A 54,385-nucleotide genomic window follows, 5' to 3' on the forward strand; every position below is an offset into this window, starting at 1 on the left:
GGCGAAGAGGAAGTCCTCACTAAGTTCTACTGTTCCATTGGCGGTGGCTTCGTTATGCCGGCTTCGGAGATCGGAAAGCGATGCGATACGCACCAGCCAGTGCCATATCCGTACCCAACTGCCGATGCTTTGCTCCGACTCTGTAATCAAAAGGGGCTCAGTATCCCAGAGCTGGCCATGGCGAATGAAATTGCAGCTCATGGTGAGCAAAAGGTCCGGGAGCATATGGCACGGGTATGGGAAGTCATGCAGGAAGGCATTGATCGGGGGCTCCATACAGACGGAGTGCTGCCGGGGCCAATGCGAATCCCTCGTCGTGCCGCAGCACTGAAGCATCGCATTGAGTCCAAAGATGCTCCCCACCGGTTGGGCGCCCTGGAAAGCGTCAACTGGGTGAACATGATTGCCTTCGCAGTGAGCGAAACCAATGCAGCCGGTGGTCGAGTGGTGACCGCACCTACCAATGGTGCGTGTGGCATTGTTCCAGCAGTCTTGGCCTACTATGACAAATTCGTCGAGAAGGTCACCCCAGACAGCTACGCTGACTATTTCTTGACCTGCACCCAAATCGGAGCTCTGTACAAGATGAATGCCTCTATTTCTGGTGCCGAAGTTGGTTGTCAGGGTGAGGTGGGGGTTGCTTGTTCAATGGCAGCTGCAGGCTTGGCGCAACTGTTGGGCGGAACTCCAGCCCAGGTATGCAGTGCTGCGGAGATCGCAATGGAGCACAACCTTGGGCTCACCTGTGACCCCATCTGTGGGCAAGTCCAAGTTCCTTGTGTAGAACGAAACGCCATTGGTGCTGTGAAGGCAATCAACTCCGCCACGATGGCGATAAACCGAGACTCCGAGCCAGCAGTGTCGCTCGATTCGGTCATTGCAACAATGTATGCAACCGGAAAAGACATGGACAATAAGTACCGTGAAACTTCTGCCGGCGGTCTGGCCAAAGTGGTATTTCCAGTACTTTTGCCTTGCTCGTAGTATTAAAATCAGGCAAGAAAGTTCTCACCACCTCGACACATCAACTACCGGTGTGTCGAGGTGATGTGCAGTGGTTATGTAGAGAAGATGATGGCGATGAAACAAGATCCGAAAGCAATGCAACATCTCATGATGTCAGCTCCGGTCCGGGATCGGCAGGATCTATATGATCGATACGTGCCGTTGGTGGAATTTCTTGGCCAGGCCATCGGTCCCAATTGTGAAATCGTGCTTCACGACCTAACTGTTCCCGACGAGTCAATCATTGCGATCGTAAACGGCCACATTAGTGGTCGAAAGCTCGGCGGCCCAGTTACGAATTTTGCATTGTGGTTCATGCGTCAGGGGGCAAAGTCTTCTGTGCCATATGTGGCAGGCTATCGCGCAGTAAACGGCGCTGGAAGGATCTGTCGATCTTCAAGCTACTTCATCAGAAACGAACAAAATGAACTCATCGGAATGATCTGCGTCAACGTAGACATTACTGATTTTGTTCAGTTTCACCGATTCGTTGGGCCGCAAATCGGCCAATCGACACCAGTGGTAGCCAACGGTTACGAAGATGAAGTGGAAATGCTGCCAATGCCTGACCCCATTGAGGATCAGCCGGTGGATTTGGGTGGCTTCCAGGACTTAAGTCCGGTCGACGAGGTGAAGAAACAAGCAGTGATGGACTTCACCACGCCGTCAGCACCTAAAACCGTTGCAGAAGACACGATGGAAAATCTGCAATCCAACCTGGACAACCTACTGGAGTCAATGCTTGGTGGTGCGATTGCGAAATATGGTTATGTGATCGAGAAGATGGGGGTAGACGAACGGCTCAACGTGGTTTCCGATCTGGATGAAGCAGGGTTCTATCTGCTCAAAGGCGGAATTGCGGCTACCGCAGCCAAGCTCGGCGTGTCTGAGGCGACCATCTACCGCTATTTGGTGCGCGTGCGGCAATAAGCGCTAAAAACCCAATACGCCCGGCAACCTGCAAAATTGAGGTTGCTGGGCTTTGGCGTTTGGTCACTAGCCTGCAATTGCTTGGAGTGTGGCGAGGTGGGTGTGCCAGGCCTTAAGCCCGTCGCTGGTGAGAGACAGTTTTGTTTGCGGCTTCTTGCCGACGAACCCCTTTTTAATCTTCACGTACCCCAGTTCTTCCAAGGCAGACGCGTGCTTGAAGAGGGGGGAGTCGGTGGTAGCGATATAGTCTCGTAGGTCTTTGAAAACCATCGAATCCACTCCTGACAATGCTGCTACCAGGGAGAATCGCAAGGGGTTGCTGAATGCAGGGTTGAGGTCGAGGCGGGGGTGAGCGCTCATCGGACTACTCGATTCACGATTGCTTCCCAGGTTGTGCCAGCGACAGCTAGCAGGAGGAAGATAGTGGACAGGAACATTGCTGTGTCGAGGCTCGCGTGGAGGACCGTGGCGAGGACCTACGTGATCGCCCACAGGGACATCATTACGCCCCATCGTTTGCCGAAACCTCGGCGTGTGGCTGGTTGGACGATAGCAAACACACCGAGCATAGAGCAGAACACTACGGTCCAGGTGACGCTGAGGATGGTGGGGATCAGTGAATCCGGTGCCCAATGCCTGCCCATGACGTAGATCGTTCCGGCAGTGCACAAGGCCACGTACGTGATCCACACTGGATTGAAGCTACTGGCGCGGGAGGAAAGAGAGTTAGCGAGTTGAAGTTGTTCGCGGGCTTGTTCTGGGGTGGTCATTGTTGGGCTCCTTGGTGGGTGTTGTGCTGACAAGCTTGAGTAAAGAAACAACTTTCCATGTTGGCAAGAGCTTTCCAGAAACTCGTGCCGGATTTGGTAATGCAAACTGACGAAAATCCAGGTAAAAGTACAGTTTGCATTACCAAATCCGACAGGAGATACCTTCTGCATTGCCCCATCCGATGACGCAGTGCACATGTTCTCGACCAGCACCGGTGCTCGCATTTAGTAGGCTTAACCGCATCATCTGATTAGATACGGGAGCTTACTTGTTCGTTGGCATTGACCTTGTCCACATCCCCGGTTTTGCTACGCAATTAGAACAGCCAGGGTCGCGCTTCTTGGAGGTATTTCACCCGCTAGAGTTGCGACGTGCAACCAGGAAAACCAACCGCACCCAGCATCTCGCCGGGTGCTGGGCGGCAAAAGAAGCCTTCGTCAAAGCCTGGTCGCAATCCATGTATGACCAGCCACCAGTTGCAGAGGAAATGATCTGGTCACAGCTTTGCATCGAGCAAGATCAGTGGGGGCGCGTGCGCCTACGCCAAGACTTGGTTGCTGCCCATGTCGAAGTCTCGATTAGCCACGACGGCGACTACGCCACGGCGGTGTGCTTGTTGGAACCAGCACCCGCGGACCGCTAACCGCGAGACCTGGAATTCGAGAGCGGGAGCTGCAAATCTGCTATTTTTGCTTTTAGGGTATTTTATTCACCTAGACTCGAATTCCAGGTCCCGCACATTAGCGATGCAGGCTGCTACACCTGGGCGACGGCAAACAGATATGCCACAAGCATCCGTTTTATTTCTGCGACGGTAGCGTCGAAGGAGTGTTCATCCTCGCGGATCCCGTAATTGAGTAGGGAAGTGACGGTGTGGATCAGGATTCCAGCCAGTCCGAGCCTCATATCTAGTGGTGCGCGGGGTGCGAGAGGTTCCATGACTGCCGCGATAATGGACAGCATTTCCTTCTCGGTTGCGGCTGCGGTGGCGCGGGTCGCTGGGGTGGATTGAACGGCGTGCCACACGGCGCGCCGGGAGGGGTCCTCTTTCCAGAGCTTGGCAAGGTGGTCGATGAATTCGTCAAGGAATTCCGGCCACTGTAGTGCGGGGACGCGCTTGGAGAATGCGTTGAGTTCGGCGACGATCGCTGCGGTATCTTCGCGGTCGAGTTCGCAGATCAGTACATATTTGTTGGCGAAGAATTGGTACAACGTGCCGATGGGAACCTCGGCTCTGCGGGCCACTTCGTCGAACGTGAATGACTCGAATCCGGCGTCGACAAGCACGGCGCGCGCCGACGACAAAATACGGCTGTACTTTTCGCGGCTGCGCTGCTGCGCGGGACGACGACGGGGGACGAGGATCTCGGACATGACTTTAGCTGGATACCCCGAGCTCGCGAAGGACGCGCGCAACGTGACCGGTAGCACGAACGTTGTAGAGCGCCAGGCCGATGCGTCCGTCGGCTTCGATGAGGAACGTCGAGCGGATAACCCCTTCGACGATCTTGCCGTAGTTCTTCTTCTCCCCGAATGCTCCGTATGCCTTCATAACCTCACGGGAAGGGTCGGAAAGTAATGGGAAGTTCAGGTCGTGGTCGGCGCGGAACTTCGTGAGTTTTTCAGGAGCGTCGGGGGAAATGCCGACGACTTTAATCCCGACCTCGTTGAGTGGGGCGAGGCTGTCGCGGAAATCGCAGGCTTCTTTGGTACAGCCTGGGGTGTTTGCGCGCGGGTAGAAGAACAGGACAACCCGTTCGCCACGGAAGTCGGAAAGGGAGACGGTTGCTCCGGTGTCATCGCTTAGGCTGAATTCTGGGGCAGGGGTGCCAACGTCAAGTCTCATGCGTTTTAGCTTACCGTGAGCATGCTTTGCTGCAGCGCGGGCACCTAAACAGGTAGAGTTAAGCGAAGTAAGCACTAACTCTTTTAATTTCGGGAGACACCTCGTGGCACGCAACATCGATGACATCCAGCGCGACATTGAACGCACTCGCCGTCAGCTCGCTAGCACCCTTGACCAGCTGGCAGAACGCAGCCGCCCACAGGCGCTGGTAAGCGACGCGCAGCAGTCTTTGGCGGTTAAGCTGCAGGATCCGAAGATTCAGGCTGCCATCGGTGGCGCTGTACTCGTTGTTGCAGGCTTGATCGGGCTATCTGTTGCTAGCTCCCGGAAGAAGAACCGCGACCTGAAAGCGATCCAGCGGATGCTCGCTGAGCGTTCCTAATAGATAAAAAGCAGCGGCCGCGACGGGGCAATAGAAGCCTTTGTCGCGGCCGTTTTTTCTCTACACCAGGGTAGCCCCGGCGTCTTCCATTTCCTGGAGCGCTAGTTCTGCATATTCTTTATTCATCGGTGCAACTAGGTCGGTCAAAACCCGAACCTTGAAGCCCTTTCGCACTGCATCCAGCACTGTTTCCCGGACGACGAAGTCCGTAGCGATACCGGCGATGTCAAGGTGTGTGATGCCGTGTTCCTTAAGGTAATCCTCCAGCAGAACGCCCTGGCAAGCTCCCTCAAAACCGGAATATACTGGCGTGTACTGGCCCTTGGGGAACAGCGCCGTGGGAGGAAACTCTGCGAAAGCGAGATCGAGGGCCGGATGGAACTCAGCCCCCAGCGAATCCGCTACGCAGTGCACAGGCCAAGTATCCAAATAATCTGGATTCTTTGAAAAGTGAGTCCCTGGCTTGATGTGCCAGTCCCTGGTGGCGAGTACGTAGTCATAGTGGTGTTCGCTACGAACGAGTTCCGCAATCTTTTCCCCAACGATATTCCCATTAGCAGCAGGTATTGCGCCACCAGGGCAAAAATCATTTTGAACATCAACGATGAGCAGTGCGGAAGACATGCATACAATGTTACCGAAGGCATATATAAAACAGACAAATGTGTCCTAAGAGCTGGTGAATGGATGACTAATCCGTGCCGATCCAGTGAAGGGGCTCTAGTGATGAAAACCGGGAAGCATTTCCCGGGTTTCGGGGTAAAAAGTTCAAAAAAGCAGCAGTGAAGCTCGATTCTCTGACGAGATCCGGGAAACGCTTCCCGGGAATTAAAGTGACAAGGCCCAACGGGCCGCCAACCCCTAACAAAACAAACACCGCCTGACTAGGTCAGACGGTGTTTTACTTGTGCGCCATCAGGGACTTGAACCCCGAACCCACTGGTTAAACGCGTTACCGGCGTGACCTGCAGAATTTCATCACCAAAATGAACACAACCACACATCACGCCTGTAACATACGTCACATGTATAACAACGAAACGATCCTGCAGGGGTGGCAAACTGAACTACGCGCCGTCGGAAAAACGCATGGCACGATCACGGTCAGGACGTCACACATACGGCGGTGCCTCGAGCACGTCGGCAAGCCAGTCCACGACGTCACACGTGCCGATCTAATCGACTGGCTAGCCGCGTCCAATTGGGGACCGGCAGCCCGTAAATCCGCCCGGTCCAGCCTTAGGACGTTCTGGCAGTGGTGCGCCGCCACCGGTGTATGTGATGACGTCGCTAGTACTATCCCGGCTGTGCGCCAACCGCGCACCGTGCCCCGGCCATGTCCAGATGTGATGATCCGTGACGCGATAGCCCGCGCCCCCGATCACGTTGCACTAGCAATAGAGATCATGGCCACCACCGGCGCTAGACGTGAGGAATGCGCCAAAATCAGGGCTAGCGACGTCGTGCCAGCGGGGCGGGGCTGGTCCTTGAGGATCACCGGCAAGGGCGGTCACACGCGGCTAGTACCTCTACCACCTCACCTAGCTAAGCGGATCAAGGCCCGGCCCGGGTGGACATTCCCGGGCGGGGTTGACGGCCACATTTCCGCCGGGTGGCTCGGAAAACTCATTACCCGCTACCTACCGGACGGCTACACCCCACACAAGTTACGTCACAGGTACGGAACAACCGCCTATGAGCATTCCCACGACCTACGCGCCGTGCAAGAGCTGTTAGGGCACCGGAAGATAGACACCACACAGGTTTACGTAGCGGTGTCTACCACGTCGCTAGTGGACTCAGCGCGCGCCACGTGGCGCGTGGCTAGCTAGTGAACCACAACGCGCCGCCGGTGTATGTCTCACTATTCCGTGGCACCTGCGTCGCAAAGATGTACCCGTCTTGAATGTGGATAATTGGCCCCGGTGCACTCGAGCCGTATAGCTGGAAACGGACAGGGCCGGGGGGCTGCATATCATACGGCGCTTGACCGATCAGAACCTGCGATCCGGTTTGCTTAAAGCTGATATTTTCAAAGGACACGCCGCCAATAGGGCCCGCTTTCTTGAATGTCGCTTTGCCTGTGAAAGCGTCACTGTCCAGTGTTTCGGGTGCCTCGAGCGTCAGGCCCGCGCCGTCCTTGCCAGCCGGGCCAGCGGGGCCGGTAGCACCGTCCTTACCCGCCGGGCCAGCGGGGCCGGTAGCACCGTCCTTACCCGCCGGGCCTCGGACGGTCCCCACATCGGTGAAGCGATCCCCATTCCAGATGTGAAGGTGGCCGTCGTTCTCGGTGATCCACGCCCGGCCAATGTCATCACGTGACAGGCCGCTAGGCAGCGAGCGACTATCAGGCACCGCGCCCGCGATCGTTACGCTAGTACCGTCCTTGCCAGCGGGGCCAGCGGGGCCGGTAGCACCTCGAGCACCTGCAGGGCCCTTGAGGGATTCCAGCCACGCGGCGACCTCGCCATGAAATCCCTCGTTTCGAGCGACCTCGAATGCGCTTAGCCCTTGAGGGCCACGCGGTCCAGCGGGACCCGCCGGGCCGGTAGGACCGTCCTTACCCGCTGGTCCAGCGGGGCCGGTATCACCCTTCGGAATCTGCAGAATCTGTTCTTCGACTTTCCGCGCTAGCGCCTCAATATCATGAGCCCCTTTATAAACCGGGTCAGTAGCTAGCGGAAATGGAAACTGAAACGTTGGTGTTCTACTCGGCATATATTCCCCCTTGCGTAATGTGTTCTAAATCAGCCCATGTGACAGATTCATCTATGAATGGTGCACGGTGCCAGTTAATACTGTTGTCTAGCAGTTTCCACGGCAGCGGGTTATCCGCTGTGTCTCCTTTGCCAACCCATACACATTTAAGCGTTGAAAGCCACTTTTTGCCATTCCAAACAAGTGTGCCACCAATAGGTGAAATGGTCGGCTGAATTGCGAAACCAATCGACCGCAATACGTCTTGTAACTTAGAGTTTTTGACAATTCCGACAATATTAGATTCCCAGGTGTGAATCCAGAATTTAATCTGTTCTTCCGTAAATTCATCGGATATAAAAGTTAATTCCGGTATTTCTGGCAGGAAACATGTTTGCACTAGCTGTTCCGCTGTTTTTTCAAGCAGTGGGCGTGTGGTGTCCTTGATCACAAGGTTGCTGTTCCATGACATAGTAGAATTGCCTGGCAACGTAGTACTTTTGGGCCGTATCGTGCGCTGTGTTTCTGTATCGTCCAGGTTAAAGCCATGTACAATTAAGGCGCTTACCTCGGTTCTTGGACCGAAAGTAAACTCAATCTTTGAGCGCACGTCATTGCCATCAATGCTCACAGTGTCAACTGGGCGTTGCTGACGTTTGCCAGATGTGTTAACTACCACTAATTCATCTGTTTTTACTTTAATTTCAGGGAGTAATGCCCCGGTTTTACTTTGCCTGAAAATGCCGAACACTTCGGCGGATTTGCGCCCGGTGGGGTAGACGTTTGTGTCTCCTGGCCGCCTAGTCCATGTGCCAGCGTCGAATGCGTGGTAAAAACTCTTCGCTGCAGTGAGTTTAGTCATGATATCTTGCTCACTAAACAGGCGAACAGACTCGTTTTTCCATTTGTCGGGCACCCAAAATGTAATGTTGCGTGTGGTGCGCCCGGTAAATTGCAGATCAAACGCCTGTTTATACGCGTATGTTCTAAACCATTGTTCTTTGTTTATGTACTCGGAGCCAAAGAACCCCATCGGATCGACGGCGGTAATTTCAGTGTCCCAAATGTCACCGTCTTTATCAGTACTCACGTAGCGCGTCGTGATGTTGCGCACAATGCCATCAAACAGGGTCACCAATTGCTTGTTGACGGTGATTAGAACATCTACTCGAGAACGCCCGGGGATAGGGTAACCGCGATGTAATTTACCTGTGCGGTGTCGTATGGTAAACGTCGCTGTTGACGGGTCGGCGTGTGAAAAGATGTTTATCCGCCCCCACTTGATGGACAGGTCAGCTAGGACCGCGTGCCCCTCGGTGTCCCATGACTCGACTGTATCACCCGGGGGAACTCCATCTATTCGCACAAACGGTTGAATAATCATGCCGTGCGCAGCCCTTCCAACCCGGTAAGTTCGTCGGTGTCTCGGAGTGCCGCGCGAATGGTCTCAGCTAGGAAACGCTCATTGCCTACAGCCCCGTGAACGGTGACGTTCACGACGATGGGGGCTGTCTCGGAGCGGGGAGCGGGGCGCTGCAAGAGCGCCGCGAGATGGCCACCATACACGCCGCCATCGGTAGCGCCGTGGAACTCGTACACACCGCCACCACCGAACGGGTCGGCCCCGAAAACGTCCCCAAAATCAGGCACGGGGAGATTAGCGACCCATTGGCCAAAATCTTTCAGCCACTCAATAGCGATACTCAGCTTATCGACCAGCGCATCCAGCCAGCCTAGAGCCGTGGAAATAGCGCTGACGAAAATGTCACCGACAGCCAGACCGACTCCACCTAGTACCTGTGCGAGCCACTCCAGGATCGGGGCTAGCGCCTCCACGATCCCCACGAATGCAGGCAGCAAACTTTTCACTATCTCGACCAGTGGCGGGATAATCGGCATAATCGCGTCGATCAGGCCGATAAAGATATCCGCCAATGTCACTAGCACAGGGGCTAGCGCATTCACGACGTCTACCAGGGCGGGAATCAGTGCTTTAGCGACCTCACCTAGTGGTGGGATAATCGGCAGTAGAGCCTGGATAAGGTCGCTAATTACGCCGGCTAGCTGTGGGAACAGCGGGGCGACATCCTCCATAGCGTCCTGCAGGATCGGGAACACTTCGGCGGCGACCTCGGAGACAGCACGGATCACCGGCTGGAAGGCGTCGGCCATGATCCCGATAGCGTCGATGATCGGCGGGATCACAGGTGCTAGCGCGTCCAGCGCACCTACTAGCAGGTCACCTAGCAGCTGTGCAATTGACTGCACTAACGGGGCGACGGCTATCACCGCGTCAGCTAGCGCGGTACCCACGACCGCCACCACCTCAGCCAGTGGCGGGAGCAACGGGGCGACGGCCTCGGTTAGTGCTGCGATACCTTCCATGACAGGACCGAATGCGGGGGCAAGGATATTCAGCGCATCGACCAGGGCGACACCGGCCACATCAGCTATCTGTGCTAGCGGATCGACCATAGCCCCGATAGTGACGCCTAGCGCCTCGAATATGCCACCTAGCGACGGGCCTAGCGCAACACCCAACTCTGCTAGCAGGTCCATAAGCGACCCTAGCAGGACGCCTAGGCCATCAACGGCGGTAGCAAAGCTGTCCACAAGGGCGGTCATGGTGCCGTTCGCGGCGTACTCGGTGAATTTGTCACCAATGACAGCGAGGAAGCCGCCAAATGATTCACCTAGACGCGCGGCGACCGGCTCCAACGCGGGGCCGATTTGCAGGAACCCGGATATAAGGTCATTAAGTCCAGGCCCCATGCTTGATATGAACTCTTCACCCGCTGCAGTGAGTGCCTGCAGCTCGGGGACACTATCGCTAATGGTGTCCAGGACGCCCCCGAACACTTCGGCGGTGGTGGCAGACAGGCTAGCGATATGCGGCGTAAGCTCTTCGATCACGCTTCCAAGGCGCGCGAACGGGTCCGCTAGGCCCTCTGCAAACTCAGCTGACGCGGCCTCTTTCAGGCCCTCGAACGCCGGGCCCGCTTCGGCGGCTGCCTCTTTCAGACCCTCGAATCCAAGCGCGACCGCGCCAATGGCAGGGGCTACGGCAGCGCTTAGCGCTGCAGCACCCGCGGCGACTTGACCCAACGCGCCGCCGGTAATGGCGATACCGGACGCAATAGATGTAGATATCGCTGTGAGCTTAGTGAAGCTGCGAATGAGTCCGTCGGTAGCTTCAGCCGCTTTTTTAAATCCGCGCGTGTTGGAATCGGAGACAATGCGGATCGACACCATAGCGGTTTTTTTAGCCATGGCTAGCCTCCTCCAGTATCTCTATCATCGTGTCGATCATGCGGGGGTCCTCCTCTAGCAGGACGCTAGGGGGTATCCCGGTTTTCAGCGCCAGGGCGGCGATCACACGCCCGGCGCCGTGGTAGGGTCCAGCGCTGAAGTTTCATCCACAGCTTCGACCAGCTCCGCATCATTTAGAAATTCGTCAAATTGGCCGGCGAATACTCCATTCCGGTTAAGGGAATGCCACGCGAGGAACGCGACGGCGGTTAGGCGCGATGTTTCAGAATCAATGCCGCCCCAATCACGAATACGGGCGGTGCGCTCGTACGCGACCATGTCAGACATGATCACGCTAGCGATCTCACTACGGCCATTAACAAAGTTGACTTTTACCTGCATTTATTTACCTTTCACTTGGCGAATTGCTTTCTCGACCGCGTCCATGTAAGCCTCGATCCAAATATGCTCGTTATTTGTCGCTGCCTCGGTCATGAACGGGTTAGCTTTAATGCCGCGTGCCTGCCAACCCCAATGGATCGGCCCGGCATAGGGGACGGCCTTTTTACCGGCTCGGACAATTCCCGCCCGCTGGGTAGCACCAACACGCAAGGACGCTTTCAGCGCCCCGGTTTTCACAGGTGCCAACCCGGCAGCGATAGGGAGGATAGAGCGGGCGGCCTCTCGGTTAGCCTCTCGGAGCTGCGATAGATCACCGCCCGCCTGTTTCAGCGTGCGCCTAAGCTCACGCGCACCCTTGACGTGGGTGCTCGCTGAAACGAATCCGTTGGCCATGGTTACTCGGACTCAGGGGTGAACGATGGTACCCCAATAATCGGGAATTCCACATCACTAGTGGGCTTCGATCCGACATCACCGCCAATGGTGACGGCGCGCACTTCGACGGTGCCCTTCACCACGGCAGCACTCTTAGAGTCCTTCGGCTTGAACTCAAACGGCACCGTCTTGCCGTCGTTCTGCCAGGACCAGTCAATGATCCCGCCCTTTTTGAGGGTCTGGAAGCAGGTGACCTTGAGGGCTGCAGATTCCCGCCGTTCACCTGGGAGGGTGCGCCCGGACAGCACCATGACGCTATCTCCCGTTGACGGGTTCCGCTCAACGGTCACGGATTTGACGTAGTCGGACCACTCGTTTTTTGCTCCCTCGGAGCCGAAAATCAGGGTGCCGGGGCCTAGGGTCAGGTATTTAGGATCACTGCTAGTAGGTAGTGGTGATGTCATTGGGGATTCTCCTATAGCTCGATAGTGAGGGTGAGGGCGGGGACAGCGACGCCGGTCGCTGGGAGGGTCAGCGCCTGCAGCTGTGACTCAATGGGGATCATTCCGTCAGCGAGCACACTTTTTAACATGCGGGTGAGCTGGTCTAGTGCGTACGCCATGCCGGTATCGGCTGCGGTGAGGTGCACGGCAGCTGTCGCGGTGATGAACCGGCCGCCAAATTCGGCGGCGTCGATATCGTCCACGGTGACCAGTGCGCCCGGTAGCTGGATCAGGTCAGGGTCAATCGTGGCGGGCACACCGGCAGCGGTGAGACGATCGGCGAGCGCTTTCAGCGCCCCGGTGAGGTGTGTCGGGTCCATGTGATCACCCCACCTGTGGGCGCGACCAACCGCCAAGGCCTAGCAGCATGGAAGCCTGTGGATCATGGCGCTGGACCCATGACGCGCCCTCTTCACTAAAGGCCTGCATGCCGCCCGGTGTGCCCCGGCGACGCCACAGGTGAGCCGCGAGCATGACAGCGCCCTGCTTAATTCGTGGCGTCCACTCTTCGGCGGTGCCGTGCCAGCCCTCGACCGTGGACACCACGGCAGCTACCACCGCGTCCAGTGCTGACAGATCAGGTTCACCTACCTGGATTTTCAGCCATGCCTGCACATCGTCACGGGTGATCATTAGACGATTTCCGGCTTAGGTGCTGGGGACTTAGCAAAGTGGACCTTCATCAGGCCATCGGCGCGGTTGATCATCTGTGCCGTGTATCCGAACAGTGCCGCGTCGCGTCCACCCTTCGCGATGTGTTCCGCTTCGACTCGGAGCGGGGAGCCGGGGAGCTCGTAGAACGTGGCAGCGAGCTTAGAGCCCACGATGGCGGTGCCCTTTTCGACGAATTCAGACGTGACCCACTTATCAGGGGTGGACACCGGGGTTAGGCCGGTGAAGTGTGGCACGTCCAGCTGGGAAAAGTCCAGGACGGTCTCAAGGTCGGACGGGTTGACCAGCGCGAATGTTGCCGGGGAGTGGGTCTTTTCGTCCAGTCGGATAGCGCCACGGCTAATTGCACGGATCAGGTCAGGGGCGGATTCCTGCACGTCGGTTGCGTTCTTGACCAGGAATGCCGCAAGCTCTTTATCGGTCTCGTACGCGTAGCTTTCGGCCATCGCTGCCCAATACATGCGCAACGCGTCGGCCTCCTTGAAGTCGAAAATCTGGCGGTCAAGGTCGTTACCGCCTGCCCATGGCTGGGCTCTCATCTCGACTTCCTCCCACTCAGCCTTAGAAGAGTGGATATCGGTTTTATCGCCCTTCCACTTTGCAATAGTGGGCTTGGTTTTCCAGCGCATGCCGTGAGCGCGGCGACCTCGGAGGGCTGCATTCTGGACCAGTGGCACGATACGGCGCTTGTAGGCTACGCCGCTCCACAGCTCACCTAGCCAGGTGGCCGGGGTAGTGGTCAGCGTGTTAGTGCCGGTGATGTCGGTCAGCGCGGCGTGAACTTCGTCCATGCTCATGGCGCCTTGGTTCGCTGCCAGCAAGATTTCGGTCGCCTCATGCAGCGACGCGTGTACCTCGGTAGGTGGTTCAGGGGCGACGCCCTTCGGAACGGTCGCAACGCGCGCCGTGGTGGCCGGTGGGGTGATGGTTGGCTGTGGCATTTCTTCGGACTCCTTGGTCTCTTCGTCGGTGGTGTCGGTAGTTGGTGGTTCGTCCACCGGTTCGTGTGGTTCGTCGTGCTCTTCGGCGTTGACTAGGCCAATGCGTGCGGAATGGAACGCGGGGAACGGGACCAGCGCGACCGCTTTTAGTAGCCCGTCGGTAGCCTCACGCCCGCGCTGCCTCACGCCCGCCGCCTCAATCGAAAACGAATCGATGATGTGATCCTGTGCCTGCGTTAGGGCGGTGGTGGCTGCCTCGGAGCTTCCAAGCTGGAAGCACATATACAGCCCTTCGTCACGCTCTTCGGCAGCGATGGCAAATCCCACGGGCACACCGGCGGGTGAGTGCCCCGCGAGCAGCTTCACGCGGGATAGGTCGCTAGGGATATTCAGGGACCCGCGGGGGAAAATGATTTCACCCCGGTTGGTGGCACCGGCTTCACCCCATGGCAGCACCATTCCTTCGATGGTGCGAGCGGATTCACTGGCAAGCACTACAGTGCTAGGTTTCATCGGTTGTGCTCCTTCGGTTTAGGTTCCGCCCCTATTCCTAGGTAGCGGGTAAGCCATGCGTCGACGCCCTCGATAGCTAGGACGCGCTGCACGGCAGCTGTGACGGCTAGGACGGATACCACGGCGGGGACTGTGTCGATGTCGGCGGCGTCGGCGATGTCAGGTAGCAGGGGCAGGATTCCAATGGCCGCGGCGATGACGACCCGGGCCGTGGAACGCCACGGGTGCGTTACCTGGGTTGGGGGCTTCTTGTTTTCGAGCCTGTGAGACACGTCTGTCCTTCAATTCGTTTTTAGCGATCCTCACCCATGTGGTGAGCGCGATCAGTACCAAAAGCAAACCTGATAGCAAACCTGCTATGTAGATAGTGGCCATGAGTAGCACCGCCTAACCTGCCTTGATGTCCTTGCAGTCTGGCACCCCTACCTCGGCACCAATTGCGGCGACCAGGTCATACAGGGTGCGATTTCCGCCCTGTGGGAAACCGCTGTAATTGTCACCGGCCCCCTGTTGCAGTGAGATGTCCGTTACTACGGCGTTAATTCGGTGCAGTAGTTGCAAAATGTCATCCATTTTTAGTTCCTTATGCTCTGGAGGTGACAGGATTCGGCGGGCTTTATCTAGCAGCACATCCCACGGAAAGCTACGGCCCGGGTCTGTGTGATCGGTGCCACCCCATACCTGGCAGTCAACATGTCCACACACGCCGCGCTTTTTCTGAAGCAGATCGTTAGGACCGATCTTTTCTAGCGGGATATCGTGAGCCTTAGCCCACGTGGCTACCTGGACGGCCCCTAGGGTCAGCATGTGATCCTGTGCTAGCCACTGGTCACGTGTCCACGCCGCGCGGGCCACAAATGACAGGTGAAGCAAAATGTCATTGCCCACATTGCCCACACTCCAGGTAGTCCAGTCATCGGTGTTACAGATGACTAGGTCACCGTGCGTATCTACTAGGCGGTGGTAGCTGCCAGTGCGTGAACTGGCTTGCCAGCGGGCCACGTCGATAGCACGGGCACCGTCGGCGGATTCCGTGGTGTGAATGCAGATCCCCATGATGGGGCGGGTCCGTGGACCCCCGAAATCGAAAATGTTAGAAATGTCAGTTGTCGTCATCGCTGGTCCTATCGTCAGGGACTCGTATCATGTCAGGAATAGCGGTCAACTGCTCCACGTCGAACGCCACGGACTGGCCGGGGGCCACGACGTCATCCATACCTAGGCGCGCTGCGATCGGTGCCATGAACGAATCTAGGCAATAATCGATCAACTCAAGGTTACGGGCTTGAATATTCTCATATTTGATGGTGTTGTCCACAGCAGCGACGTCTAGCAGGACGGCGGGGATTCCACACATGCGGGCGATGTCCAGCGCTGCAGCATTCCGCCCGTCGATCAGCAGGTGAGTGTCAAAGGTGCCATGTTCGATCACCTGAATTGCCTTGTTCGTGAAGGACACGGCCCCGTTAGGGGAGTTCCGGGCCCTAATCCACCCATCCACCAGCTTTTGCACATCGGAGTCTGTCAGCGGTTCGCCCTCTGTCTGGTGCAGCTCGGTGTGTGCCGCGGGCGAGTTAGCAGCCTTGGACGCTGCCGCTGCCAGCGCTGCAGCGTGGCGGATAGCAGCCGCCCCGGTGGTAAGAATGCCTTCATCGGCGGCGGGAATATGGATCACGGTCTGGTCGTCCACCTCGACACCGCGCCATGTGATAGCGCCCGTAGCAGTTACCCCCCATTCATCGAATGGGACGCGATCAGCTGCGATCACGCGCCCGTCGGTGTCGCGCTCCACGGCCCATAAGGACGCGCCATAGAAAAGGAGATCATCCACGGTCCAGACCATGCGGTGCCACGGTGAGACAGGCCCGTCTGTGCGATCTACCCAAGCCGGTTGAGTGGTGGCCGGGGTGACTGTCAGCGAGCACCGGGCTACGGCGGTGCAGATGATCCGGCGGGCGCGGGCTACGGCTGGAATGCTCATAGCCACAGCGCGACTGACGTTAATCGGCGCGATTTCTGGGGCGAAAACCTCAATGAGGTTGCCCCGGGTAGCCCATGGGGACTCATAGGCTACTGTTCCCGCGGCGACGGCGGGGATAGCCAGGGCGTCACGCACGCGAGCAAGGAATGACATGCCCTAATTGTGTGGGCCTGTGCCCCCGTCCATCGAAAAGCGTCGCCTAGCTGCGATCTTTTCCGCCGCTTTCGTCGCATTCCGTGCCGCGTGCATGTCCCCATGTGCTGCCTTGAGGTGGCGGGCTAGCTCATACCATGCGGTCTCTTTCGTGCGTGCGAATTCCCGCCACTGGCAATGAGGGCACACGGCTAGGTGGGTGAAAAGTGAGCTGTCAATCATGCGGGGCTCCATATCCTCGGTTGCTCGGGTTTAGGGCGGTGGGTGTGTGCAGCTCGAAGGCCCAAAATTGCGGCCTCAATGCGGGGGATAGGCCCGGCGGATGTTTTGCGGGATATGAGCCGCCCCCGGTCACCTAGCGACCGGAGTTTAGCCGCGCCTAGCTCGGTGGTGAGTCCATCATCTCGACGGATCAGGACCCCCGGGGGATCGGTAGTGATCAGTGTCATTAGCGTTTCAGTGCCTATCACTAGGTCATCCGCTGCAGCGTGCGTGATGTCGTGGGGCATGGTGGTTGAGAGCTCTTCGGCGAGCGCTGCAGCGGGCCCGTGAGCGTCAATGGTGATGGACGCGGGGGCCTGTGCGTTGCGAATGGCTCGGAGCATGCCGGGGACCCACGATGTGCCGGGTCTTGCTGCGATCACCTCTACCGCGGGCACCGGCCCGATGGTGCCGACAGCGACGATGGCAGCTAGCGAGCGATCCCACGACACCGCGACACCGATATGCACCGGCCCATCATCTAGCGGGGTGTCAGTGGTGGCAGCGTCGATCACTGCCGGGGTAAACAGCGGCGACCATGACGATGTAGCCACATTGCCGTAACCGCGCGCAAATTCTGCAGGGGTGAGCTTTTCGGACGCCTCCCACACCGCCTGTTCGTCGATCAGCCCGGAGCCCACCCCGGGGTGAGCTGCGATCACCGCCGGTATATCCGTGGGGTCCACATCGTCGGAAATGCCGTAATCGATGACGGCGATACCGCTTTTCGGGTCGTTGATGGCTTCGTCCAGCATGCTGTGCCACCATGTCGACGCCGCTGTGCCCTTCGTCGACAGGAAGGTGATCTGTGGACCGTGGCCAATGCCTTTGCGGGTGGCCATGGTGGGGACGATGGCCTGCATGAGTGCCGCGCCTTCGGCCTCGGTGTGTGCCCAAGGCTCGTCGATGAATACCTGGTCTGACTGTTCGCCATGTAGGTAATCGGCAGTGGGTGGCATAGGTCTAAACTCGGACCCGATACCTGGCACCTGCATACGTGTATCACCCGCGCCACGTTTGATCTTGCATAGACCGCGCATAGTGGACTCGGCCGGGTCGGCGGCCTCTTTGATCCACCGCTCACGCGCTGCTTGCCCGGTTTGCGCGGTGTACCACAGACGCCCGCCCGGGGTCGTGATTGTGGCGTGGACGCCACGGGCCATGGTGCCAGTGGTCTTACCGGACTGACGGGGCACGGAAATGAGCACGGTGTGATAGCGGAATTTACCGTTATCGTCGAGCTCGGTCGCGACCATGTTAGCCATGTACTGCCAATGCAGGCACGGCTTGCCTAGAAACTTCGCTACCGTCGCGATTTTCCCGGCTAGGTGCTTAGCGCCCGGCGTCGGCGGGGTGTGAAACCTAGGCTTCGTGATGAACTTCGGTGGAACATACAGGGTCATCTTCGACCAGCTCCTTCAACAGGGCGTTAATCGCGTCATCCTGCGCCACGGCGCGGGATTCAGGGGTCAGACGTGCTTCACGCAACGCGGAAACCATCGGGTCAATCAGCTTTGCGGGTCCGTATGGCTTGTTCTGTGCCTCGAGCGTGTCCAGCGCGCACGCACCGGCGCGGAGCACGGTCAAAATGCCATCATCGACAGTGCTCACAAGACCTTCATCACGCGCCGCTTGAATAGCACGGTCCATCGCGTCACTGTGACGGCCTCTCAACACCTTTCCCGGCTCGGAAAAGGCTTCATCCTCGAACATTCCTAGCTGTCCTGCACGTGGACGCCGTGGGTCTGGTCTACCCATGATTTGCCCTCCTATCAGGCGTTTTCGTGTTAATGTACTGACCCCCGGGGGTCAGATTTTTTGAAAAAAAGGAAGTTGGGCGCGCGACTTCCCGCCGGGCCACCCCCTCTAAAGAAACCGCAGGTCAGAGCGCCGGCGAACGGCATAACCGCAGGTCAGGCCCATTTCCTCGACGGGGGCGCGCGGTTGACTGCGATCGGGTGACGCTCGCGCCACTGGTCCAGTGGCATTGCGCCGCGGGAACAGTTGCAGGCGTGATGTGCGGGACGGACGTTGTCTAGCGAGTCATCGCCACCCCATGAGCGGGGCACGATGTGGTCCACGGTGTCGGCGCCGGGTTGTCCGCATAGGTGGCATGTGTCGCCATACTCAGCGAGGACTAGCGCTAGCAGCCGTTGGACGCGGCGCCCGCCCCATCTAGCCACGGCCTGCAGCCTTCATGAGCCGGGCCCGTATGTGATCCACTCGATCACCCCACCTACCGATAGCGTGCATTTCAGCGATCATCACCCCGCCCCGGAGCGTGCCGTATGGCAGCACGTCGGCTTCGGCAGCGTCTAGTGCGCACTCAGCGAGCACGGGGCACCCGTGGCACAGGGTGGAAGCGAGATCATCTGGTGATGTCCAGCCTTCTTTTCGGAGCCTAGGCAATGGCCAATGATCGGACTCGAACAGGTGTGGGTCCATGCCACGGCATTTAGCTAGCTGGTGCCATGCGGGTTGATGGGTGAGTTGATTCATGCGTGTTTCCTATCGGTGGTCTAGTGGGGTGCTGGTGGGTGGGTGCTTCTTGAGGGAGGGAGCGGAGGGAGGTTGCCCCTTGCCTGTGAGGACAAAGAGCGACCCCGCTCATAGCGGGGGTGATGTTGCTTCCGTCGGTCGGTCGCTTCGGTCGATCTATGCACGCTCACGGGGATTACTCGGAGCGTCAGGACTGGGGCGCCGGGACGCGATACCTCACACCGTCGTGGTGTGGCGCGCCCGAGTCTGCCTTTACCGCGCTCACGTCCCGATCATCGGGAAAGTGATCCCGCTCTAACCGGGGACGACCACGGTGACTAGCCGTGTCACCTATTTAGCGTCTAGGCGCGCGACGTGAAGGGGGGTTAGAACTGGAGGTGTGGTGCTTGCATGTCCTGCTTGCAGTCCCGACACACGGGGAGCCCGGAATAGGGACCGCTCGGGTCAGGTGCTGGCACGTACCCGGCAGCGAAAGCGCGGTTACAACACGCGCATTTCACGTTGGATCGGCGGGCGGGACGCCAATCGCTATCTACGCTGTGGATCATTGATGTGGGCTCCTATGAGCCATCGCGCTAGCCGTGCGATATGCGGGCGAAACCGTTCGCGCATTACTGGTCACCTAGGTAGTGGGTGTAGAGCGCCCCGGCAGCTTCGATGATGGCGTTTCCTTCACGCGCTGCGTCGGTAAGGAAGTACCCTTCGGCGTGCATTTCCAGGAATTGGATAATGTCGCTGATTTGTGTCTCGGTGAATTTCATTTCACGCCCGCTTTCGCTAGGTGCTCGATTTCGGCGCGGTCATACAGATAAGCGCCGGTTTTTCCTGGGACCTTTGCAACTGGGGTGATGACACCGGCTAAACGGCGGCGGTGCACGGTGGATCGGTTGACCCCCCAAATGCGCGCCACTTCGTGCGCTGGTAGCAACTGTTGCGGTTCCATGTTTAGACATCTAACACGACTGTTGCGCTAAACGCAACTGTTGCGCCATTTATCCAGCTAGCGGGCTGAACGTCATTGCGCTAGCAACAGTTGTTGCTTTATTGTTGTGGCATGAACGCAAAAGCAACATTTGACTATTCGCTACTTGAATTCGGACTAAGCGACCGCATGCGCAAAGCGCAAGACGTTGCACAGATAAGCAATGCAGACATGGCGGAATACATCGGCGTTTCGCGATTTACTGTGAGCCGGTACCTAAACGGCGCTTCGGAGCCGCCGTTAGCGGTGCTGCGCGCATGGGCGATGTGTACCGGGGTGCCTTTTGAATGGCTGCAGACAGGAAAAACCCCCGACGGCGGGGAGCCTGTCGGGGGTAGTGTTGTGCGCCATCAGGGACTTGAACCCCGAACCCACTGATTAAGAGTCAGTTGCTCTGCCAATTGAGCTAATGGCGCATCGTTGTCCGTGAAGCTCTTGGCCTCGCTGGCAACGAAGAAAAATATAACAGCTATGTGCCTTGCAAGTAAAATCGCCTGTTCAGGGCGTGTTTTTGGGGTGTGGGAACAATAGCTACTGAATCGTTATCTAACTTCGTGGATTTCGGTAGCGTTTTCGCTTCGGAACCCGATACATTTAGTGGCCTAACAAAGTTCAGTTTTCGGAGGATAAATGAAGAGGTCCGTCGGGGCGGTTGTTGTCGCACTGATTTCGGTAGTGGCATTGGCTGGCTGCACCATTGATCGCGGTGATAGCGGGGCCGGGGAGCAGGGGGCTGATAGGGAGCAGGCAGCGGTCGTCGAAAAGCTGCCACCTGCGATTTCGGTTGAGGACGGCGCGCAGGGGGTGAGCCCCGCGAAGGCTGTGACAGTAAAGGCGCTGGATGGCACGCTTACCGACGTCCAGATGACGAATCAAGACGGCAAGGTGATCCAGGGAGAGATTTCCCCTGACAACAAGAGTTGGACCACCTCGGAGGTGCTTGGGTACTACCGCACCTACACGGTGACGGCGGAGGGGTCGAATGGGGCCCTGGCTAAGTCGGTCTTTACCACTCAGAGCCCGGCCGGCACGGCGTATGTGGCGCTTTCCCCGCTCGAAGGTATGAACGTGGGTGTGGGCCAGAGCATTGGTATGCGGTTCTCATCGCCGATTCAGGATCGTAAGGCGGCGCAGGAAGCAATCACCATCACCACAGAACCCAAGGTTGAGGGGGCTTTCTACTGGCTGAATGATTATGAGTTGCGTTGGCGTCCGCAGAATTACTGGAATCCGGGAACGTCAGTAAGCGTGAAGGCTGACATTTACGGAGTAGATCTCGGCGGCGGTGTGTACGGCAGCGAGGATAACGCTACTTCCTTCAACATTGTTGGCGGCTACACTGCTGTGGTTGATGACAGCACTAAAACCATGAGCATTTACGACGGTGACGCCGTCATCAAGACGATGCCGGTTTCGCTCGGTTCCTCGCAGTGGCCAACCCCCAACGGCGTGTACATCATCGGCGATTCCTACCCGGAAATGGTCATGGACTCGACCACTTACGGCCTCGCTCTTGATGCGGGCGGCTACAAAACTAAAGTTCAATACGCCACCCAGATGAGCTACTCCGGTATTTTCGTTCACGCTGCCCCATGGTCTGTGTGGGCGCAGGGTAGCCAAAACACCTCACACGGCTGCATCAACGTGTCCACGGAAAACGCAGCCTGGTTCCAACAGAACTTCAAGCGCGGTGACATCGTTACCGTGAAGAACACCATCGGTGGCACCCTGTCCGGCTACGACGGACTCGGCGACTGGAACATCCCGTGGGAGGAGTGGAGCGCAGGAAACGCTTAACCCTTCAAGGCCTCCATAATGGGGGCCTGTTCTTTTTCTGCCTCATCCACCACCAGCTGCGCGGCAGCCTGCAGCTCCGGGTTAAATCCCTTGCCGAGGTGCTGCTGCGCGGAAGTCACCGCGCCCGCTATGTTGCCCTGCAGCAAATTGAGGTACCGGTTCTCCAGATCCTTCCCGTGCATCGAATGCAACTGGTCCACGTCCGCCTGGGTCGGAATCCCAATCGGTGCTGGTGGGAACAGCACCTCGGGTGAGGTGGTAATGCCCCAGGTGGTGAGGAGCTGTTCTTGGGTGGCTAGCCGGGCGGAATGTTTCTGACTCACACGGGTAGCGATATCTTTCGCTTCGGGCGAGATATTGTCGGCAGCCAAGAGGATCTCGGAGGTGGACACGATACGCCGGCTGCGGACCACGGACTCCGCAAGATACATCACGTCGACAGTGTTGAAATCTGTCTCTCGTGGCACCTCATCGACGGCCCCCGGGCGTGGCGTGGCAGAAGAAGGCTTCATAGAAGGGGTAGCTGAGGGAGACGGCGTCGGGGCACTGAACATAGGCGTGGCTGACGCCTGTGTGGGCGTAACGACGGTGATCGGCTTCGCTCCTTCCGAAGCCACAGGCGTCTCCTGGGACCCACACCCCGTGAGAACTACTGCTGGCATCACAACAGCGAAAAACGCTCTGTTCATTTGCCACCTTCCTGTACAAAAGCTTCGTTGATGTCGAATGTACTGAAAAAACAGCACCTACGGCACAAAACTGATGGTAGTCCCAGGGAAGTCTTAACTCAGACGTAAAGATATGCAAAACCCGCCCTCAACATGAGAGGGCGGGTCACTTTGGGGTGGCTGACGGGACTCGAACCCGCGACACCCAGGATCACAACCTGGTGCTCTACCAGCTGAACTACAGCCACCATCGCTGCTGTTTTAAGCAGCGCAGTTCATATTAATGCACGAGTCCAGTTTTACAAAAACCGCTGGTAGTGGTCCACAGCGGAGGCTGCGAAAGCGGTAGCTTCCTCCGTTGTTGGGCCAGGGTCCGCAACGAAGAGGGAACGGCGATAGTAGTCGAGCTCGCGGATGGATTCGACGATGTCATTGAGCGCCCGGTGAGACATCCCCTTCTCGGGCTGTGCGAAGTAGACCCGCGGGTACCAACGGCGCGCGAGTTCTTTCACGGAGGACACATCGACCATCCGGTAATGCAATGCCTGGTCAAGACGCGGCATGTATTCCCGGATAAAAGTGCGGTCAGTTGCAATCGAATTGCCAGCCAGGGGAGCGGGGTGGTCGGGGGAGCAGTGTTCTTCGATGAGCGCAAGCACGGCGTCCTCGGCATCCGTCAGGGACAAGGTTGAGGAGCTAATGGCGTCGATAAGCCCGTTGCTTGTGTGCATATTCCGCACGTAGTCGTCCATTTCGGCCAGCTCTGCCTCGGTGGCATGGACGACGAGGTCGACGCCGCTGCCGAGGATATTGAGGTTGGCGTCGGTGACGAGCGCTGCGACCTCGACGATCACATGGTGCTTCGGGTCCAGCCCCGTCATCTCCAGGTCAATCCAGACGAGGCGGTCATTTTTCATGGGAATAGGGTCAGTCATCTAGCTCATCTTCTTGTAAAAATTGCCAAGGATAGGTGCCACCAGTCGCGTAGGTCCGACGTTGGTGACCACCTCCATAATTTTCGCGAGCGGGCCTGGCACGACCCGACGCTTACCCGCAGCCATCGCCTCGAGGGTCTCCCGCGAACAGGACTCATAGGTGGTCCACAGCGCATCGGGGACGACGCGATCCACAATCGACTGCTGGTCCTCCGGAATCACCGCATCCCGGACCGGCCCCGGAGCCAGAAGTGTGCACGTCACACCCGTGCCACGCAGCTCATAATGCAAAGCCTCGGTGAACTTATTCAGTCCCGACTTGGTGAAAATGTAGGTGGCGTTGTTCGGGATCACCATGTCGCCCGCCAACGACCCTACGTTGCAGATTGCGCCTTCATTTCGAGGCAGCATCTGATCGAGAGCAGCACGGGTCAGCTCCAAACATGCAGTGGCATTGAGATGGAACTGCGTGAGCTCATAATCCCAGGACTGCTCCATAAAAGGACCGAAAGAGGCGATACCCGCGGAATTAATCAGAATGTTGATCTCGCGCGAGTGCATGTGCTCGATGAGTGCGCGCCGGGCGTTGTGTTCAGCCAGATCGCAGGCGTACACCTCCGCAGTGATGCCGTACTTTTGTTCGAGTTCAGCGGAAAACTCTGTGAGCACATCTTCACGACGCGCCACCAAAATCAAGTTGTGACCCATGTCAGCAAGGTCGCGCGCCATCGCCATACCAATACCTTGACTAGCGCCAGTCACGAGCGCACGGGCGGTGGGGCTGGGGTGTGGAAGAGCCATCGTTCTCCTTGATCGTCGGGGTGCTGCACCCATCTTAACCGCGCTTGCTTCACGACGGATTCGTCAGTTTCTTAGGCAACTGAGCCGAATTGGGGTTAATCTGTTATCAATTCTTGATCATCGATCGATTGGACTTCCATCCCATGCGTTTAGCTCGCCTCTTTGCCCCGATCCTGGCTACCGCGATTGTAGCCGGGGGAGCCGCACCTGCTCACGCGCAGGTCATGGGCAGTTCGCAGCTCCCACCACTGCCAGCAATCCAGCTGCCAACTTTCCAACTTTCACCACTGCCAGCAGGTTCCTCTGTTCCTGGTGTGACTGCAGCTCCTATCACCGGCAATGCGCTGCTGGACCCCGTGCTGGCTGAACTGAATGCACGTCGTGTAGCTGCAGGCCTGCAGCCCTTCACCTACGACTTTGGTCTTGGGGAAACCGCCTACAACCATGCCGTTTACCTGAACAACATCCACACAATGGATCACAGTGGCCTATTTATGGAGGTCATTGCCCGCGTGCCGAATTTGGGAATGGCTGTTCCGATGTGGATCGACTCCCCACCTCACCACGAGGTTTTGATGGACGGCACCCTGTCACGAGTGGGGTTTGGGCTGGTGTTTGACCAGTCTGAGGGCCGTTGGATTCTGGTGGCGCAGTTCACTTAGTTACCCTGCGCGTCGAAAAGCGTGATGCTAGTCTCGCAGCCATAATCCCTGAAATTTGGAGAATAGGACAGTATTCCGCCCTGCTAAGCATGGTTAAACAAGATATGTTTGGCGCACTCCTCGAACGCTCATTGGGGGCCGAACTATCAGGCGGCATACGACAGAGGAGTGCTCACTTTCGCCTCGGACCGTGGCCGAGTGTACTGCGACACGTACCCGGTCGCCTCGATTGCAGTGGATCCCGCCACGCTGCTGTGGCGTTGGTCGCCCATGATCGAAGGCGAAGAGGAGTATTTCCGTCCCGAGGCATCGCACGGCTACCGTGCTTTCGGTGAGCAGTGCAACTTTTCCAGCTTCACAACGCAGGAGGTCCCTTACGAAGTAGTTAATGACGTCGCGAACACTATCGCTAACCTCGGCAATGACGTCATCAACACAGGGTTTTTTATCTTCGGCCCTGAAGCGAACTTCTACCAAGCGGCCTTCAACAATGCTGGATCACGCGTGGTATGGAAATTGGACAATATTCGCGATGATGCCGGTCCATTAACTGTCCCTAGCCCAGACCTGAACACCTTGCTCACAAAAATTCCGCGTTATTTGCCGTTGGTTGATGACCCGGAGTGGTCACTCAAAGGAGTCGCAAGCCACTTCAAAGGGGTGGAGTGCGCGATCGAACGCTTCCCGTCGGATCGTCGCATTGTAGCTACTTACACGCTGAGTGACGGAGCACAACACGAAGTTCAGGTCACACAGGATGAACAGGGGCGGATAACGAACTGAGGTTACCCTCGAGTAGTGGACACCCAATTAGTACGGATGTTGTGTCCGTAGGAGAGGATGTTCATTATGAGTCAGCAACGCAAGAGGTTTACTCCGGAGTATCGGAAGGAAGCCGCGCGGCTTGTCATCGAGTCGGGCCGGCCGATCGTCCGAGTCGCTGAGGAGATCGGAGTCAGTGCCGGACTGCTGGGTAGGTGGGTCAAAAATGAGCGTGAGCGCCAGGGCAATGAAGACGGCATGAGCGCGGCTGACCTTCGTGCTGAAAACGTGAGATTGCGCCGTGAGCTTGCCGAAGCGCGGTTAGATAACGAGTTTTTGTCAAAAGCCACAGCCTTCTTCGCTGCGAAGCAACGCGAGAAGAAAAGTTCCAGCTAATGCAGCAGGAGAAGGCGACCTTCAGCATTAAGCGCATGGCGAGGCTTCTCGAAGTGTCTCGTTCCGGCTTCTATGGCTGGGTGAAGAGGGACAAGGCCAAGCGTAGGGGTAAAGACCCGCGTCAGTCATTTATCGAGAACCTCGACCAGCAGATTTACACGGCTTGGGAGGACTCCGACGAAGTCTATGGTGCACCTCGTGTCACAGCGAAACTTGCCGAGCAGGGCATCAAGGTCAACAAGAAGACCGTAGCCAAGCGGATGAAAGCCATGGGTATCGAAGGAATCTCCCCGAGGATGTTCACTCCTGTCACGACAATCCAGTCTAAGAGGAAGGCGACACTGCCTGACCTGGTCAAGCGTGCGTTTGATGCAGGTGAGCTCAACCGCGTATGGCTGAGTGATATTACGTATCTGCGTACCGGTGAGGGCTGGTTGTACCTGTGTGCGGTTCGCGATGGTCATTCCCGGCGTGTAATTGGCTGGGCAATGGATCGAACCCAGTCTGCCGATCTGGTTGAGCGTGCGCTACGGATGGCGCACACGCTGCGCGGCGAGGTACCTGATGGTGTGGTGTTTCATGCTGATCGAGGTTCGCAATTCACCAGTGACCAGTTGTGGCAGGTGTGCCAGGAACTCGGAATTGCGCAGTCTGTCGGCCGCACCGGTGTGTGCTTCGACAATGCGATGTCGGAATCATTTTGGTCGACGTTGAAGACAGAATTCTATGACCGGAAGAAGTGGGCCACCTGCAACGAAGCACGCAACGCTGTCGCGCAGTGGATCGAGGTGGTCTACAACCGGCGTCGGATTCACTCATCGCTCGGCATGAAGACCCCTGTGGCCTTCGAAAACGCCATCAACAATGATCCCACCAAGCCCAACTCGATAACCCCCAAGGCCGCTTAACTAACTGTCCACGATTTGCGGGCAGCCCCAGAACATCCAATTGGCGTTTAACAATCACTTGGACAGCATGTCGAACGAGCAGCGCGGGGAGTGATGATAGGGATTTGTCCCGCGTGATAAAACCCTACGCCTACCGGTTTCAAACACCCCGGCAAACGCGACGGAAGGCGTAGTTTTTAGCAGCGCCCCTACCAATCCCTATCCAACTCCACTAACATCCGTTACATGAAAGTAGTTAGTGTCGCTGTAGCCAGCTGCCTGTTCATCGTATCCCTGGCCCTTGGCTACTTCGCTGGTCTGAGCGTCGATGAAACACATTTTGGGGCGCATCAGTGGCACTATCTCGCGTGGATCATGCCAGCGTTATTCCTGGTTTCCTTAGTATGGGTGTGGCGCGAACGCACTAAAAAGCCCCCCCTGCAGGATTCGAACCTGCGACCTTACGGGTAGAAGCCGTCTGCTCTGATCCGCTGAGCTAAGGAGGGAGTGGCCCCACACAGGGGCTAACGGGAACTTTACCGCACGCTGGGTAGGGGCCTGCAAATTAGGGCCTTACCCCTTGCCCGGGGTTAGGGTATTAGCATGACGGAAAAGGTGATCGGGGACAGGCCACGGACCTCGAAGGTGCTCTATGTAATTTTCGCAGCGACCGCGGGTGTGGTCGGTGCGGTTATTTCGTGGGCGTTTTTGGGGGCTTCTCTTGCGGCGTTGGGTATTCCAGATCCTGGTCCGCTGACGACGGCGGGGTTGCCGTTTTTGAGGTCGGCGGGGTTGATGTTGGCTGCGCTTGCGATCGGCTCGTTTATGGCGGCTGCTTTCTTTATCAAGCCGAAGGATTCTGATCTGCAGTCGACTCTGCTCAGTGTGGATGGGAGTATCGCGGCCCGGACGGGGGCAGTATCAAGTCTGTGCTTCGCGGTGATCGCGCAGCTGATGGTACCGATGTACTTGTCGGATGTGTCTGGTTCGCCGTTGAAGGACACGTTGAATCCGACGCAGTGGTTGCAGGCGCTGCAATTGGTGTCCACATCGGTGGCATGGCAGGTGACGGCAGGTTTTGCACTCATCACTGGTCTAGGGGCGCTGACTACCTACCGGTGGATCATGCAGCCGGTGTGGCTCACTGGTGCGATCTTGGCTGTGGTACCGCTGGGCATGGAAGGTCACTCAGCCACGGGTGGCGATCATGACTATGGCACGAATTCCTACCTTTGGCACCTGATTTTCATGATGTTGTGGGTCGGTGGACTCATGGCGTTGATTGCGCATGGGCGTCGTAAAGGTCCTGCGTTGGATGTAGCGGTCCGTCGCTACTCTGCGGTGGCGCTGGTGTCGGTGGTGGTGATGGCAGTGTCGGGCGTGATTAATACGTCGATCCGGATGCACTGGACCGATTTGCTCACCACCGGATACGGGCTGCTGATCTTGGCTAAGACAATCGGGGTGGTGGTGCTCGCGCTGTTCGGTTTCGTGCACCGTCAGCTCACGATCCCGAAGCTCGCGGACAATAACAAGCTGTTCCGTCGGGTCGCCGCCGTGGAAGTGTTGGTTATGGGTGCGGTGACGGGCGTGGCGATTTCCTTGGGGCGCACCCCGCCGCCACCGCCACGAAATGTTGACCTCAACACCATGGATATTGAGCTCGGCTACAGGCTGTACCAGGAGCCAACATTCTGGAATGTCTGGACTATGTGGCGGTTCGATATTCTCTTTGGGGCCGCCGCGATTATCTTTGCCGTCGGCTACCTGTGGGCTGTCCTACGGGTCCACAAAAACGGAGGTAGCTGGCCGATTACCCGCACCCTGTGGTTCCTTTTGGGCTGTGCGGTGCTGCTGCTCACGGTATGTTCCGGTATCGGCATGAACATGCCAGCAACGTTCTCCATGCATATGGTCGGCCACATGATTTTGACGATGGGCGCCCCGGTGGCGTGGGTGCTCGGTGGGCCGGTGACGCTCTTCCTACAGGCGCTGCGCCCGTCCCCGGATAATCCTGGTCCGCGGGAATGGCTTGAGGTTGCGGTGGATAATCCGTGGCTACGGTTCCTGATGAATCCGGCGGTGAACACGATCCAGTTCGTGGTGTTTTTCTACATTCTGTACATCACTCCGCTGTACGAGATCATGATTGATGAGCACGCCGGTCACCTGATCATGAACGTGGTGTTCCTGTGGTCCGGTTCGTTGTACTACTGGGATCTCATCGGCGTGGATAAGGCTCCGGTGGAGCACAGCCCGATGTCGAAGCTGGGGTGGCTGACGTTCTCCATGCCGTTCCACCTGTTCTTCGGCGTTTACCTGATGATGGCCACCCAGATCATGGGTGAAGAGTTCTACACCAAGCTCGGCCTGCCGTGGCATGTGGACCTGCTGCACGACCAGGTCGTCGGTGGTGGCATTTCCTGGGGTTCTGGTCAGTTCCCACTGCTTATCGTATGGGCGGTGCTGATTTGGGAATGGTTCGCCGATGACCGGCGCCGTACTACCGAAATGGAGTCGAACCCGCAGGAGGTGGAGGACGATCTGGAGGCCTATAACGCTCAGCTCGCAGCCTTCCAGCATGGCAAAAATCCGCACGACGATTACTACAGCGAGACCTTCGAACGTTAAAACCTGTGGATAACGCAAGTTATCCACAGGGCGAGCAGCAGGCTTATCGACGCCTCATTCACCATCTGCCATTGTCAGCTTCGTAACTTGTCACTGAGATACGAAAAGGACCAGACAATGGCACAACACAGTTACACCATCGCCGGAAACATCGTCGCTGACCCGAAGTTTCGCCGCATCGAAGCCAACACCTTTTTCACCATGCGTGTTGCCGCGTCCCGGGCTGTGAAGCGAGACGAAGATAAATGGGACTACTACGACCAGCTGTACCTGACCGTGGAATGCTGGGGAGACCTCGCCGTCAACTGTGCAGCTAGCTTGGGGAAGGGGCTGCCGATCATCGCCACTGGAAAGCTGGTGACACATGAGTGGCTGGATGGTAACGGTAAACAGCAGTCCCGAGTAGTGCTGCGCGCCCAGCACGTGGGGGTTGACCTTAAGTCCCATACCGTGGGGATCAAGAAGGTATCTGAGGTGGACGTAACTCCAGCTGAGGACGTCACCCCTGCTGACGGCCCGGTGGACAACGTCGGAGAAGAGGAAGGCAACGATCTTGTCTCCGCCGCCACTGGGGACTCGGGAGAGGGGGAGCCACCGTTCTAGCGAGTCGGGGCGTCGATAAGGCGTGGTGTTGGATTGCCCCGAGTAGTCCGCGCCATGCCTTGCCCACTCATGTACCCTTTAGGGGACTAAAATTTCTGGACTCTCTACTAAAGGGGCAATCTTGGGCGAGTTCATCTACACGATGAAGAATGTGCGTAAGGCGCACGGCGATAAGGTCATTCTGGATAACGTCACCATGGCGTTCTACCCGGGCGCCAAGATCGGTGTCGTGGGCCCGAACGGCGCTGGTAAGTCGTCGATCCTGAAGATCATGGCGGGCATTGACCAGCCATCCAACGGTGAAGCATTCCTGGACCCAGGTGCCACCGTGGGCATCCTGCTGCAGGAGCCGCCACTGAACGAAGAAAAGACCGTTCGCGAGAACGTGGAAGAAGGCTTGGGTGAGATCTTCGAGAAGAAGCAGCGCTTCGAGCAGATCGCCGAAGAAATGGCGACCAACTACACCGACGAGCTCATGGAAGAAATGGGCAAGTTGCAGGAGGAGCTCGACGCAGCTGACGCATGGGAGATCGACTCCAAGATCGAACAGGCCATGGAAGCACTGCGCTGCCCACCGTCTGACGAACCAGTCACCCACCTGTCCGGTGGTGAACGGCGTCGTGTAGCGCTGGCGAAGCTGCTGCTGTCCGAACCAGACTTGCTGCTTCTCGACGAGCCGACCAACCACCTGGACGCTGAGTCGGTGCTGTGGCTGGAAAAACACCTCGCGGACTACAAGGGCGCGGTCCTGGCCGTCACCCACGACCGTTACTTCCTGGACCACGTTGCCGGCTGGATCTGTGAAGTGGACCGCGGCAAGCTGTACCCATACGAGGGCAACTACTCCACCTACCTGGAGAAGAAGGCAGAGCGCCTCGAAGTTGCTGGCAAGAAGGACCAGAAGCTGCAAAAGCGCCTGAAAGAAGAACTCGCCTGGGTTCGTTCCGGCGCGAAGGCACGTCAGGCAAAGAACAAGGCCCGTCTGGACCGCTACGAAGAAATGGTCGCCGAGGCCGAGAAGTACAAGAAGCTCGACTTCGAAGAAATCCAGATCCCAACCCCACCACGCCTGGGTAACCAGGTTGTGGAGGTGAAGAACTTGGAGAAGGGCTTTGACGGGAGCGTCCTGATTAAGGACCTGTCGTTCACCCTGCCTCGAAATGGCATCGTGGGCGTTATCGGGCCGAACGGTGTGGGCAAGTCCACCCTGTTTAAAACCATCGTGGGGCTGGAAGAACCTGACGCAGGCGACGTGAAAATCGGTCAGACCGTCAAGCTGTCCTACGTGGACCAGGGCCGCGAAAACATTGATCCGGAAAAGACCGTGTGGGAAGTTGTGTCCGACGGCCTGGACTACATCATCGTCGGTCAGAACGAAATGCCATCCCGCGCCTACCTGTCCGCCTTTGGCTTCAAGGGGCCAGACCAGCAGAAGCCATCCAAGGTCCTCTCCGGTGGTGAGCGTAACCGCCTCAACCTGGCGCTAACCCTCAAGCAGGGCGGCAACCTGATCCTCCTCGACGAGCCGACCAACGACCTTGACGTGGAAACCCTGTCCTCTCTGGAAAACGCTCTCCAGAACTTCCCGGGCTGCGCTGTGGTCATTTCTCACGACCGTTGGTTCCTCGACCGCACCTGTACCCACATCCTCGCGTGGGAAGGTAACGTCGCCGAAGGCCAGTGGTTCTGGTTCGAAGGAAACTTCGAAGACTACGAGAAGAACAAGGTGGAACGCCTCGGAGCGGAAGCCGCCCGGCCATCCCGCGTGACTCACCGCAAGCTGACTCGCTAAGAGCACTAGCCAATAGCCCCGTTAGCGGGGCTATTTTTGTATTCGGAACTTTAAAGAAGGGACATTACCAAGCAGTTTTACCCGCTGTCGCCTTAGTGGCGGCCTGATAGTGTGTGTGGCAGTGACACTGCTATTAAGATGGCTGTGTCGCAGTATCATCGCCTAAGCAGGCGCTGGAATCGAGGAGGATCTATGACCGACGCGCAGGGAAATCGGCTGCTTTCTGGCCCCGTGCACACGACGAAGATTCCGGTACGATGGGGCGATTTTGATCGTTTTGGGCACATCAACAACGCTTCTTACATTGAGATTGCGCAGGAAGCACGTGCGGTTTTCGCGATGGAGGAGTTTGTTGAGCGCGGTCACGCTATGCCCGCAGCTTTTGTGCGTTCGATGAAGATCGATTACTTGAGTGCAATCATGCCGGACACGATGGAAGTGATGGTTGAGACTCAGGTTGTTCGGATCGGCCGTACGTCGTTCACCACGGTGCAGCAGCTGAAGGACCGCCATGGCTCGTTGGCGTGCGTGGTGGAGTGTGTGCAGATCACTGTGGATCTTAAGACGGGCAAACCTCGTCCCATTGAGGATTTTGAGCGCAAGGTTCTCGCTAGCGTGTCTACGCCGGAGGCCGCCCTCGGGTCCGGCGAAAATGAAGAAAACGAAGACGGCGAAGATTAGGGATGCTGCCTGCTTTTAAGGTGTCGCAGGGCGAGCGCGGGCTGCGTTCGCTGTTGCAACGCGCGGTGGCTCTGGATGCGCGTGCGCTCGTGAGGGTGCAACCGCTTGCGGGCGGTGCGCTTGATGTCTTTGTTACTACCCCTTTTGAGGTGCTGGCTTCGCGCCGGGTGTTGGGGGAGGTCAGTGGCGATGCGGTGTTCTTAGCGCAGCAGCTTATCGACGGCCAACTCTCCCCGAGCCCCGTTGCGGCGTGGCCGGGAGCTTTGCCACCGGCAACCGGTTTTGTGGAACTGGACGTACTACCGGTAGATGTAGTGCACGAGTTGGCGGAACAGGGCCGGGCGTTGGCACGTCAGTTCTCTGGGCCACTTGGCCCGCCGAAGTCGCTACTCGATCAGCGGGTGTTGCGTGTCGAGGGCGACGGCGGGATCGCCGAGGTATCGATGCGGGCGATTTTCACCTGTACTTCTTTGGGGCTTATCCCCGGTATTGCGACTCACCCTGACCTGCCGCGGCATTTGCGGGTCGCGAGTAAGGGCCGGTGGGTGCGTATCGACGCACCGTTTGGCTCGGTCTACGAGTCCCGCGGGATTAACCTGCTGGTTTAGTCCGCCCTGTTAATCAGCATGTCGGCAACGCGCACCATGTGATCCCACATGGCGGCGCGGTGCTCGTCGCTGAGGTCTGATTCTGGGATGGTATCGAGGGACGCCTGCATGATCTCCAGCCACCGCTTCGCCTCTGCCACACCGATGGGGAATCGGTTGTGGCGCATACGTAGCCGCGGGTGGCCGCGCTGCTCCGAGAAGGTCTGGGGGCCGCCCCAGTATTGGGCAAGGAACCAGCGGAGCCGGTCCTCGGCGCCCTCCCAATCATCGTCCGGGTACATGGGGCCGATGAGGTCGTCGGCCCGCATGCGCTGGTAGAACTCGTGGACGATTCTGTTGAAGGTGGCTTCGCCACCCACGGCATCATAGAAGGTCATGTGCGGTCTTTCAGTTGCGGAAGATAGTGGTAGGGCGGTTTGATTCCCGCTGCGCTGAGGGCTGGGACAATGCGGGCGAGCATTTCGCGCTGCACGGACCATTGCATTCCTGGTTTCGTTTTTACTCGCACTCGGACAGTCATGTGGTCAAACTTTATCGCGTTCACTCCATCGACCACCGGGGAGTCGAGGATGTCCGTTGCCAAATCGGCTTCCTCAGCCGCTGCGGTGGCGGCCTTAAGGATGGTTTCCTTCGCTACGGCGACATCGTTGTCGAGGGCAAGGGGTACGTCGATACGCGCTACGGCGTAGCCCTGGCTGAAGTTACCGATGCGCAGGATCTCACCGTTTCGCACGAACCACACCGTGCCGTCGATGTCGCGTAGCGTGGTGAGCCGAAGACTGACATCTTCCACGGTGCCGGTAAGCTCGCCGACATCGATCGTGTCGCCTACGCCATACTGATCTTCGACCAGCATGAAGATTCCGGAAAGGAAGTCCTTCACCAAGGATTGCGCGCCAAAGCCCAACGCCACACCGACCACACCAGCGGAGGCGATAATCGGGGCAACATTGACTCCGATTTCATCCAGAATCGCGATGATGGCCCAGAGCCACACGAATAGCGACAATGCGGAGGTCGCTACTGCTCCGAGCGTGCGGATGCGCGATTCCCGACGCGGATCGGTGGGATCCGCTGCCGGTTTTTCTTCGGAACGCAACGGACCGAGCGTCGGCAAGCGCGGTGGCGTGTCAATGATGCGTTGCGTTAACTTGCGTACCACTCGGCGCAGCGCCCAGTTGGCCACCAGGGCCAACACCAAGATGAACGCAATCTGGATAGGGCGGTCTACTAACCACAACTGGGTAGTCGGGTTATCCCACCATGTGGATACTGACGAAATCATGTGGTTTTGCATCACCGCACCAGGGTAGCGAACTTAAGCGCATGCAGCAGTGATGACGAAGGTCATATCCAAACGCTGGGATTGGTTGCCAATCACGCGGGTTCCTTCGGCCGTGCCGGACACCGTGGTTACGCCGTCCGCGCGCGTCAACTCCACAGGGATGGCGTGATTGGTGATCTCGACGGCGTCTTCCGCATCGGAGATCGAAAGAGTTTGCACTCCTTGGCCGTCAATGATCACACTCGCAGCGTTTTTGGCGGGCATTTCGCCCAGGATGATGGTCGTGGTTTCGCCATGGGTTGCGCATACAGCGGGGGTACCCGAAGGGAGGACCTGGTAGCCGTTAAGGAAAGCAGACCCTGTGGACTGTTGACTTTGCGTCGTGTTTGCAGGTGCGACAGGTGCCGGATCTTGTTTCTCCAGGTTAGTGGCCACTTTTTCTTCGTTGGTAGCGCAGGCCGTGAGGGCGAAAAACAAGAGCGGAATCGCGGTGAGCGCGCGAAGAGGACGTGGTGTGGCCATGTCCTCCACAGTAGTCGACCAGGAAGTAGACAGAAAGTTAGTGAATGATTTTCAGTAAGAGAAAACTTCGGTGTATCTTCTTGGTAAATAATTAAAAATATTTTCAAGAAAGAGTCAGCCGTGAAGAAATTGCAGAGGGTTGTGGGTGTGCTCCTGGCGGGGTCCCTATGTCTCAATCCACACATCGCAGTGGCGGGGCCCAATGATGACAAGTCCATCGCTACCGAGGAACACGTAGATTCGCCCAAAATTTTCTGGGAAGGCGACAGCTTCCTCCTCAAGTCGGAAAGCTCCCAAGGGCTAAAGCCCATCGAGGAAACCGCTAACTGGATTGGGAAAGGCGACACCAGTAAGAAACAGCAGTATGTGTGGCAAGTGGGAGATGACCCGCGCCTGGAGTTCCTGGGCGACGAAGGCGACCTGCTGTACTGGGCACCTGCAGCTGTGGACAAGGGATACCCGATCTGGATCGGTTTCGGCGCCGACATTGGCATCCCCGTGGAGCAGTTCCGGGATGAATCCTTCCAACTCGATCTCATTGATTTCGACGGCCCCGGAAAGATGGAGCTGTTTACAGCTTCTACCGAGGACTTTCCTGTCACTCGGCTGCTTTCTAGCCACGATCAGGGAAGGCGCAGCTCCTGGATCAATCCAGGCATGCATACCCACAACGAAACCACCTTCACCCGGCCCGGCCAGTACACCGCCACCTACCGTGCCTCCGCGCGTGACCTCGAGGGAAAACTGGTTGCTTCCAAGCCACAAACCGTTGCTTGGCAGGTAGGCGGCACTCGCCCGAGTTCCGATGGGCTTGGCAATATCCGCACTGCTTACGACAAGGCCACGGAGGGAGACACCAGCAAATATTCCTTCACCATCCAGCCCCATGACAGTTCTTCCGGTGGAAAGGACGCGCAGTACCTCACCGATCTCACTTTCTCCACGGGCTCTAGTTCGGATTCAGGAACTGCGGTCTTTTACATCGACGGCTACTACCTGGCAGAAGTGCCGGTAAAAAATGGCACCGCTACCTGGCCGGAGATGATCGGCTCCCAGAGGAGCAACTTCCAGGTGGTGTACATTCCTGCGGGCAAGGGCGCCCGGTGGGTTTCTGAGCCCCTAGAATACGAGCGCACCGCAGAGGGCTTAACGACGCAGCAGGCCGGTAACTTCCCTGAACCGGCATCCCAGGACCCTGCACCCGCATTCGACTACAGCGATAAAGAGCTCACCGATAACTCCGTCACCATCTCCACCGAACCCTATGAGCGTGGTGAGGATATGGTCGCCATTACCGTACAGCCAGCAGATGATCGGATTTCTTTCCGAGTCCGGGGTGGATATTACGAGTCTGAGGATGCGGAATACCCAGATTGCGAAGTCAACTTCATCTCGGCTCCTGGGGAGAGGACCCAGGTGGAAACGCGGGAAGGCTGCACAAGCCCTGGGATGGTGCTGCGCCTAGAACTCACCCCGGATGCCACCACCATCGCGCAGCGCAGCAACTTCAGCATGGTTGTTCCAGAATCAGGTGAAGTGTCGGGTGAAACAAAATGGGCTAAATCACAGGGCGCGGAAAGCGACCCCGATCCGGTAACTTCAGCGCCGGCCACGCCTACCTCTGCTGTTCCTGAGCCGAAAGAAACCGCTTCGCCAACTGCTGCGCCCGCTTCGCCAACTGCTGCGCCCGCAGAGCCTGCCGTCCCCGGGAAAAACGAGCCAACCAAGACAGCGGAGCCTCAGCCGGATCCTAAGAAACCAGCACAGAAATGCGAGAAGCTTCGCATTGACGACGGCCACGTCGACCTAGGCCCCGTCATGCTGAACGACAAGCTGACATTTGCACTGGGGGATGATTCCGGAATCCACTTTAAAGGGCATGCCACCCACGACGTGTCGAATGTTGCGCTGGTGGTCAAGCCACATGCTCGTCAGGAAATCGGTAAGAAAGGCATCACAGTAGAAAAATTCCCCTTCTTGAAGGGAACCGGTGACCATGTGTGGGCGCTATCCCAGTCTCAAAAGCAAGGACTGATTTGGCCCGGGTTCTCCTCTGAACACGTTCCTGGTTTGGAAAAAGGCACTCAGGTGACCTTTGAGATTCAACCACTGGAAGCGCCCAAGGACGGTCAGTGGTGGGCGTTTCTTACCGACAACTTCGGAACTAAAGTCCAGGAGATGCTGGCCAGCTCCGACGGCCCCGCGTCCTTCAAACGGGACGGTCGCGTACACATGCACAACTATTGGATGTTCACTAAGCCGGGAATCTATCGCATGAAGATGCGTACCCTTATCGGCTCAGATCAAGCAACTGAATGGAACACGGTGACTTTCCACGTCCTGGATAAAGGGCAAACGGAAATTGCCGACGACGAATGCGCTCCCGAAAGCAATCCGAGCGTACCGGGGGCTCCGAGCTTACCGGGGGCTCCAGGCGGCAAGGATACCTCCAAAGGAAATTCGGACCTGCTCACTGCTGGCCTGGTTACCGCTGGCGTGGTCGCAGCTGCCAAAGTAGTCAAGGATCTGAAAAACGCTGCGGCACCCCAGAAGGAAGGGGGAAGCAGCCAGTCTGCAGTGGCCCAGGGCGGAACTAAATCACAAGCGTCACACACAGGAGCGCAGCAAACTGCTGGCACCAATGCTGCCCCAGCACAACCCGGCAAAAAGATGCTTGCTTCCACAGGTGCCAACGTGATGATTCTGATTGGTCTTGCGATGTGGTTGGCCGGTATGGGGTTTGCGTTCCTGTCGCTGCGTAGGCTGCGTGGATAGCGATTTGTTTTTCGTTTCCAATCCCTTCGCCTTTGGCATCGATTTTCCTGGGAGTTTGTGTCGGGAAGGCGAAGGGATTTGTCCCGCAGCAACAATCCCTATCGCGTTACCACAACAGCACGTGCCTCACCCAAAAAATATTTAGGAGACAGCGTCAATGCTGCGCAGCCGCAGTGCTCGGGCGATGCGGTCGCGTGCTTCCGACACAACGCGTTCCAGCCCAGGAACGAGGTTCGTCGCCAAGAATTCGTCAGCGCGAGCTAGACCCGCCTCGGAGATATCCCATGCAGGGAACAGTCCGGTGAGGGTGGCACGAGCGACCTCGGAGGAGGCGCCGTCCCAGAAGGCAGCGGCGCGTGCGTAGTACTCGGAGTTGAACTGCTCCAGATTGGCGGCAGCGCCCGCGAAGGTAAGGCCTTCAAGCTTGTGGCGCGTGTCCAGGTTGGAAAGCGGATGGTCGAGATCGAGCAGCTTGGCAAAGATGTCTGCCTTGTTGGCTGCCGTATTGATGGCAGCTTCTGCGCGCCATGCGGAGTTTTGTCCGCTGGCAGATGGGTCGGAAGCGCGCATGGCGGCAATCTCGGTGAGTGGTTCATCCACTTCGCCCGCTGCGATGAGGGCGGTCAGTGCCCACCAGCGCAGGTCAGCGTCAATATCTAGTCCTGCTGGCGCGGTGCCGGCCAAGATACCACGGAAGTAGTCCAGGGCTGCGTCATTCGGGCGTACCTTTGCCAGGGCCTGTGCGAACGCAAGCTGGAAGTCTGACCCTGGGGCTGCGGCATGAACTCCGGAAAGAAGCAGCTCAGCCAGCAGGTTGTTGCCGTGCTCAGCAGCCCAGTCCGGGTCAGCATAGGACGTGACGGCGGTGGTGGCTTGCTGCAAGATACGCTCCAACACGGCGATCTCGGTTTCGGTGGCGGCACCGGCGGCAACCAGCGCTACGAAGTCACGGGCTTTCATTTCTCCGGCGCGGGTCATCTCCCACGCGGCGGACCAGCAGAGGGTGCGCGGCATCGGGTCGGTGATGCGGGCGATGTTGTCGCGAACGAACTCGAGGGAACCTGCGTCGAGTCCCATGAGGCAGTAGGTGAGGTCGTCGTCATTGACCAACACGAGGTCAGCGGCCGGCAGGCCGACCAGCTCAGGAACCGAGGTAGAGGCGCCGTCCACATCGATTTCTACTCGATGGGTGCGTTGGACTGCGCCGTCGACAAGCGAGTACAGCCCGACGGCGATGCGGTGAGTGCGCAGCTCGCCCGCGCCGGGCTGGGCGCCGGACTGCTCAACAGCGAAGGAGGTGTATGCGCCGTCGGCAACCTCAAACACCGGCGACAGTTTGTTGATGCCCGTGGTCTTGAGCCACTGATCAGCCCAGGTGGACAGGTCGCGCCCGGAAGCTTTTTCAAAGGCGCCGAGTAGATCGTCGAAGGTGGCGTTGTCAAACGCGTGGTTGGCGAAGTGCTGGCGGACACCTGCGAGGAATGCCTCACGGCCTACGTAGGCCTGGAGTTGCTTGAGTACCGAAGAGCCCTTTGCGTAGGTGATGCCGTCGAAGTTGGCTTCGACTGTTTCGATGTCGGTGGCGTCCGCGAAGATCGGGTGCGTGGATGGCAGCTGATCCTGCTGGTAGGCCCATGACTTTTCGATGTTCGCGAAGGTGACCCATGCGGTGTCGAACTCCGTTTCCTCCGCCTGCGAGATGGCCGCGGACCAGGTGGCGAAGGACTCGTTGAGCCACAGATCATCCCACCATTGCATGGTGACCAGGTCGCCGAACCACATGTGCGCCATCTCATGCAGGACGGTGTCGCAGCGACGTTCGTAGCGGTAGCGGGTGACCTTGGAGGTGAAGACGTACTCGTCGCGGAAAGTGACGCAGCCTGCGTTTTCCATGGCTCCCATGTTGAATTCTGGGACGAACAGCTGGTCGTACTTGCCAAAGGGGTAGGCGTAGCCGAAGTTGCGGTGGTACCAGTCAAAGCCCTGTTTGGTTTGTTCAAACAGTCGCTCGGCATCCAGCGAGGAAGCGATGGAGGCGCGGCAGAAAATACCAAGGGGGATTTCTAGCTCACGGGGCTGGTCAGCTGGGGTTTCTGGGTGGTGGGTGAGTGTGCCGCGCCAGGTGTCGCGCACCTCATGGTATGGCCCAGCGCAGACCGCGACGAGATATGTCGACAGCAAGTAATCGACGGAAGCAGTATGACGCAGGAACTCACCTTCGGTTTCGACAGCGGTTTCAGCGTTGGTGATGAACTTCCAGTCCTTCGGGGTCAGCCCGGAGATACGGTAGGTGGCTTTCTGATCAGGCTGGTCGAAGCACGCGAACATGCGCTTTGCGTCCGCGGTTTCGAATTGGGTGTAGAGGTAGGGCTGATTGTCTGCAGGATCCACGAAACGGTGCAGGCCTTGACCGGTGTGGGAGTAGGGAATGGTGGCGTCAACAACCAGGGTGTACTCGCCTGGAGTAAGGCCCGTGAGAGCCAGGCCGTTCTCTGGGGAGTAGTCGGCCTCAAGCACAGCGCCGTTGAGGGTGGCAGCGACGCGGTCGGCGCGCAAGTCAATGAAGGTATCGCCCGGTTGCAGCACCGAGAAGGTGACGGTGGTGCGGGATTCGAAGGTGTCCTCGCTGGTGGTGAGGTCGAGATCGACGTCGTAGTGGGAGACTTTCAGCAGCTCGGAGCGTCGGTTAGCTTCGTCGCGCGTGAGATTGATAGAAGTCATGGTGTCCTTTCTCTACAATTGGGTTCCAATTTACCGCGAGCGAAAGGTGTATGGCATGAATTCTGAAGTGACGTTTTGGTTCGACGTATCCTGCCCGTTTTGCTGGATAACCTCCCGCTGGATCAAGGAGGTCGAGCAGGTGCGCGACGTCACGGTGCGTTGGGTGCCAATGTCGCTTTCCGTGCTTAACGACGGCCGGGACTTGGATCCTGAGTACATGAAGATGATGGAAGCTAACTGGGGTCCAGCGCGGGTGTTTGCAGCGGTTGCCACCCAACATCCAGAGAAGGTGGATGAACTCTACACGACCCTTGGAACGCTGGTGCACAATGACGGTAACGGTGGCCGCAAGGGGTTCGGCGGTTACGACGAGCTGATCCCGGTTGCGTTGGAAAAAGTCGGTTTGCCTGCGGCATTGGCTGAGGTGGCGAACACCGAGGAATGGGATGATGCCCTGCGCGAATTCCACCAAGGCGCGATGGATGAGGTGGGCGATGAGGTTGGCACCCCGGTAGTTAAGCTCGGGGACACAGCCTTCTTCGGCCCGGTCCTCACCCGCATTCCACGAGGCGAAGAAGCTGGCCGGATTTTTGATGGTGCGTTTGCTCTCGCAGGGCACCCGCATTTCTTCGAACTAAAACGCACCAGGACCGAAAAACCGCAGTTTGATTAGCGGGCGTCTATGTCCCGAATTTTCTTAGTATCTAGGCGACAGGTCGCTTGCCCCGAAGAGTCCACTACTTCAGCTACGGTCTCGCCTTGGTAAGTGACCTTGCAGGATACCTGTGGATCTGGGCCTGGATTGTCCAACGTCACTGTCATCACAGGTGAGATTCCCGAGATCTCGGCTTTTTCCTGGAACGGTAGTGGCGCAGCATCGATATTAACTAAGGTGCCTGAGGCGCTGTAGGTGATGTGGGCTGTTGGAGCATTCCCCGTGGCCTCGATGGTCACGGAATACACGCGATTTATCGATGCACTTGAACTTCCCAGCTCATCGCGTGCTCCCGCGGAGCCGGTAGGGGCGTGACTTGATGGTGCGCTGTCGGCCGGTGTGGAGGCCGGTTCCGGTGTCGGTGAAGAAGTGCAAGCACTCACGGTCAGCAGCAGTAGTAGTGGGGCAATTTTTTTCATTGTGAATATAGAATCCCATCCCAGGCGCAGGTTGCCATTTTTTCCGCGTCGATCTGCTCGGCAATAACAGTACCGTTTCTCAGTGCGCGACAGCTAAAACGAATGTCCTCTTCCATCTTCTCTGGGTCGATGGGCACTAGCGAAATCGAAGCTGCACTACCTTCGATTTTTGCTTTGATCGTCATTGTGTGGGGGAGTGGCTGTTCCAGGACCATGTTGTCCCCGAGTTCATCGACGTACTGCAGCATGCCAGTAGGTTCCGTCGACTCGAACTCCAACGTAATCTCTTCCACCAAGCTCTCATCCAGCGGGGTAGCGGTTCGACGTTGCTCCGCAAAGTCCTTTTCGAGCTGCGTATAAAACTCGGTCATCTCTTTCTTGGTTTTGTCGCGAGCAGCTTGTTCCCCCATCCCGCAGCCTGATAAGGAAAGTAGGGCTATTGTCGCTAACGCCGTGCTCCGGATCATGAGGGGTCCTCACTGTGCTGTGATAAGTATTTCGGTAAATACTAGTGTGCGCAGGCAGCCTTAGCCACAGTTTGCGAGGATTCTTGAGATCGCTTCCTTTTCCGGGGCAGTGACCCACAGCTGGTATTTGGCCTTCACCTGAACCTGGCGAGTGACGTAGTCGCAGCGAAATGCTTTGTTCGCCGGCAGCCAGGTGGCCGCGTCGCCATCGCCTTTTTGTTGATTGGCCGGACCGGAAACAGCCAACAGATTCAGCGGGTCGTTTGCGAAATTGCGGCGCTGGTCGTCGTTAAGCTGCTGCGCCCCCGTCTGCCACGCATTCGATAGCGACACCACATGGTCTATCTGGACGTCCGAGGAATGTGGGCCGCGCACAAAGTTGATGTCGGTTCCGGTGTACGGGTCGTGCAGCACCCCGGTGAGCACCACGCAGTTGTGGGTGCGCGGTTTGAAGGTTTCCTCAACGAGGTCGCGCTGCAGAATGTCATTGCGAGTATCGCACCCGTTGTGTCCCAGCTCCACCGTCACGTCGTCATCCCAATGCCGGAACTTATCGCGTGCGTAACCAGTTTTCGGTGCGCGTCCCTTCACGGGCAAGGAATTGAGCAAGTCCAAGCTCGCATTGCTTGCCGACGCCACCGGCTGTGGTGCCGAAGCTGCCGCATATTCCGTCGGCCCCTCTGTGCTGGTACAGCTGGTGAGGCAAAAAACAGCTATCAGGCTGGCCGCGATACGGCGCACGGTAACAACTCCTTAGGGAAAATACTCCCGGAGAATTTTAGTACGTCACCTTTCCGGCATCGATATCGGCTAGCAGCTCTGCTGGGACAGAACACGAAATCTTGCCGTCCTCGGCCCACGAATTCTCGAGCACCGGCTTGCCGTTGTACGTCACACTGCACGTCAACGAGGTACTGCGGTCAAGACTTCCCGCCATCAGATTGATGTAGTAATCCGTGGTGGTCACATCTGCAGTGAACGGCAGCTGTACTGCCTTGCTGGGGTCCTTATCTAGCATGACCAGTGCATCTGACGAACCATTAAACGTGACCGTGACGGTGCGTGCCTTTTTGTCATACTTCAGGCCAGAGCTGGTCCAATACTTCGCATAATCAGTACTGCCCAGTACGACATTAGGGGTGAGTTTCGCAAACTTAGGGTTTGAGGGCGCCCGATCTCCCTGCTTGGCAGGTGGAGTGCTACTAGTGACGACACTGCTCGTGGCAGGAGGCTGTGCCACAGGCTCAGTGACTTTACTGTCATCCGTAGATGTACAACCGGCAATGGCGGCACAGGTGAGCAGCGCACTAGCAATGACAATCGCCCGCATGGGGATTCCCTTCAGTTCGCTGAAATTACCAGCTATTAAAACCTGAAACTGTAGGAGGTGCAGAGCTATTAATAGAAATGTTATCTAGCTGGTAGCGCGCTCCCGCCACGCCGGTGGAACGTACACACACGTGGGGTCAGAGGCGCTGATGTCCCTGGTCAACGCATAAGCCGTGGAACGAGAACCACCGCAGACATGGTGGAACTCGCACACCGAGCATTTGCCATGCCAATGATCTGGGTCGCGGAGCTTCTTGAACACGGGCGAATTGGTGTAAATATCGTGGAAATCCTGCTCCTTTACGTTGCCACAGTGCAGTGGCAAGAACCCGTTGGGGTAGACGTCGCCAATGTGATCAATGAATGCGAAACCGGAGCCCGAGTTCACCGCCATCGGGGCGCGCGGCGGGCGGGGATGCTCAGGAACAGCGCCCAACAGCTCAGTAGTCTTTGCAGTGAGTTCCTCATACAGCGGGCCACCTTCAAAGGGAACCCCTTGCTGATTTTGGATCACCACTCGACGGTACTGCGGTGCTTCGGTCGTCTTGATGGCGATGCGGTTGGAGACATCCGCCAGCCAGTGCAACACATCTTCGCGCTCGTCCGGGCTCAGGGCATCGAGGTCCGCGCCTCGGCCTGTGGGAACCAGGAAGAACACGTACCACATCTTTGCGCCCATTCCCATAACGGTTTTGAGTAGCGCGGGGGCTTCGTGGATATTCTTCTTGGTCAGTGTCGAGTTAATCTGCAGTCGGTAGCCTGCTTCATTGATGACCGGTGCCATAGCTACCGTCTTATCGAAGGTTCCAGAGAAACCGCGAAATGCGTCGTGCGTTTGTGCCGTCGCACCGTCGAGAGACATAGACATCGCCTTGCCACCCGCCTCCCGCAGCGCATGAATCCGCTCCGGGGTGAGTTTAGGGGTGACCGAAGGGGACAGGGACATATTCAGCCCGAGGCTTGTGCCGTAGCGAGTCAGCTCCTCCAGGTCATCACGCTCGAATGGGTCGCCGCCGGTGAGGACCACCAGCGGTAACGGTTTTTCATAGCTGGCCAGGTTCTCCAGCAGCTTTTTGCCTTCCTCTAGCGTGAGCTGGTTCGGGTTCGGCTCATGCTGGGCATCCGCGCGGCAGTGCTTGCACACCAAACCACAGGCCCGGGTCACTTCCCAGATGACAATGAAAGGCTTGGTGTTAATGTCATGGCGGACGGTACGAACTACAGGCGCATGAGACACGTCAGAAACACTTTCTATCAGCAGGCAGTTAACTCCGACGCTAGCCCCGCCATGAGTGGTTCGTCCAACTTTGTGACAAACAACTACAATCGGTCACATGCGCGTATACCTAGGAGCGGACCACGCAGGGTTCGAAATGAAGAACATTATCGCCGAGCACCTCAAGGGCCTTGGACACGAGGTCATTGATTGCGGCGCTCACACCTACGATGCCGACGACGACTACCCGGCGTTCTGCATCGAAGCAGCCTCCCGTACTGTCAACGACCCAGGTTCCCTTGGTATCGTCCTCGGCGGTTCCGGCAACGGTGAACAGATCGCAGCCAACAAGGTCAAGGGCGCCCGCTGTGCGCTGGCATGGTCCCCAGAGACTGCCCGCCTTGCCCGCGAGCACAACAACGCACAGCTCATTGGCCTCGGGGGTCGTATGCACTCCAAGGAAGAAGCCCTCGCCATCGTTGAGGCTTTCCTGGACCAGGAGTGGAGTCAGGCGGAGCGCCACCAGCGCCGTATCGACATCCTCGCGGACTACGAGAAAACCGGCATCGCCCCAGCGCTGCCAGCTGAATAAGAAAAACCCCGGTCCGCCGGGGTTTTGTTAGTTAAAAGTCGAAGCCTCCGAAATCGCCGAAGTCGCCACCAAAGTCTCCGGGATCGCCGGGGGAGTCGTCGAAAAGCCCGCCACCGGCGTCGTCCATACCACCGGCCTGTAGGCCGTCCTGGAAGCCATCGCCGTAACCGGCCTCGAACGCCGACGCGTCATAACCGACCCCGGACATGCCTCCGAACATGGTGGAAAAGAGCAGAACTGACCCCGCTGTCCACATGCCCGTGCGCATTGCCGACGCCCACCACGGTTCCGAATACCACCCAGCCGGAACTGGGCGCCCAGCCACCATGCCGCCAGGATAGTAGTGCTGCGCATGAGCACTTGCCTGCGGAGACGCAGTGATCTGCTTGCCTTCGAAATCAATCGTGCGCTCTTCTGTCACCCGGCCCGCCTGGCGCTGCCCCTCGAGCGGCGGCAGCTCTGGACCGGCGGGCATCCCCATGATTTCTCGGGCGGCATTGACATAATGCAGACCTTCCAGCGCTGACTCGCGGGCAAGTTCTGCCTGCCGAGTGGTCTGAGCTGTGCTGATCTGAGAACTTGCGGCATTGAAACGCTCAGAAGCATCGGCCATTGCCTGGGTAGAGGCCGCATCAGAGCCCGTCAGGCTAAGTACCTGCGAGCCTAGACGGTCAATCCACCGCCGAGCATCAGCCACAGCATCGTCAAAACGAGCTGCCTCCTGCTTCGCCCCGCCTTGCGATGACAATTTAGACACCGCGAATACCGCAGCGGCGACAACTCCGAAGATAAGGACTAGAGATAACACGTTGCTCCTTGTAAACCGTTCACTTACAACAGCAACGAGTGAAGAGTTAAGTTAGTTCCCCTTTTGCTTCTGCCGGTCCTGTGTCCACTCCTTAACGTCCTCAGAGCTCCACAGCGTCAACCCGTGCAGCTTCGCCACTGGCTTCGGTGCGCGACCTCGGCCGGCATAGCTAGTAAAAGTGCCACGTGCGGTGCTAGAAAACTCCGCGCATTCAGATGCTGTCCAGAGCTCCTGACCAGTATCAGAATCGATAATTTTAGGTTTCATGCCACACAATTTTAACGAGGCAAATTATAAATAAGGTTCCCAAAGTGGCACAGTTCGATAACGGAATGACGATTTTGGAAAGTGGGATCACATGCGCTATAGTTACCCGACGTACCACATTCGGGAATGTCGTATAGTGGCTATTACCCCAGCCTTCCAAGCTGGTGACGCGGGTTCGATTCCCGTCATTCCCTCCAATGCTTATAATGGCCGGTTTACCTGCGCTAATAGGGCCGTCTATTCGTCCTATCGGTGGGGTGCGTGACGCTATCGTGGTGCTAAAAATGTGCTAACGCGCCGGGTTGAAAACTCACTTAAATAAGCCGTGGTGCTAATCCGCCAATCGGCAGGATCATTCCGATTCTGGCTCACCCGTGCGCCACACCTGCGCACTAGGCCGATCGTCAACCTCCGCACCCCGCGCCCCCGCCGTATGCGGCTGAATAAAAACAGGCTTCCTAAGCTTCCGACCCTTGCCCCAAGCCTGCTGCCTCCAATGCCCCGCACCGCCACAACAGCATCATCTAGCGCATCATCCCGCGCATCAATCGCGGCCTGAAACCCCTCAGCAAGCTCCACATACCCGGTGTGGGCCTTCTCCACAATGAACGGCAAAACGTGTGGCGTCCAGGGCATTAGTCCACCCACCTCGCAGTGACCGTAGGGGCCTGGATCATCGCCTGACCCACCACCACCCGCCACCAAGACGCAGGCAGAACCCGCCCTGACCTGGTGACATGCCACCCGTGATGCCACACATCCACCGGCCCCGGCGCGTCCATGATTTTATCCACCCACTCCACCGACTCGGTGATCACAGCATCCAGCTCGATCATCGCCCATGTGGGTGCCTCGTGCGCCTCCCACCGCTGCACCGTCCGAAGATTAATCCCCAGATAATTGGCGAAGTCTTTTGCCGATAGCCCAAGGGTCTCCCGCCTGACCCGCAGCAGGACACCTGGGTGCGTGCCACCATCGTCCGGGGTGAGTCTGTCCCCTGTGCGTGGTGTGGGGGTGGTGGTGTGTGGGGGTGGCGTGAACGTCATTGATGCTCCTAGAAATGGGTGTGCCCCGCACTATGGCGGGGCTGGTGTGGTGGCTAGTTTTCGTCAGCCTCTGCAAGCTCGGCCTCGGCGTCCTCCGTGAGGTCTGCCAAGAATGCTTGCCACTGTGCCCGCCCAACAGCGGGGCGGGGAAAAGTTAGCTTGCTTGCCTTTCCGAGTTGATTGATCGGATTAGGTCGTGCAACGCTATGGCGGTCGAGCTACTATCTGGAGGGTGGTAGCTGTACCCTGCTTCTTCTATCAGTGAAGGATGGACAGGATGACCGCTATCCCTACACCAATAAATGCCGTCGATGATTGCGTCATCTAGGTTTCCGAAGTAGAGATTTTCGATGAATGTTGATGCGTAATGACGGGCACCATGGGTGTTATCCTCGGCCACCATTTGCGAGATTAGCTCGGCAAACTCGGGGCAGTCCTCCAGTACCTCGGCCAATGCTTCATCAGAACCCCATACTCCCATCATTTCACCTCATTCCACTCGCTAAAGTCGTATTCAACCTTTCGGCTGATTTTCCCGCTTTTACTACATTTTACTATGTCCTGGCCCGCAAGAGGATGGAAAATCAAATCATCAACTAGGTCAAGTCCTGGGAAGTGGTGTATCTGCCTTTCGAGTCTGAAGTTGGGTTGGGGTTAGGGATTGAGTGTGGGGCCATCTCTGGGATGGTTGTTGCTGGTGATCATGCGGTCAGCTCTGTGGTGGTGTCGGCAATGTGGTCGATGGTTGTAGCTTCGACGATCTTTCTTGTGTGGTCGAGGCTGGTCAAAGACATGTAGCGTTTCTGCTGGATCCAATCATCGTGCTGCTCAGCCAACACTGCCCCGACCAATCGGATAACGGCTTCCCGGTTGGGGAAAATTCCTACCACGTCGCTGCGGCGCCGGATTTCACGGTTGAGCCGTTCAGTGGGGTTATTCGACCAGATCTTAGTCCACACTGTTTTTGGGGCTGAGGTAAACGCCAGGATCTCCTCGAGGGATTCTTCCAGGTAGCAAGCCACATCAGGGAATCGATCTTGACAAAATTCCACCACGTCTCGGGCTTGGTTCCAGACTTCGTCGCCACTGTCTTGCTGGAAAATCGTGTGAAACATCGCCGATAAGGTCGGCCACTGGCTTTTCGGCACCATAGCTGATGAGGTTCTTCGCGAAATGGGTACGACACCGCTGCCAACCAGCCTGCGGCAAACAATCACTGACAGCTGTTTGGATCCCGATATGGGCATCACTGGTCACCAGGTGCACACCGGTTAAGCCCCGGGCAAGAAGATCCCGAAAAAAACCTGTCCAAGACGCTACTGATTCGGCAGTAGCAACATGCATGCCGAGTAGTTCTCGGTAACCTTCAGCGTTAACCCCGGTAGCCAGTAACACACTGGTTTTGACCACCCGCCCGCCTTCCCGAACCTTCATCGTCAGCGCGTCGCAGGACAGGTAGTAGTAGGGGCCTTGGTCAAGGGGCCGGGTTCGGAATTCTTCGACTATGGTGTCAAGCTCTTTAGCCATCTGACTGACCTGCGACTTCGACAGGTTGTTGATCCCGAGTGTGGCGACCAGGTCATTCATCCGCCTGGTGGAGACCCCTTTGAGGTAACAGGTCGCAATGACTGTTGATAAGGCCCGTTCAGACCTGCTACGCCGCTCTAACAGCCAGTCGGGGAAGAAAGACCCACTACGCAGCTTCGGAATCGCAACATCAATACTGCCAACCCTGGTATCTAACTGGCGGTGGCGATACCCGTTACGCGAGTTAACACGCTCGGCAGAGACGGTGCCATGTTCTGCTCCACAAATGGTGTCGGCCTGGACAGACAGTATTCGGTTGATGAATTTCGTGAGCATATCGCGCATCAAATCCGGCGAGGCCCCCGTCAGCAACTTGTCAAGATACGCTGTCGGGTCGATATGATTAGGGTCAGCGGCCATCGCGGTGATTCATCCTTTCGAGGAGATGTAGGAGTTGATTCGAAAGGTACCCGCGATGGTCGCCTTCATACACACCGGCACGAAGCTAACCGCGGGCTACTGATACACCACACTAAAGGACGTAACCAGAGGGTGAAGCCTAAAAAAACACCGAAACCCGGGGAACGCTTCCCGGGTTTTACAGGGTTAAGTAACAAAAAGTGTGTCCGGCTGGGCTAGCGCTGACGCAACAGGACTGGTTGGCCTGTTTCCCAGCTTGCTTGATTCTCGATGGCTTCCAGCCATGCCAACAGCCAGCCATGCCAACATCAGTCTCTAATCCGACACTGCGCATAGACGGTGCAGCGTTGTTCTTGCTCTTGGCCTAGCCCCCACTGGGCAGGAGGGTCGGTTTTTGTTCACCGGCACACCCCACCGCAAGCGCGAAACGTGGTATTGAAGGGTGTCCAACCAACAATAAACACAGGTTTTAGGGCTCCTACGCTGGGGAATTCATGAATCAGAGACACTGTTTTCTTCACTTAACCCCGGGCCCGATTTGAATAGAGTAGTTCGCTTCCTGAGATTGCAGTGGCGGTTAGGGGAAACTCACATCCGAGGCTGGAGCGCCCTGCTCTGTAGTGGGATCCAGGCGTAGGCGTCGTAAAGCGCCTGCGAAAGGTTCAATAACCTGCTGTTTTGCTTTCCGCTTAGAGTTCTGTGTAAAGTCATCTCTCGTACCGCACAGCAGCGGAACAATGTCCGGGGCGTGGCGCAGCTTGGTAGCGCATCTGCTTTGGGAGCAGAGGGTCGCAGGTTCAAATCCTGTCGCCCCGACAAATATGAGGTATCACTTGATAGTGGTACCTCATTTTTTGTTTGTCGGGCCGCTGTTAAGGCACCCTTGTTGATAGGGGGTGTAAACGACACAGGTAGAGTGTTGATCTAAATACCCGAACTAACCAACCCAGGAGATTTACTCGTGAAGAGTTCTGTAGAGCAGCTGAATGACACGCGCGTCAAGGTAACTGTCGAGATTCCTTTCGAGGAACTCAAGCCAGAGTTCGATCAGGCTTACCAGACGCTGTCTCAGCAGGTTTCCATCCCGGGCTTCCGTAAGGGCAAGGCTCCCCGTCAGATCCTTGAGGCTCGCATCGGCCGCGGCCCAGTCCTGGAGCAGGTCATCAACGACATGATTCCTTCCCGCTACTCCAAGGCAGTGGAAGAAAATGACCTCAAGGTCATCGGCCAGCCAGTCATCGACATCACCAAGCTGGAAGACGGCGAGCTCGTTGAGTTCACCGCTGACGTCGACGTTCGCCCAGAGATCACCGTCCCTGACTTCGCTAAGATCTCCGTCGAGGTCCCAGCCGTTTCTGCTGGCGAAGAAGCTGTCGAGCAGGAACTCGACAACCTCCGCGAGCGCTTCGGCACCCTGAAGGATCACAACCACAAGCTCAAGAAGGGCGAGTTCGTCACCATCAACCTCTCCGCCACCGTTGACGGGGAGCCAGTTGAGGAAGCCACCACCGAGGGCCTCAACCACGAAATTGGTAGCAACGAGCTTATCGACGGCCTGGACCAGACCCTCGTGGGCATGAAGAAGGGTGAAGAAGCCGAATTCACCACCACCCTGGAGCAGGGCGACTACGCCGGCAAGGAAGCACTGGTCAAGGTCGAGGTCACCGCAACCAAGATGCGTGAACTCCCAGAGGCCGACGACGAGTTCGCACAGATGGCCTCCGAGTTCGACACCATCGAAGAGCTCCGCGAGTCCCTGGCAAAGCAGGTCGAGGAAAACTCCAAGGGCCAGCAGGCATCCGCAATTCGCGACGCCGTCCTGAAGGAAGCCCTGGCTCAGTCCGAGTTCCCGCTTCCAGAATCCATCGTGGAAGAGCAGGTCCAGGGCCAGCTGCAGCAGCTGCTTGGCCAGTTCGGTGGCGACGAGAAGCTCTTCGAGTCCCTTCTCGAAGCACAGGGCACCACCCGCGAGCAGTTCGACTCTGACTCCCGCAAGTCTGCTGAAGAAGCAGTCCGTACCCAGCTGTTCCTCGACGTCCTCGCTGAGGAAGAGCAGCCAGAGGTCTCCCAGCAGGAGCTGTCCGACCACATTCTGTTCACCGCACAGTCCTACGGCATGGATCCTAATCAGTTCGTGCAGCAGCTGACTCAGTCCGGCCAGATCGCCAACCTCTTCGCCGACGTTCGTCGCGGCAAGGCACTGGCAGCCGCAATCTGCAAGACCTCCGTCAAGGACACTGACGGCAACGCTGTTGACGCTTCCGAATACTTCGGCCCAGAGACCGAAGAAGAAGCAGAAGAAGCAGCTGAGTAATCAGCGGCTAGACACTTAAAGGCCCAGCAGTGTGCTGGGCCTTTGCCTTTGGCGTCGGTAAGCCCAGCAACGCTGTCAGCGAACACGGGCATGACGACGCCCCAACCTGCGTTACATTGGTTGCTAACAAAGATCAGAAAGTAGGGAATTCATGACTTCACCGAACGGAATGAACCTCAGTGACTCCGTCTACGAGCGACTGCTCCGCGAGCGCATCATCTTCCTGGGCAGCCAGGTGGACGACGACATCGCCAACAAGCTCTGTGCGCAGATCCTGCTGCTGTCCGCCGAGGATCCAACCCGCGACATCTCGCTGTACATTAACTCTCCAGGTGGCTCCGTCACCGCTGGTATGGCGATTTATGACACGATGAAGTACTCTCCATGCGACATCGCCACCTACGGCATGGGCCTGGCCGCATCCATGGGGCAGTTCCTGCTGTCCGCTGGCACCAAAGGCAAGCGCTACGCCCTGCCACACGCACGCATTATGATGCACCAGCCATCTGCCGGCGTTGGTGGTACCGCGTCCGACATCGCCATCCAGGCTGAGCAGTTTGCCCACACCAAGCGGGAAATGGCCGAGCTGATCGCTGAGCACACCGGCCAGACCTTCGAGCAGATCACCAAGGACTCTGACCGCGACCGCTGGTTCACCGCTCAGCAAGCCAAAGAATACGGCTTCGTCGACCACGTCATCGAACACGCCAAGCACGGCGACATCACCAACTAAGGAAGGACTGTCACACAATGCAGATGCCATCTTCCCGTTACGTCCTTCCGTCCTTCGTAGAGCACTCCTCCTACGGGGCGAAGGAATCCAACCCCTACAACAAGCTCTTCGAAGAGCGCATCATCTTCCTGGGATCCCAGGTGGACGACACCGCCGCCAACGACATCATGGCGCAGCTCCTCGTCCTCGAAGGACTCGACCCAGATCGCGACATCACCATGTACATCAACTCCCCAGGTGGTTCCTTCACCTCGCTGATGGCGATCTACGACACCATGCAATACGTCCGCCCAGACGTCCAAACCGTCTGCCTCGGCCAGGCTGCTTCCGCCGCCGCAGTGCTGCTTGCAGCGGGTGCCCCAGGCAAGCGCGCGGCACTACCGAACGCCCGCGTCCTCATCCACCAGCCAGCCACCGGTGGCGTCCAAGGCCAGGTGTCGGACCTGGAAATCCAGGCAGCGGAGATCGAGCGTATGCGAACTCTCATGGAGACCACGCTGGCGCACCACACCGGAAAGTCCGCGGAGCAGATCCGCATCGATACTGACCGTGACAAGATTCTCACTGCCGCAGAAGCAGTAGAGTACGGAATCATTGACCAGGTCTTTGATTACCGCAAGTTGAACGGCTAAAAAGAAAAACGCCTCGGATGATTCGATCCGAGGCGTTTTCTTTATTTCTGAGCACCGTGCCAGCAGATGCAGAGCCGTCCAGCGGTTACTCCCGTCCCGAGCATGTTATCCAGATGGAAAACGCTGGAAAACACTCCTTGCCATGGCCGGGGAAGCTGCTAACTACCTTCGCCGAGAAACTCTTCCACTAGCGAATTGAATTCCTCGGCCCGCTCGATATTGAGCAGGTGCGCTGCGGGATTGAACTCGTGGTATTGGGCTCCGGGGATGCCGTCGGCAAGCTGCTTGACTACCTCTGGCGGTGTGGACGTGTCCTGCGTTCCTGCCACCACGAGGGTAGGTTTGTCGATCGTCTGGAGGAGCTCTCGGGTATCAAACGCAGCCAGCGCTGTACATGCTGCCGCGTAGCCTTCCGCTGGGCTATCTGCCACCATGGCCCGCCAGTATTCGCGGGATGCGGGATGAGACTGCAGCCAGCCAGGTGAGAACCAGCGCTCGATGGTGCCCTGGGACAACTCGTCCAGCTTGCCGGCGCGCACGTCTGCAGCCTTTTGTGCCCATGCTTCGGACTCGCCGAATTTCGGGGCAGTGGAAACGAGTACCAATCGGCGCACTCGTTCCGGCGACGAAAGCGCGATCTGTTGCGCGATACCACCACCCAAGGAAAGACCCATGACGTCGAAAACGGGTGCATCGACCGCAGCGAGCACATCGTCAGCTAGCTCGGCCATGGTGGTGGAGCCGGGAATTATTTCGGACTTGCCGTGGCCACGCAGATCTATCGCAATCACCCGCCGGGACGCAGAAAAATGATCAAGCTGTGGCAGCCACATTTTGATCGACGACCCCAGCGAACCGATGAGGACGAGGGGAACGCCAGCAGTGCCAAATTCGCGAACATGCAATGAGGAAGTAGTCATGGGCTCCAGGGTAGCGGGAAAGGGCGTCGGTAAGCGGCGGGGCATTGTTGCCCGTGACAAAAAGTGCGGTAGGGTAGGGCATCCGTAGGTAACCAACGATTGCGAGATCAACACTTCCATGGCACGCATGCAAGAAAGCGCTGACCTGCTCAAATGCTCCTTCTGTGGGAAGAGTCAAAAGCAGGTAAAAAAGCTCATCGCAGGTGGCGGTGTGTACATCTGTGACGAATGTATCGAACTGTGCAACGAGATCATTGAGGAAGAGCTCAACACCGCTGCCGCAGAGCGACAA

General features: G+C 57.6%; 63 protein-coding genes, 5 tRNA genes and 1 pseudogene (2 of these 69 only partly in view). 24 read left to right on the forward strand and 45 right to left on the reverse strand.

Going from position 1 to position 54,385, the window contains the following annotated elements:
* Both HW450_RS10260 and HW450_RS10265 read left to right on the forward strand, forming a co-directional pair.
* Positions 1-984, forward strand: the 3' portion of a protein-coding gene (locus HW450_RS10260; RefSeq protein WP_269149328.1) for an L-serine ammonia-lyase. It extends 402 nt beyond the left edge of the window; 984 of the gene's 1,386 nt are visible here — the last part of the coding sequence; its start codon lies off the left edge, out of view; it ends in the stop codon at positions 982-984.
* Positions 985-1,080: 96 nt separating this feature from the next.
* Positions 1,081-1,935 (forward strand): helix-turn-helix transcriptional regulator, encoded by an 855-nt coding sequence (locus tag HW450_RS10265; protein WP_232843246.1) that lies wholly within the window; start codon positions 1,081-1,083, stop codon positions 1,933-1,935.
* Between the two features lie 66 nt (positions 1,936-2,001).
* Here HW450_RS10265 and HW450_RS10270 read toward each other — a convergent pair whose 3' ends face one another.
* Both HW450_RS10270 and HW450_RS10275 read right to left on the reverse strand, forming a co-directional pair.
* Positions 2,002-2,295, reverse strand: a complete 294-nt coding sequence (locus HW450_RS10270; RefSeq protein ID WP_182385525.1) for a winged helix-turn-helix domain-containing protein — start codon at positions 2,293-2,295, stop codon at positions 2,002-2,004.
* 116 nt (positions 2,296-2,411) lie between these two features.
* The gene (locus HW450_RS10275) at positions 2,412-2,705 is read right to left on the reverse strand and encodes a hypothetical protein (RefSeq protein ID WP_182385526.1); all 294 of its coding nucleotides are present in this window, start codon (positions 2,703-2,705) and stop codon (positions 2,412-2,414) included.
* A gap of 269 nt (positions 2,706-2,974) precedes the next feature.
* Between HW450_RS10275 and acpS the strand changes: the two genes are divergently transcribed.
* The gene (gene acpS / locus HW450_RS10280; protein WP_182385527.1) at positions 2,975-3,349 is read left to right on the forward strand and encodes a holo-ACP synthase AcpS; all 375 of its coding nucleotides are present in this window, start codon (positions 2,975-2,977) and stop codon (positions 3,347-3,349) included.
* Between the two features lie 113 nt (positions 3,350-3,462).
* Here acpS and HW450_RS10285 read toward each other — a convergent pair whose 3' ends face one another.
* Positions 3,463-4,080: a TetR/AcrR family transcriptional regulator gene (locus HW450_RS10285; RefSeq protein WP_182385528.1), complete on the reverse strand. Its 618-nt coding sequence runs from the start codon at positions 4,078-4,080 to the stop codon at positions 3,463-3,465.
* A gap of 4 nt (positions 4,081-4,084) precedes the next feature.
* Entirely contained in the window at positions 4,085-4,552 is a 468-nt protein-coding gene (gene bcp / locus HW450_RS10290) for a thioredoxin-dependent thiol peroxidase (RefSeq protein WP_182385529.1), read from the reverse strand.
* A gap of 103 nt (positions 4,553-4,655) precedes the next feature.
* On the opposite strand from bcp, the gene HW450_RS10295 reads away from it, so the two are divergent.
* A complete protein-coding gene (locus HW450_RS10295; protein ID WP_182385530.1) occupies positions 4,656-4,934 on the forward strand; it encodes a DUF3618 domain-containing protein in 279 nt (92 codons plus the stop codon).
* A 60-nt stretch (positions 4,935-4,994) separates the two neighbouring features.
* Here HW450_RS10295 and HW450_RS10300 read toward each other — a convergent pair whose 3' ends face one another.
* Positions 4,995-5,558 carry an isochorismatase family protein gene (locus HW450_RS10300; RefSeq protein WP_182385531.1) on the reverse strand — a complete coding sequence of 188 codons (564 nt, stop codon included), beginning with the start codon at positions 5,556-5,558 and terminating at the stop codon, positions 4,995-4,997.
* 401 nt (positions 5,559-5,959) lie between these two features.
* Between HW450_RS10300 and HW450_RS10305 the strand changes: the two genes are divergently transcribed.
* Positions 5,960-6,766: a tyrosine-type recombinase/integrase gene (locus tag HW450_RS10305; protein WP_182385532.1), complete on the forward strand. Its 807-nt coding sequence runs from the start codon at positions 5,960-5,962 to the stop codon at positions 6,764-6,766.
* Here HW450_RS10305 and HW450_RS10310 read toward each other — a convergent pair.
* From HW450_RS10310 to HW450_RS10400, 19 genes are all read right to left on the reverse strand, one after another.
* Entirely contained in the window at positions 6,759-7,652 is an 894-nt protein-coding gene (locus HW450_RS10310; protein WP_182385533.1) for a collagen-like domain-containing protein, read from the reverse strand. The genes HW450_RS10305 and HW450_RS10310 overlap by 8 nt on opposite strands.
* The gene (locus HW450_RS10315) at positions 7,642-9,015 is read right to left on the reverse strand and encodes a hypothetical protein (protein WP_182385534.1); all 1,374 of its coding nucleotides are present in this window, start codon (positions 9,013-9,015) and stop codon (positions 7,642-7,644) included. Before HW450_RS10315 ends, HW450_RS10310 begins: the two co-directional genes overlap by 11 nt.
* Entirely contained in the window at positions 9,012-10,901 is a 1,890-nt protein-coding gene (locus tag HW450_RS10320) for a phage tail protein (protein ID WP_182385535.1), read from the reverse strand. The genes HW450_RS10315 and HW450_RS10320 overlap by 4 nt, the downstream gene beginning before the upstream one ends.
* Before the next feature lie 102 nt (positions 10,902-11,003).
* Entirely contained in the window at positions 11,004-11,282 is a 279-nt protein-coding gene (locus HW450_RS10325) for a hypothetical protein (protein WP_182385536.1), read from the reverse strand.
* Positions 11,283-11,675 (reverse strand): HK97 gp10 family phage protein, encoded by a 393-nt coding sequence (locus HW450_RS10330; protein WP_182385537.1) that lies wholly within the window; start codon positions 11,673-11,675, stop codon positions 11,283-11,285.
* A 2-nt stretch (positions 11,676-11,677) separates the two neighbouring features.
* Positions 11,678-12,121 carry a hypothetical protein gene (locus HW450_RS10335; protein WP_182385538.1) on the reverse strand — a complete coding sequence of 148 codons (444 nt, stop codon included), beginning with the start codon at positions 12,119-12,121 and terminating at the stop codon, positions 11,678-11,680.
* A gap of 11 nt (positions 12,122-12,132) precedes the next feature.
* Complete coding sequence (locus HW450_RS10340; protein ID WP_182385539.1) at positions 12,133-12,480, reverse strand: hypothetical protein; 348 nt, start codon at positions 12,478-12,480, stop codon at positions 12,133-12,135.
* A 4-nt stretch (positions 12,481-12,484) separates the two neighbouring features.
* Complete coding sequence (locus HW450_RS10345; RefSeq protein ID WP_182385540.1) at positions 12,485-12,793, reverse strand: hypothetical protein; 309 nt, start codon at positions 12,791-12,793, stop codon at positions 12,485-12,487.
* Complete coding sequence (locus tag HW450_RS10350; RefSeq protein WP_182385541.1) at positions 12,793-14,286, reverse strand: HK97 family phage prohead protease; 1,494 nt, start codon at positions 14,284-14,286, stop codon at positions 12,793-12,795. Before HW450_RS10350 ends, HW450_RS10345 begins: the two co-directional genes overlap by 1 nt.
* Entirely contained in the window at positions 14,283-14,558 is a 276-nt protein-coding gene (locus HW450_RS10355; RefSeq protein WP_182385542.1) for a hypothetical protein, read from the reverse strand. The genes HW450_RS10350 and HW450_RS10355 overlap by 4 nt, the downstream gene beginning before the upstream one ends.
* Before the next feature lie 115 nt (positions 14,559-14,673).
* Positions 14,674-15,402 (reverse strand): N-acetylmuramoyl-L-alanine amidase, encoded by a 729-nt coding sequence (locus HW450_RS10360; protein WP_182385543.1) that lies wholly within the window; start codon positions 15,400-15,402, stop codon positions 14,674-14,676.
* Entirely contained in the window at positions 15,389-16,420 is a 1,032-nt protein-coding gene (locus tag HW450_RS10365) for a phage portal protein (RefSeq protein WP_182385544.1), read from the reverse strand. The genes HW450_RS10360 and HW450_RS10365 overlap by 14 nt, the downstream gene beginning before the upstream one ends.
* Before the next feature lie 3 nt (positions 16,421-16,423).
* Entirely contained in the window at positions 16,424-16,642 is a 219-nt protein-coding gene (locus tag HW450_RS10370; RefSeq protein ID WP_182385545.1) for a hypothetical protein, read from the reverse strand.
* On the reverse strand, positions 16,639-18,084 hold the full coding sequence (locus HW450_RS10375; RefSeq protein WP_232843247.1) for a terminase: 1,446 nt from the start codon (positions 18,082-18,084) through the stop codon (positions 16,639-16,641). The genes HW450_RS10370 and HW450_RS10375 overlap by 4 nt, the downstream gene beginning before the upstream one ends.
* Entirely contained in the window at positions 18,044-18,439 is a 396-nt protein-coding gene (locus tag HW450_RS10380) for a hypothetical protein (protein WP_182385546.1), read from the reverse strand. Before HW450_RS10380 ends, HW450_RS10375 begins: the two co-directional genes overlap by 41 nt.
* 155 nt (positions 18,440-18,594) lie before the next feature.
* Positions 18,595-18,864 carry an HNH endonuclease gene (locus tag HW450_RS10385; protein ID WP_182385547.1) on the reverse strand — a complete coding sequence of 90 codons (270 nt, stop codon included), beginning with the start codon at positions 18,862-18,864 and terminating at the stop codon, positions 18,595-18,597.
* On the reverse strand, positions 18,857-19,180 hold the full coding sequence (locus tag HW450_RS10390; protein WP_182385548.1) for a WhiB family transcriptional regulator: 324 nt from the start codon (positions 19,178-19,180) through the stop codon (positions 18,857-18,859). Before HW450_RS10390 ends, HW450_RS10385 begins: the two co-directional genes overlap by 8 nt.
* A 611-nt stretch (positions 19,181-19,791) precedes the next feature.
* Positions 19,792-19,941, reverse strand: a complete 150-nt coding sequence (locus HW450_RS10395; protein WP_182385549.1) for a hypothetical protein — start codon at positions 19,939-19,941, stop codon at positions 19,792-19,794.
* Positions 19,938-20,123, reverse strand: a complete 186-nt coding sequence (locus HW450_RS10400) for a MerR family transcriptional regulator (RefSeq protein WP_182385550.1) — start codon at positions 20,121-20,123, stop codon at positions 19,938-19,940. Before HW450_RS10400 ends, HW450_RS10395 begins: the two co-directional genes overlap by 4 nt.
* A gap of 111 nt (positions 20,124-20,234) precedes the next feature.
* Here HW450_RS10400 and HW450_RS10405 point away from each other — a divergent pair, with 111 nt between their 5' ends.
* On the forward strand, positions 20,235-20,540 hold the full coding sequence (locus tag HW450_RS10405) for a helix-turn-helix domain-containing protein (protein WP_182385551.1): 306 nt from the start codon (positions 20,235-20,237) through the stop codon (positions 20,538-20,540).
* Here the strand turns inward: HW450_RS10405 and HW450_RS10410 are convergent.
* Positions 20,506-20,578 (reverse strand) — tRNA-Lys (locus tag HW450_RS10410). The genes HW450_RS10405 and HW450_RS10410 overlap by 35 nt on opposite strands.
* 214 nt (positions 20,579-20,792) lie before the next feature.
* Here HW450_RS10410 and HW450_RS10415 point away from each other — a divergent pair.
* A complete protein-coding gene (locus HW450_RS10415) occupies positions 20,793-21,959 on the forward strand; it encodes a L,D-transpeptidase (protein ID WP_182385552.1) in 1,167 nt (388 codons plus the stop codon).
* On the opposite strand, the gene HW450_RS10420 is transcribed toward HW450_RS10415, so the two are convergent.
* The 4 genes from HW450_RS10420 to cmrA form a co-directional block, all read right to left on the reverse strand.
* A complete protein-coding gene (locus HW450_RS10420; protein ID WP_182385553.1) occupies positions 21,956-22,471 on the reverse strand; it encodes a DUF305 domain-containing protein in 516 nt (171 codons plus the stop codon). The two genes, HW450_RS10415 and HW450_RS10420, sit on opposite strands and share 4 nt — an antisense overlap.
* A gap of 328 nt (positions 22,472-22,799) precedes the next feature.
* Positions 22,800-22,875 (reverse strand) — tRNA-His (locus HW450_RS10425).
* 51 nt (positions 22,876-22,926) lie between these two features.
* Positions 22,927-23,562: an oligoribonuclease gene (gene orn / locus HW450_RS10430; RefSeq protein ID WP_182385554.1), complete on the reverse strand. Its 636-nt coding sequence runs from the start codon at positions 23,560-23,562 to the stop codon at positions 22,927-22,929.
* Complete coding sequence (gene cmrA / locus HW450_RS10435) at positions 23,563-24,363, reverse strand: mycolate reductase (protein ID WP_182385555.1); 801 nt, start codon at positions 24,361-24,363, stop codon at positions 23,563-23,565.
* A 143-nt stretch (positions 24,364-24,506) separates the two neighbouring features.
* On the opposite strand from cmrA, the gene HW450_RS10440 reads away from it, so the two are divergent.
* The 3 genes from HW450_RS10440 to HW450_RS10450 all read left to right on the forward strand — a co-directional run bounded on the left by HW450_RS10440 (position 24,507) and on the right by HW450_RS10450 (position 27,091).
* A complete protein-coding gene (locus HW450_RS10440) occupies positions 24,507-25,025 on the forward strand; it encodes a CAP domain-containing protein (RefSeq protein ID WP_182385556.1) in 519 nt (172 codons plus the stop codon).
* A 108-nt stretch (positions 25,026-25,133) separates the two neighbouring features.
* Positions 25,134-25,808, forward strand: coding sequence for a DUF6882 domain-containing protein (locus HW450_RS10445; RefSeq protein ID WP_407926235.1), 675 nt, complete (start codon positions 25,134-25,136; stop codon positions 25,806-25,808).
* A 57-nt stretch (positions 25,809-25,865) separates the two neighbouring features.
* A protein-coding gene (locus HW450_RS10450) for an IS3 family transposase (RefSeq protein ID WP_407926236.1) occupies positions 25,866-27,091 on the forward strand; the annotation gives its coding sequence in 2 pieces (ribosomal slippage) (positions 25,866-26,139 and positions 26,139-27,091; 1,227 coding nt in all).
* Positions 27,092-27,502: 411 nt separating this feature from the next.
* On the opposite strand, the gene HW450_RS10455 is transcribed toward HW450_RS10450, so the two are convergent.
* Positions 27,503-27,576: transfer RNA gene (locus tag HW450_RS10455), tRNA-Arg, on the reverse strand.
* 97 nt (positions 27,577-27,673) lie between these two features.
* On the opposite strand from HW450_RS10455, the gene HW450_RS10460 reads away from it, so the two are divergent.
* The 5 genes from HW450_RS10460 to HW450_RS10480 all read left to right on the forward strand — a co-directional run bounded on the left by HW450_RS10460 (position 27,674) and on the right by HW450_RS10480 (position 33,385).
* Positions 27,674-29,701, forward strand: coding sequence for a cytochrome c oxidase assembly protein (locus HW450_RS10460; protein ID WP_182385559.1), 2,028 nt, complete (start codon positions 27,674-27,676; stop codon positions 29,699-29,701).
* A 117-nt stretch (positions 29,702-29,818) separates the two neighbouring features.
* Positions 29,819-30,304, forward strand: a complete 486-nt coding sequence (locus tag HW450_RS10465) for a single-stranded DNA-binding protein (protein ID WP_182385560.1) — start codon at positions 29,819-29,821, stop codon at positions 30,302-30,304.
* 121 nt (positions 30,305-30,425) lie between these two features.
* The gene (gene ettA, locus HW450_RS10470; protein ID WP_182385561.1) at positions 30,426-32,096 is read left to right on the forward strand and encodes an energy-dependent translational throttle protein EttA; all 1,671 of its coding nucleotides are present in this window, start codon (positions 30,426-30,428) and stop codon (positions 32,094-32,096) included.
* 192 nt (positions 32,097-32,288) lie between these two features.
* A complete protein-coding gene (locus tag HW450_RS10475) occupies positions 32,289-32,777 on the forward strand; it encodes an acyl-CoA thioesterase (protein ID WP_182385562.1) in 489 nt (162 codons plus the stop codon).
* A 2-nt stretch (positions 32,778-32,779) separates the two neighbouring features.
* Positions 32,780-33,385 (forward strand): hypothetical protein, encoded by a 606-nt coding sequence (locus HW450_RS10480; RefSeq protein ID WP_182385563.1) that lies wholly within the window; start codon positions 32,780-32,782, stop codon positions 33,383-33,385.
* On the opposite strand, the gene HW450_RS10485 is transcribed toward HW450_RS10480, so the two are convergent.
* From HW450_RS10485 to HW450_RS10495, 3 genes are read right to left on the reverse strand one after another with little or no spacing between them, the layout of a single operon-like run.
* Positions 33,382-33,762, reverse strand: a complete 381-nt coding sequence (locus HW450_RS10485; RefSeq protein WP_182385564.1) for a globin — start codon at positions 33,760-33,762, stop codon at positions 33,382-33,384. The genes HW450_RS10480 and HW450_RS10485 overlap by 4 nt on opposite strands.
* Positions 33,759-34,670, reverse strand: coding sequence for a mechanosensitive ion channel family protein (locus tag HW450_RS10490; RefSeq protein ID WP_232843248.1), 912 nt, complete (start codon positions 34,668-34,670; stop codon positions 33,759-33,761). Before HW450_RS10490 ends, HW450_RS10485 begins: the two co-directional genes overlap by 4 nt.
* Before the next feature lie 33 nt (positions 34,671-34,703).
* On the reverse strand, positions 34,704-35,192 hold the full coding sequence (locus HW450_RS10495) for a lipoprotein LpqH (protein ID WP_182385565.1): 489 nt from the start codon (positions 35,190-35,192) through the stop codon (positions 34,704-34,706).
* A 120-nt stretch (positions 35,193-35,312) separates the two neighbouring features.
* Between HW450_RS10495 and HW450_RS10500 the strand changes: the two genes are divergently transcribed.
* The gene (locus HW450_RS10500; protein WP_182385566.1) at positions 35,313-37,967 is read left to right on the forward strand and encodes a choice-of-anchor M domain-containing protein; all 2,655 of its coding nucleotides are present in this window, start codon (positions 35,313-35,315) and stop codon (positions 37,965-37,967) included.
* Between the two features lie 141 nt (positions 37,968-38,108).
* Here HW450_RS10500 and pepN read toward each other — a convergent pair whose 3' ends face one another.
* Complete coding sequence (pepN, locus tag HW450_RS10505; protein WP_182385567.1) at positions 38,109-40,688, reverse strand: aminopeptidase N; 2,580 nt, start codon at positions 40,686-40,688, stop codon at positions 38,109-38,111.
* A gap of 55 nt (positions 40,689-40,743) precedes the next feature.
* Between pepN and HW450_RS10510 the strand changes: the two genes are divergently transcribed.
* Positions 40,744-41,361, forward strand: a complete 618-nt coding sequence (locus HW450_RS10510; protein ID WP_182385568.1) for a mycothiol-dependent nitroreductase Rv2466c family protein — start codon at positions 40,744-40,746, stop codon at positions 41,359-41,361.
* Here HW450_RS10510 and HW450_RS10515 read toward each other — a convergent pair.
* The 5 genes from HW450_RS10515 to HW450_RS10535 all read right to left on the reverse strand — a co-directional run bounded on the left by HW450_RS10515 (position 41,358) and on the right by HW450_RS10535 (position 44,855).
* Positions 41,358-41,822, reverse strand: a complete 465-nt coding sequence (locus HW450_RS10515; RefSeq protein ID WP_182385569.1) for a hypothetical protein — start codon at positions 41,820-41,822, stop codon at positions 41,358-41,360. The two genes, HW450_RS10510 and HW450_RS10515, sit on opposite strands and share 4 nt — an antisense overlap.
* Positions 41,819-42,289 (reverse strand): hypothetical protein, encoded by a 471-nt coding sequence (locus HW450_RS10520; RefSeq protein WP_182385570.1) that lies wholly within the window; start codon positions 42,287-42,289, stop codon positions 41,819-41,821. The genes HW450_RS10515 and HW450_RS10520 overlap by 4 nt, the downstream gene beginning before the upstream one ends.
* A 60-nt stretch (positions 42,290-42,349) precedes the next feature.
* The gene (locus HW450_RS10525; protein WP_182385571.1) at positions 42,350-43,030 is read right to left on the reverse strand and encodes an HNH endonuclease family protein; all 681 of its coding nucleotides are present in this window, start codon (positions 43,028-43,030) and stop codon (positions 42,350-42,352) included.
* A 37-nt stretch (positions 43,031-43,067) separates the two neighbouring features.
* A complete protein-coding gene (locus tag HW450_RS10530) occupies positions 43,068-43,619 on the reverse strand; it encodes a hypothetical protein (protein ID WP_182385572.1) in 552 nt (183 codons plus the stop codon).
* Positions 43,620-43,703: 84 nt separating this feature from the next.
* A complete protein-coding gene (locus tag HW450_RS10535) occupies positions 43,704-44,855 on the reverse strand; it encodes a TIGR04053 family radical SAM/SPASM domain-containing protein (protein ID WP_182385573.1) in 1,152 nt (383 codons plus the stop codon).
* Positions 44,856-44,952: 97 nt separating this feature from the next.
* Between HW450_RS10535 and HW450_RS10540 the strand changes: the two genes are divergently transcribed.
* Positions 44,953-45,426, forward strand: a complete 474-nt coding sequence (locus HW450_RS10540) for a ribose-5-phosphate isomerase (RefSeq protein WP_182385574.1) — start codon at positions 44,953-44,955, stop codon at positions 45,424-45,426.
* Between the two features lie 31 nt (positions 45,427-45,457).
* On the opposite strand, the gene HW450_RS10545 is transcribed toward HW450_RS10540, so the two are convergent.
* Both HW450_RS10545 and HW450_RS10550 read right to left on the reverse strand, forming a co-directional pair.
* Positions 45,458-46,234, reverse strand: coding sequence for a DUF1542 domain-containing protein (locus HW450_RS10545; protein WP_182385575.1), 777 nt, complete (start codon positions 46,232-46,234; stop codon positions 45,458-45,460).
* A 51-nt stretch (positions 46,235-46,285) separates the two neighbouring features.
* Positions 46,286-46,501, reverse strand: a complete 216-nt coding sequence (locus HW450_RS10550; RefSeq protein ID WP_182385576.1) for a hypothetical protein — start codon at positions 46,499-46,501, stop codon at positions 46,286-46,288.
* Between the two features lie 122 nt (positions 46,502-46,623).
* On the opposite strand from HW450_RS10550, the gene HW450_RS10555 reads away from it, so the two are divergent.
* Positions 46,624-46,698, forward strand: a tRNA-Gly gene (locus tag HW450_RS10555).
* A 438-nt stretch (positions 46,699-47,136) separates the two neighbouring features.
* Here HW450_RS10555 and HW450_RS10560 read toward each other — a convergent pair.
* From HW450_RS10560 to HW450_RS10565, 3 genes and pseudogenes are all read right to left on the reverse strand, one after another.
* The gene (locus HW450_RS10560) at positions 47,137-47,547 is read right to left on the reverse strand and encodes a hypothetical protein (RefSeq protein WP_182385577.1); all 411 of its coding nucleotides are present in this window, start codon (positions 47,545-47,547) and stop codon (positions 47,137-47,139) included.
* 154 nt (positions 47,548-47,701) lie between these two features.
* On the reverse strand, positions 47,702-48,031 hold the full coding sequence (locus HW450_RS13010) for a hypothetical protein (RefSeq protein WP_220463897.1): 330 nt from the start codon (positions 48,029-48,031) through the stop codon (positions 47,702-47,704).
* 217 nt (positions 48,032-48,248) lie between these two features.
* Positions 48,249-49,494: pseudogene (locus HW450_RS10565) on the reverse strand (IS256 family transposase).
* A 742-nt stretch (positions 49,495-50,236) separates the two neighbouring features.
* Here HW450_RS10565 and HW450_RS10570 point away from each other — a divergent pair.
* From HW450_RS10570 to HW450_RS10585, 4 genes are all read left to right on the forward strand, one after another.
* Positions 50,237-50,310, forward strand: a tRNA-Pro gene (locus HW450_RS10570).
* 145 nt (positions 50,311-50,455) lie between these two features.
* On the forward strand, positions 50,456-51,808 hold the full coding sequence (gene tig, locus HW450_RS10575; protein ID WP_182385578.1) for a trigger factor: 1,353 nt from the start codon (positions 50,456-50,458) through the stop codon (positions 51,806-51,808).
* 151 nt (positions 51,809-51,959) lie between these two features.
* Complete coding sequence (locus HW450_RS10580; RefSeq protein WP_182385579.1) at positions 51,960-52,541, forward strand: ATP-dependent Clp protease proteolytic subunit; 582 nt, start codon at positions 51,960-51,962, stop codon at positions 52,539-52,541.
* A gap of 17 nt (positions 52,542-52,558) precedes the next feature.
* A complete protein-coding gene (locus tag HW450_RS10585; RefSeq protein ID WP_182385580.1) occupies positions 52,559-53,173 on the forward strand; it encodes an ATP-dependent Clp protease proteolytic subunit in 615 nt (204 codons plus the stop codon).
* Between the two features lie 158 nt (positions 53,174-53,331).
* On the opposite strand, the gene pcaD is transcribed toward HW450_RS10585, so the two are convergent.
* Entirely contained in the window at positions 53,332-54,093 is a 762-nt protein-coding gene (gene pcaD, locus HW450_RS10590; protein ID WP_182385581.1) for a 3-oxoadipate enol-lactonase, read from the reverse strand.
* 118 nt (positions 54,094-54,211) lie between these two features.
* On the opposite strand from pcaD, the gene clpX reads away from it, so the two are divergent.
* A protein-coding gene (gene clpX / locus HW450_RS10595; RefSeq protein WP_182385582.1) for an ATP-dependent Clp protease ATP-binding subunit ClpX crosses the window boundary here: on the forward strand, positions 54,212-54,385 show its start. Its footprint extends 1,104 nt past the window's final position; the window shows 174 of its 1,278 coding nt (coding positions 1-174); it begins with the start codon at positions 54,212-54,214; the stop codon falls past the right edge of the window.

Source organism: Corynebacterium hindlerae (assembly GCF_014117265.1).
GTDB lineage: Bacteria > Actinomycetota > Actinomycetes > Mycobacteriales > Mycobacteriaceae > Corynebacterium > Corynebacterium hindlerae.

Bases quoted from the DNA above. Each gene is read 5' to 3' on its own strand.
- HW450_RS10345 (WP_182385540.1), bottom strand. From the start codon at position 12,793: ATGATCACCCGTGACGATGTGCAGGCATGGCTGAAAATCCAGGTAGGT.
- HW450_RS10515 (WP_182385569.1), bottom strand. From the start codon at position 41,822: ATGAAAAAAATTGCCCCACTACTACTGCTGCTGACCGTGAGTGCTTGC.
- pcaD (WP_182385581.1), bottom strand. From the start codon at position 54,093: ATGACTACTTCCTCATTGCATGTTCGCGAATTTGGCACTGCTGGCGTT.
- HW450_RS10485 (WP_182385564.1), bottom strand. From the start codon at position 33,762: ATGACCTTCTATGATGCCGTGGGTGGCGAAGCCACCTTCAACAGAATC.
- HW450_RS10395 (WP_182385549.1), bottom strand. From the start codon at position 19,941: ATGAAATTCACCGAGACACAAATCAGCGACATTATCCAATTCCTGGAA.
- HW450_RS10510 (WP_182385568.1), top strand. From the start codon at position 40,744: ATGAATTCTGAAGTGACGTTTTGGTTCGACGTATCCTGCCCGTTTTGC.
- pepN (WP_182385567.1), bottom strand. From the start codon at position 40,688: ATGACTTCTATCAATCTCACGCGCGACGAAGCTAACCGACGCTCCGAG.
- HW450_RS10585 (WP_182385580.1), top strand. From the start codon at position 52,559: ATGCAGATGCCATCTTCCCGTTACGTCCTTCCGTCCTTCGTAGAGCAC.
- HW450_RS10335 (WP_182385538.1), bottom strand. From the start codon at position 12,121: ATGACATCACCACTACCTACTAGCAGTGATCCTAAATACCTGACCCTA.
- HW450_RS10475 (WP_182385562.1), top strand. From the start codon at position 32,289: ATGACCGACGCGCAGGGAAATCGGCTGCTTTCTGGCCCCGTGCACACG.
- HW450_RS10495 (WP_182385565.1), bottom strand. From the start codon at position 35,192: ATGGCCACACCACGTCCTCTTCGCGCGCTCACCGCGATTCCGCTCTTG.
- HW450_RS13010 (WP_220463897.1), bottom strand. From the start codon at position 48,031: ATGATGGGAGTATGGGGTTCTGATGAAGCATTGGCCGAGGTACTGGAG.
- HW450_RS10360 (WP_182385543.1), bottom strand. From the start codon at position 15,402: ATGACGACAACTGACATTTCTAACATTTTCGATTTCGGGGGTCCACGG.
- HW450_RS10420 (WP_182385553.1), bottom strand. From the start codon at position 22,471: ATGAAGCCTTCTTCTGCCACGCCACGCCCGGGGGCCGTCGATGAGGTG.
- HW450_RS10380 (WP_182385546.1), bottom strand. From the start codon at position 18,439: ATGGGTAGACCAGACCCACGGCGTCCACGTGCAGGACAGCTAGGAATG.
- HW450_RS10400 (WP_182385550.1), bottom strand. From the start codon at position 20,123: ATGGAACCGCAACAGTTGCTACCAGCGCACGAAGTGGCGCGCATTTGG.
- HW450_RS10480 (WP_182385563.1), top strand. From the start codon at position 32,780: ATGCTGCCTGCTTTTAAGGTGTCGCAGGGCGAGCGCGGGCTGCGTTCG.
- HW450_RS10325 (WP_182385536.1), bottom strand. From the start codon at position 11,282: ATGCAGGTAAAAGTCAACTTTGTTAATGGCCGTAGTGAGATCGCTAGC.
- HW450_RS10375 (WP_232843247.1), bottom strand. From the start codon at position 18,084: ATGACCCTGTATGTTCCACCGAAGTTCATCACGAAGCCTAGGTTTCAC.
- HW450_RS10415 (WP_182385552.1), top strand. From the start codon at position 20,793: ATGAAGAGGTCCGTCGGGGCGGTTGTTGTCGCACTGATTTCGGTAGTG.
- HW450_RS10265 (WP_232843246.1), top strand. From the start codon at position 1,081: ATGAAACAAGATCCGAAAGCAATGCAACATCTCATGATGTCAGCTCCG.
- HW450_RS10460 (WP_182385559.1), top strand. From the start codon at position 27,674: ATGACGGAAAAGGTGATCGGGGACAGGCCACGGACCTCGAAGGTGCTC.
- HW450_RS10390 (WP_182385548.1), bottom strand. From the start codon at position 19,180: ATGAATCAACTCACCCATCAACCCGCATGGCACCAGCTAGCTAAATGC.
- HW450_RS10580 (WP_182385579.1), top strand. From the start codon at position 51,960: ATGACTTCACCGAACGGAATGAACCTCAGTGACTCCGTCTACGAGCGA.
- HW450_RS10340 (WP_182385539.1), bottom strand. From the start codon at position 12,480: ATGGACCCGACACACCTCACCGGGGCGCTGAAAGCGCTCGCCGATCGT.
- HW450_RS10530 (WP_182385572.1), bottom strand. From the start codon at position 43,619: ATGCGGGCGATTGTCATTGCTAGTGCGCTGCTCACCTGTGCCGCCATT.
- HW450_RS10560 (WP_182385577.1), bottom strand. From the start codon at position 47,547: ATGACGTTCACGCCACCCCCACACACCACCACCCCCACACCACGCACA.
- HW450_RS10490 (WP_232843248.1), bottom strand. From the start codon at position 34,670: ATGATTTCGTCAGTATCCACATGGTGGGATAACCCGACTACCCAGTTG.
- HW450_RS10285 (WP_182385528.1), bottom strand. From the start codon at position 4,080: ATGTCCGAGATCCTCGTCCCCCGTCGTCGTCCCGCGCAGCAGCGCAGC.
- HW450_RS10270 (WP_182385525.1), bottom strand. From the start codon at position 2,295: ATGAGCGCTCACCCCCGCCTCGACCTCAACCCTGCATTCAGCAACCCC.
- HW450_RS10315 (WP_182385534.1), bottom strand. From the start codon at position 9,015: ATGATTATTCAACCGTTTGTGCGAATAGATGGAGTTCCCCCGGGTGAT.
- HW450_RS10365 (WP_182385544.1), bottom strand. From the start codon at position 16,420: ATGTCATTCCTTGCTCGCGTGCGTGACGCCCTGGCTATCCCCGCCGTC.
- HW450_RS10305 (WP_182385532.1), top strand. From the start codon at position 5,960: ATGTATAACAACGAAACGATCCTGCAGGGGTGGCAAACTGAACTACGC.
- HW450_RS10405 (WP_182385551.1), top strand. From the start codon at position 20,235: ATGAACGCAAAAGCAACATTTGACTATTCGCTACTTGAATTCGGACTA.
- HW450_RS10320 (WP_182385535.1), bottom strand. From the start codon at position 10,901: ATGGCTAAAAAAACCGCTATGGTGTCGATCCGCATTGTCTCCGATTCC.
- cmrA (WP_182385555.1), bottom strand. From the start codon at position 24,363: ATGGCTCTTCCACACCCCAGCCCCACCGCCCGTGCGCTCGTGACTGGC.
- HW450_RS10465 (WP_182385560.1), top strand. From the start codon at position 29,819: ATGGCACAACACAGTTACACCATCGCCGGAAACATCGTCGCTGACCCG.
- HW450_RS10540 (WP_182385574.1), top strand. From the start codon at position 44,953: ATGCGCGTATACCTAGGAGCGGACCACGCAGGGTTCGAAATGAAGAAC.
- HW450_RS10520 (WP_182385570.1), bottom strand. From the start codon at position 42,289: ATGATCCGGAGCACGGCGTTAGCGACAATAGCCCTACTTTCCTTATCA.
- HW450_RS10300 (WP_182385531.1), bottom strand. From the start codon at position 5,558: ATGTCTTCCGCACTGCTCATCGTTGATGTTCAAAATGATTTTTGCCCT.
- orn (WP_182385554.1), bottom strand. From the start codon at position 23,562: ATGACTGACCCTATTCCCATGAAAAATGACCGCCTCGTCTGGATTGAC.
- HW450_RS10310 (WP_182385533.1), bottom strand. From the start codon at position 7,652: ATGCCGAGTAGAACACCAACGTTTCAGTTTCCATTTCCGCTAGCTACT.
- bcp (WP_182385529.1), bottom strand. From the start codon at position 4,552: ATGAGACTTGACGTTGGCACCCCTGCCCCAGAATTCAGCCTAAGCGAT.
- HW450_RS10330 (WP_182385537.1), bottom strand. From the start codon at position 11,675: ATGGCCAACGGATTCGTTTCAGCGAGCACCCACGTCAAGGGTGCGCGT.
- HW450_RS10440 (WP_182385556.1), top strand. From the start codon at position 24,507: ATGCGTTTAGCTCGCCTCTTTGCCCCGATCCTGGCTACCGCGATTGTA.
- HW450_RS10550 (WP_182385576.1), bottom strand. From the start codon at position 46,501: ATGAAACCTAAAATTATCGATTCTGATACTGGTCAGGAGCTCTGGACA.
- HW450_RS10350 (WP_182385541.1), bottom strand. From the start codon at position 14,286: ATGAAACCTAGCACTGTAGTGCTTGCCAGTGAATCCGCTCGCACCATC.
- HW450_RS10275 (WP_182385526.1), bottom strand. From the start codon at position 2,705: ATGACCACCCCAGAACAAGCCCGCGAACAACTTCAACTCGCTAACTCT.
- HW450_RS10370 (WP_182385545.1), bottom strand. From the start codon at position 16,642: ATGATTGACAGCTCACTTTTCACCCACCTAGCCGTGTGCCCTCATTGC.